This is a genomic window from Micromonospora sp. NPDC085948 (assembly GCF_040686315.1).
In the GTDB taxonomy this organism is placed as follows: domain Bacteria; phylum Actinomycetota; class Actinomycetes; order Mycobacteriales; family Micromonosporaceae; genus Micromonospora.
The window spans coordinates 57,672-115,342 of the sequence record NZ_JBFBJW010000017.1 but is presented as its reverse complement, the minus strand read 5'-3'; the positions used below and the strand labels follow the sequence as shown (position 1 = coordinate 115,342).

General features: G+C 67.5%; 51 protein-coding genes (2 of these 51 cut by a window edge). 14 read left to right on the top strand and 37 right to left on the bottom strand.

Annotated features, from left to right (window positions below; genetic code table 11):
- On the bottom strand, positions 1-77 hold the 5' portion of the coding sequence (locus AB0O48_RS30640) for a hypothetical protein (protein ID WP_365069436.1). Its footprint begins 991 nt before the window's first position; 77 of the gene's 1,068 nt are visible here — the first part of the coding sequence; the start codon lies at positions 75-77; its stop codon lies off the left edge, out of view.
- Entirely contained in the window at positions 77-4,339 is a 4,263-nt protein-coding gene (mobF, locus tag AB0O48_RS30635) for a MobF family relaxase (protein WP_365069435.1), read from the bottom strand. Before mobF ends, AB0O48_RS30640 begins: the two co-directional genes overlap by 1 nt.
- Before the next feature lie 236 nt (positions 4,340-4,575).
- Here mobF and AB0O48_RS30630 point away from each other — a divergent pair, with 236 nt between their 5' ends.
- The gene (locus AB0O48_RS30630; RefSeq protein WP_365069434.1) at positions 4,576-4,992 is read left to right on the top strand and encodes a hypothetical protein; all 417 of its coding nucleotides are present in this window, start codon (positions 4,576-4,578) and stop codon (positions 4,990-4,992) included.
- A 60-nt stretch (positions 4,993-5,052) separates the two neighbouring features.
- On the opposite strand, the gene AB0O48_RS30625 is transcribed toward AB0O48_RS30630, so the two are convergent.
- From AB0O48_RS30625 to AB0O48_RS30565, 13 genes are all read right to left on the bottom strand, one after another.
- The gene (locus AB0O48_RS30625; RefSeq protein WP_365069433.1) at positions 5,053-5,730 is read right to left on the bottom strand and encodes a hypothetical protein; all 678 of its coding nucleotides are present in this window, start codon (positions 5,728-5,730) and stop codon (positions 5,053-5,055) included.
- A gap of 155 nt (positions 5,731-5,885) precedes the next feature.
- Positions 5,886-6,329: a hypothetical protein gene (locus AB0O48_RS30620; protein ID WP_365069432.1), complete on the bottom strand. Its 444-nt coding sequence runs from the start codon at positions 6,327-6,329 to the stop codon at positions 5,886-5,888.
- 147 nt (positions 6,330-6,476) lie between these two features.
- A complete protein-coding gene (locus tag AB0O48_RS30615) occupies positions 6,477-7,121 on the bottom strand; it encodes a GGDEF domain-containing protein (protein WP_365069431.1) in 645 nt (214 codons plus the stop codon).
- Positions 7,122-7,615: 494 nt separating this feature from the next.
- Positions 7,616-8,128, bottom strand: coding sequence for a hypothetical protein (locus AB0O48_RS30610; protein ID WP_365069430.1), 513 nt, complete (start codon positions 8,126-8,128; stop codon positions 7,616-7,618).
- 83 nt (positions 8,129-8,211) lie between these two features.
- Complete coding sequence (locus AB0O48_RS30605) at positions 8,212-8,922, bottom strand: hypothetical protein (RefSeq protein WP_365069429.1); 711 nt, start codon at positions 8,920-8,922, stop codon at positions 8,212-8,214.
- Between the two features lie 156 nt (positions 8,923-9,078).
- Positions 9,079-10,596 (bottom strand): hypothetical protein, encoded by a 1,518-nt coding sequence (locus tag AB0O48_RS30600; protein ID WP_365069428.1) that lies wholly within the window; start codon positions 10,594-10,596, stop codon positions 9,079-9,081.
- A 499-nt stretch (positions 10,597-11,095) separates the two neighbouring features.
- Positions 11,096-11,773, bottom strand: a complete 678-nt coding sequence (locus AB0O48_RS30595) for a hypothetical protein (RefSeq protein ID WP_365069427.1) — start codon at positions 11,771-11,773, stop codon at positions 11,096-11,098.
- Between the two features lie 280 nt (positions 11,774-12,053).
- A complete protein-coding gene (locus AB0O48_RS30590; RefSeq protein WP_365069426.1) occupies positions 12,054-12,497 on the bottom strand; it encodes a hypothetical protein in 444 nt (147 codons plus the stop codon).
- Positions 12,498-12,909: 412 nt separating this feature from the next.
- On the bottom strand, positions 12,910-13,683 hold the full coding sequence (locus AB0O48_RS30585; protein ID WP_365069425.1) for a hypothetical protein: 774 nt from the start codon (positions 13,681-13,683) through the stop codon (positions 12,910-12,912).
- Positions 13,684-13,945: 262 nt separating this feature from the next.
- On the bottom strand, positions 13,946-15,646 hold the full coding sequence (locus AB0O48_RS30580) for a ParB N-terminal domain-containing protein (protein WP_365069424.1): 1,701 nt from the start codon (positions 15,644-15,646) through the stop codon (positions 13,946-13,948).
- A gap of 843 nt (positions 15,647-16,489) precedes the next feature.
- Positions 16,490-17,629, bottom strand: a complete 1,140-nt coding sequence (locus AB0O48_RS30575; RefSeq protein WP_365069423.1) for a DUF932 domain-containing protein — start codon at positions 17,627-17,629, stop codon at positions 16,490-16,492.
- A 94-nt stretch (positions 17,630-17,723) separates the two neighbouring features.
- Complete coding sequence (locus AB0O48_RS30570; RefSeq protein WP_365069422.1) at positions 17,724-18,269, bottom strand: hypothetical protein; 546 nt, start codon at positions 18,267-18,269, stop codon at positions 17,724-17,726.
- A gap of 397 nt (positions 18,270-18,666) precedes the next feature.
- Positions 18,667-19,227, bottom strand: coding sequence for a hypothetical protein (locus tag AB0O48_RS30565; RefSeq protein ID WP_365069421.1), 561 nt, complete (start codon positions 19,225-19,227; stop codon positions 18,667-18,669).
- Positions 19,228-19,902: 675 nt separating this feature from the next.
- Here AB0O48_RS30565 and AB0O48_RS30560 point away from each other — a divergent pair.
- Entirely contained in the window at positions 19,903-20,145 is a 243-nt protein-coding gene (locus AB0O48_RS30560; protein ID WP_365069420.1) for a hypothetical protein, read from the top strand.
- Between the two features lie 157 nt (positions 20,146-20,302).
- Here AB0O48_RS30560 and AB0O48_RS30555 read toward each other — a convergent pair whose 3' ends face one another.
- A complete protein-coding gene (locus tag AB0O48_RS30555; RefSeq protein WP_365069419.1) occupies positions 20,303-20,683 on the bottom strand; it encodes an Lsr2 family protein in 381 nt (126 codons plus the stop codon).
- 407 nt (positions 20,684-21,090) lie between these two features.
- On the opposite strand from AB0O48_RS30555, the gene AB0O48_RS30550 reads away from it, so the two are divergent.
- A complete protein-coding gene (locus tag AB0O48_RS30550) occupies positions 21,091-21,987 on the top strand; it encodes a pentapeptide repeat-containing protein (RefSeq protein WP_365069418.1) in 897 nt (298 codons plus the stop codon).
- A gap of 239 nt (positions 21,988-22,226) precedes the next feature.
- Here the strand turns inward: AB0O48_RS30550 and AB0O48_RS30545 are convergent, their stop codons facing one another.
- The gene (locus AB0O48_RS30545; protein WP_365069417.1) at positions 22,227-23,465 is read right to left on the bottom strand and encodes an IS110 family transposase; all 1,239 of its coding nucleotides are present in this window, start codon (positions 23,463-23,465) and stop codon (positions 22,227-22,229) included.
- A gap of 376 nt (positions 23,466-23,841) precedes the next feature.
- Here AB0O48_RS30545 and AB0O48_RS30540 point away from each other — a divergent pair, with 376 nt between their 5' ends.
- Complete coding sequence (locus tag AB0O48_RS30540; protein ID WP_365069416.1) at positions 23,842-24,384, top strand: hypothetical protein; 543 nt, start codon at positions 23,842-23,844, stop codon at positions 24,382-24,384.
- A gap of 244 nt (positions 24,385-24,628) precedes the next feature.
- Positions 24,629-25,570 (top strand): hypothetical protein, encoded by a 942-nt coding sequence (locus AB0O48_RS30535; RefSeq protein WP_365069415.1) that lies wholly within the window; start codon positions 24,629-24,631, stop codon positions 25,568-25,570.
- A gap of 468 nt (positions 25,571-26,038) precedes the next feature.
- Here AB0O48_RS30535 and AB0O48_RS30530 read toward each other — a convergent pair whose 3' ends face one another.
- Complete coding sequence (locus AB0O48_RS30530; protein WP_365069414.1) at positions 26,039-26,866, bottom strand: phosphotransferase; 828 nt, start codon at positions 26,864-26,866, stop codon at positions 26,039-26,041.
- A 527-nt stretch (positions 26,867-27,393) separates the two neighbouring features.
- On the opposite strand from AB0O48_RS30530, the gene AB0O48_RS30525 reads away from it, so the two are divergent.
- From AB0O48_RS30525 to AB0O48_RS30485, 9 genes are all read left to right on the top strand, one after another.
- A complete protein-coding gene (locus AB0O48_RS30525) occupies positions 27,394-28,038 on the top strand; it encodes a hypothetical protein (protein ID WP_365069413.1) in 645 nt (214 codons plus the stop codon).
- A gap of 493 nt (positions 28,039-28,531) precedes the next feature.
- Complete coding sequence (locus tag AB0O48_RS30520; RefSeq protein ID WP_365069412.1) at positions 28,532-28,705, top strand: hypothetical protein; 174 nt, start codon at positions 28,532-28,534, stop codon at positions 28,703-28,705.
- A gap of 338 nt (positions 28,706-29,043) precedes the next feature.
- A complete protein-coding gene (locus AB0O48_RS30515) occupies positions 29,044-29,757 on the top strand; it encodes a sulfotransferase domain-containing protein (protein WP_365069411.1) in 714 nt (237 codons plus the stop codon).
- 281 nt (positions 29,758-30,038) lie between these two features.
- The gene (locus AB0O48_RS30510) at positions 30,039-31,322 is read left to right on the top strand and encodes a hypothetical protein (protein WP_365069410.1); all 1,284 of its coding nucleotides are present in this window, start codon (positions 30,039-30,041) and stop codon (positions 31,320-31,322) included.
- 62 nt (positions 31,323-31,384) lie between these two features.
- Positions 31,385-32,623 (top strand): hypothetical protein, encoded by a 1,239-nt coding sequence (locus AB0O48_RS30505; RefSeq protein WP_365069409.1) that lies wholly within the window; start codon positions 31,385-31,387, stop codon positions 32,621-32,623.
- Positions 32,620-35,964 (top strand): hypothetical protein, encoded by a 3,345-nt coding sequence (locus AB0O48_RS30500; protein WP_365069408.1) that lies wholly within the window; start codon positions 32,620-32,622, stop codon positions 35,962-35,964. The genes AB0O48_RS30505 and AB0O48_RS30500 overlap by 4 nt, the downstream gene beginning before the upstream one ends.
- Positions 35,961-38,765 (top strand): RNaseH domain-containing protein, encoded by a 2,805-nt coding sequence (locus tag AB0O48_RS30495; protein WP_365069407.1) that lies wholly within the window; start codon positions 35,961-35,963, stop codon positions 38,763-38,765. The genes AB0O48_RS30500 and AB0O48_RS30495 overlap by 4 nt, the downstream gene beginning before the upstream one ends.
- Positions 38,766-39,022: 257 nt before the next feature.
- Entirely contained in the window at positions 39,023-39,844 is an 822-nt protein-coding gene (locus AB0O48_RS30490) for a sugar phosphate nucleotidyltransferase (RefSeq protein WP_365069406.1), read from the top strand.
- Between the two features lie 185 nt (positions 39,845-40,029).
- On the top strand, positions 40,030-40,800 hold the full coding sequence (locus AB0O48_RS30485; RefSeq protein ID WP_365069405.1) for a carbon-nitrogen hydrolase family protein: 771 nt from the start codon (positions 40,030-40,032) through the stop codon (positions 40,798-40,800).
- Between the two features lie 60 nt (positions 40,801-40,860).
- Here the strand turns inward: AB0O48_RS30485 and AB0O48_RS30480 are convergent, their stop codons facing one another.
- The 19 genes from AB0O48_RS30480 to AB0O48_RS30390 all read right to left on the bottom strand — a co-directional run.
- Positions 40,861-41,259, bottom strand: a complete 399-nt coding sequence (locus AB0O48_RS30480; RefSeq protein ID WP_365069404.1) for a hypothetical protein — start codon at positions 41,257-41,259, stop codon at positions 40,861-40,863.
- Positions 41,260-41,312: 53 nt separating this feature from the next.
- Positions 41,313-42,950, bottom strand: a complete 1,638-nt coding sequence (locus tag AB0O48_RS30475) for a GNAT family N-acetyltransferase (protein WP_365069403.1) — start codon at positions 42,948-42,950, stop codon at positions 41,313-41,315.
- Positions 42,951-43,045: 95 nt separating this feature from the next.
- Positions 43,046-43,915: a carbon-nitrogen hydrolase family protein gene (locus tag AB0O48_RS30470; protein ID WP_365069402.1), complete on the bottom strand. Its 870-nt coding sequence runs from the start codon at positions 43,913-43,915 to the stop codon at positions 43,046-43,048.
- A gap of 33 nt (positions 43,916-43,948) precedes the next feature.
- Positions 43,949-44,518, bottom strand: a complete 570-nt coding sequence (locus AB0O48_RS30465; RefSeq protein WP_365069401.1) for a nucleotidyltransferase family protein — start codon at positions 44,516-44,518, stop codon at positions 43,949-43,951.
- 41 nt (positions 44,519-44,559) lie between these two features.
- Complete coding sequence (locus AB0O48_RS30460) at positions 44,560-45,015, bottom strand: hypothetical protein (protein WP_365069400.1); 456 nt, start codon at positions 45,013-45,015, stop codon at positions 44,560-44,562.
- A gap of 63 nt (positions 45,016-45,078) precedes the next feature.
- Positions 45,079-46,407, bottom strand: a complete 1,329-nt coding sequence (locus tag AB0O48_RS30455; RefSeq protein WP_365069399.1) for an MFS transporter — start codon at positions 46,405-46,407, stop codon at positions 45,079-45,081.
- On the bottom strand, positions 46,404-47,315 hold the full coding sequence (locus AB0O48_RS30450) for a phosphotransferase (RefSeq protein WP_365069398.1): 912 nt from the start codon (positions 47,313-47,315) through the stop codon (positions 46,404-46,406). Before AB0O48_RS30450 ends, AB0O48_RS30455 begins: the two co-directional genes overlap by 4 nt.
- Positions 47,312-47,863, bottom strand: coding sequence for a kinase (locus tag AB0O48_RS30445; RefSeq protein ID WP_365069397.1), 552 nt, complete (start codon positions 47,861-47,863; stop codon positions 47,312-47,314). The genes AB0O48_RS30450 and AB0O48_RS30445 overlap by 4 nt, the downstream gene beginning before the upstream one ends.
- Positions 47,860-49,101: a methyltransferase, FxLD system gene (fxlM, locus tag AB0O48_RS30440; protein ID WP_365069396.1), complete on the bottom strand. Its 1,242-nt coding sequence runs from the start codon at positions 49,099-49,101 to the stop codon at positions 47,860-47,862. Before fxlM ends, AB0O48_RS30445 begins: the two co-directional genes overlap by 4 nt.
- 148 nt (positions 49,102-49,249) lie before the next feature.
- On the bottom strand, positions 49,250-50,287 hold the full coding sequence (locus tag AB0O48_RS30435) for a methyltransferase domain-containing protein (RefSeq protein ID WP_365069395.1): 1,038 nt from the start codon (positions 50,285-50,287) through the stop codon (positions 49,250-49,252).
- Between the two features lie 207 nt (positions 50,288-50,494).
- A complete protein-coding gene (locus AB0O48_RS30430; RefSeq protein WP_365069394.1) occupies positions 50,495-51,034 on the bottom strand; it encodes an AAA family ATPase in 540 nt (179 codons plus the stop codon).
- A gap of 72 nt (positions 51,035-51,106) precedes the next feature.
- On the bottom strand, positions 51,107-51,883 hold the full coding sequence (locus AB0O48_RS30425; RefSeq protein WP_365069393.1) for a 3-deoxy-manno-octulosonate cytidylyltransferase: 777 nt from the start codon (positions 51,881-51,883) through the stop codon (positions 51,107-51,109).
- A 114-nt stretch (positions 51,884-51,997) separates the two neighbouring features.
- Complete coding sequence (locus tag AB0O48_RS30420) at positions 51,998-53,695, bottom strand: hypothetical protein (RefSeq protein ID WP_365069392.1); 1,698 nt, start codon at positions 53,693-53,695, stop codon at positions 51,998-52,000.
- A 58-nt stretch (positions 53,696-53,753) separates the two neighbouring features.
- Complete coding sequence (locus tag AB0O48_RS30415; protein ID WP_365069391.1) at positions 53,754-54,458, bottom strand: HAD-IA family hydrolase; 705 nt, start codon at positions 54,456-54,458, stop codon at positions 53,754-53,756.
- Positions 54,459-54,631: 173 nt separating this feature from the next.
- On the bottom strand, positions 54,632-55,429 hold the full coding sequence (locus AB0O48_RS30410; protein ID WP_365069390.1) for an aminoglycoside phosphotransferase family protein: 798 nt from the start codon (positions 55,427-55,429) through the stop codon (positions 54,632-54,634).
- On the bottom strand, positions 55,426-56,079 hold the full coding sequence (locus tag AB0O48_RS30405) for a histidine phosphatase family protein (RefSeq protein WP_365069389.1): 654 nt from the start codon (positions 56,077-56,079) through the stop codon (positions 55,426-55,428). The genes AB0O48_RS30410 and AB0O48_RS30405 overlap by 4 nt, the downstream gene beginning before the upstream one ends.
- Before the next feature lie 11 nt (positions 56,080-56,090).
- Complete coding sequence (locus AB0O48_RS30400) at positions 56,091-56,849, bottom strand: phosphotransferase (RefSeq protein ID WP_365069388.1); 759 nt, start codon at positions 56,847-56,849, stop codon at positions 56,091-56,093.
- An 11-nt stretch (positions 56,850-56,860) separates the two neighbouring features.
- Entirely contained in the window at positions 56,861-57,364 is a 504-nt protein-coding gene (locus AB0O48_RS30395; RefSeq protein ID WP_365069387.1) for a topology modulation protein, read from the bottom strand.
- A 50-nt stretch (positions 57,365-57,414) separates the two neighbouring features.
- Positions 57,415-57,671 carry the 3' portion of a hypothetical protein gene (locus tag AB0O48_RS30390; protein ID WP_365069386.1) on the bottom strand. 778 nt of this gene lie beyond the right edge of the window, so the window shows 257 of its 1,035 coding nt (coding positions 779-1,035); the start codon falls outside the window, past its right edge; its stop codon occupies positions 57,415-57,417.

Below are 57,671 nucleotides of genomic sequence, written 5' to 3'. Positions count from 1 at the left end.
GCCATCAGGTAGGCGCCAGGGGAGTGCTTGTGCTGGAACCAGGACTCGTCGACGAACGCGCTCGGGTGAGTGGCCATTAGTCAATCTCCGCTCCCTCTGAGGTCCCCAGGTCAGGGGCGGTAGTGCGTTCCCGGGCGGCGGTGGCGTGCTGGGGCAGGCTCCCGGTGATCGGTGTGGTTTGAGGCTGCGGGCGGGTTTCGTCGATCGCTCGGACTCGTGCGGTGGTGGTGGCGATGGCGTCGGCCAGGGTGGTGCGGCGGGTTGTGGTGCGGCGGGCTTGTTCGGCTGCGGCGGCGAGTCCGGCGTAGCGGGTGGGCAGGGCGCTGGTGTACCAGCGGCTCCACGTACGGTGCCGGGACTCGAGGTCGGTGACCCGCGCCTGGCGCTGGTCGATGACCTCGCGCAAGCTGGCCAGCCTTGTGCGCAGACTGGCGGCCCGACCGGTGGCAGCGTCGATCCGCTGCTGGGTTTCGCGTTGGGCGGTGAGGATCCGGGTGCGCGACGGCCCGCGTTGCCACCAGCGGGGGCGCAGCTGTTGTGCGTGGGCGGTGGCGCGCTGGCCGGCGGCGTCGACGGCGGTGAGGAGGAGCGCGAGGTCGTGGTGGCGCTGCTCGACGTCGGTGAGGGTGAGGTGCGCGTCGCGTAGCTGGTCGGCGACGTATGGCGGCGCCGCGTCGTCGGCGGCGCGCTGCGCGGTGATCAGTCTGGCGAGTTCTTGGTTGTCGGTGGTGGTGAGGCGGCCGGCGAGGGTGGCGGCGCCGACGACGACGCGGGCGCGGTGCCAGGCGTTCCACCGGGCGATGTCACTGGTGGAGGGTTCGGGTCCGATGGGGTGCTCGCTGGTGAGTTGGTACCGGTCGCGGTGGGTGACAACGATCTCCGCGCGGGCCAGCCATTGGTCGCGGCCGGCGGCGTCATCAGGGACGTCGCCTAGGGCGCGGGCCCAGGCGGGTTGCTGTTCGGCGGCGAGGTCGGCCAGGGCGCGGACGCGGCGGTCGCAGATGCCGGCGACCTGGCGCAGGGCGTCTCCGATGTCGCCGGTGAGGTCGGCGGGCATGCGCTCGGTGTAGGTGCCGGCCAGCTCTGGTGTGGTGGCGATGGTGGGGTCGGCGGTGGCGCGGCCGATGATGCGGTCGATGCGCCAGGACAGCACCGCGGCGATGTCGTCGGCGGAGTCGATTTCGCGGGGCCGGATGGCGCGGCGTAGCACGTCGGTGGGGTCGTGGCCGGCTTCGCGCACGGTGGTCAGGCGGGCGATGAGCGCCGGTAGCGCGAGGTCCCTGGCGAGCCGGTCGGCCAGCTTCCGGCCGCTGATCTGCCGGACGATGGCGAGGTAGTCGGGGATGCGGGCGCGGGCGGACAGGTCGTCGTAGATCGGCGTCCAGGCGTGCAGCGCGTCGACGTCGGCCCAGAGTTGTTGTTCGGTTTCGGTGGCGGAGCGGTCGGGTGTGGCGCGGCGCATGATGTCGGCGAGGACGGCGACGCGGGCGGTGGGCGGCTGCGGTGGGGTTCCTTCGCGCCGGTGGTCGTCGGTGACGACGTACGCCTCGTTGAGGGTGCGCCCGCGGGTGAGCATGACGTACAGCCGAGCCAGGGAGGTGGTGTCGTCGACGAGCGCGCGGGCGGTGTGCACGGTCTGCCCTTGGACGGAGTCGACGGTGAGGGCGTAGGCGAGCTGGACGTGCTGCGCGGCGTACGCGGCGGGCAGTACGGCGATCGCGGTGGTGCGGAGGTTGGTGACCTTCACCTGGCCTGTGCGGGTGATGGCGTCGACGCGCCATTGATCGCGGTTCGCGACGTAGGTGCTGCCGGCGCTGATGCGGCGGTCGTTGCGGCGGGTGACGATGACGTCGCCGACGCTGGCGTGGGTGCCGTCCCGCAGCCGCACGGCGGGGCCGGCTCGGACGAGGCCAGCTTGGATGAGGATGTCGCGGGCGCGACGGGCGATGTCGGCGGCTTCGTCGCCGGTTTCGACGAGCATCATGCTGTGCAGACCGCTGGCCATGTCGCCTGCCCACCGGTCGAGCATGTGGCCGACGAGTTGCGCGCGGTGCCCGCCGATGAACCGGCCGCGGCGTTCGTATTCGGCCAGGACGGTGAGGTCTCCGCCGCGCAGCCGCAGCGACGCCGCTCCTTCCCAGGGCTGCGTGAAGCGGTGGATCTCCGAGAGGCGGGTGGTGGTGCCGAGGCTCTCAAGGTAGCGGAACAAACCGCCGGGCCCGATAGCGGAGATTTGTTCGGGGTCACCGACGAGGATGAGCTTCCCGTTGACCTTGTCGAGGTGGGTGACGAGGCGGGCGAGGTCGTGGCTGGAGACCTGTGATGCCTCGTCGATAATGACCCACTGCCCGGGGCGGAACTGCCAGTCCGCGGCGCTGGTGCCGGGCGGCGGCCGGTGTTGGGCGTGCAGCCACCGGGCGATGTTCTCGGTCCGCAGCATCTGCCCAGGCGCGGCGGTGGCGTCGGCGAGCAGCTGGGCTGCGGACTGTCCGACGGTGAGGCCGAGTACCGGCACACCGATGTCGCGTGCGGCGGAGACGACGGCCCGTTGCAGGTAGGTCTTGCCGGTGCCGGCGGGTCCGACGACGCCAGTGACCCGCCGGTCGTCGCCGACGAGCCACCGCAGCGCCGCCTCCTTCCCGGGCGACAGCCGCAGCGCCGCTGTGGCGGCGTTGATCGCTGCCGCTGGGGCGGGGATGGCGCCGCGGCGGCCGGCGTAGGTAAGGACCTCCTTCTCGGCGGCGAGGACAGCGTGGGTGGTCATCTGCAGGTCGCGGTGCCGGGTGTATTCGCTGTGCCGGTCGCTGCCGCGCAGCAGGCTCGGCCCCCACTGCACGAGCGCGGGAGGTGTGAGAACGCGCAGCCCGGCCAGGCCATCGACGATGGCCTGGCCGGCGAGGGTTTGCACCCGTTGCCAGTCCGCCTGCGGTGACCGGCCGGGGGTGATATCGAGGACACGGCCGATGGCCAGCTCAAGGTGCTCGCGGCCGAACACGGCCCGCTCGTGGCCGAGGTTGCGCACGGCGCGAGCGAGAGCGAGGCGCACGTCGGTACGCACGGCCGCGTCGATGATGCGGTCGTGTTCGCTGGCGGGGACACCGAGCTGCGCGGCGACCGTACGGAGCGCTGCTTCGTCGACGCCGTCCGGGTGTAGTCGGTGCGCGCGCTGAACGATCCGCCGCACGGTGACAGCGGTGTCGTCCCGGGCGGCGCCGTCGAGGATGAGGCGTACTTGCCCGGCGGTGTCGAGTCGTGCAGCGCGGTCCTCGGCTTGCCAGCGCTGCACGGCCTGCTGGGTGGACTCGGCGCCCTTGTGGGGTCGGCGGGTCCGCAACGTCGCGTCCTGCGCGCGGCGACGCCACTTTGCGGCCACTGATCGTGTCGCCGGTGCTTGCCTGTCGGTGCGACGGTTCATCTCCTCGGTGATCGCGCCCCGCCGCTTGCCGAAGTGGCGCAGCGACACCTCGCTGAAACCGACGATCTCGCGAATCCCCGAGCCATCCCGCGCGGCGAAGGTAACCCCGAGGCGGTGGCGAAGTTCGACTTCCACAGCCCGTTCGTAGGCGACCCGACCGGCGGTGGTCGCGCGGTAGAAGGCCTTGCCGTCGAGGGCCAGCCACTGCGGATCGCCGTCCGCGGTTACCGTTTTGACCTTGCTGGAGACGACGACGTGCGAGTGCAGCTGGGGGTCACACTCGCGGCTCATCCGGTGGTCGAAGACCAGCGCGGCCAGCCCCGCGGTGTCGAGTTGACGGACGCCGCCCGCGCCGGCGCGGGCGAACGCACCGTGGCGCTGGAGGTGATCGAGGAGCGACCGCACCCCGGCGTGGTGCGCGGCCACGACGTCCTGCTTGACCGCGTCGTCGCCGAACGCCCACAGCAGCGATACGGATTTGACGGGGGAGACGGTGACGTCGTATGCGGATACGGCCCGCCGCTCGGGCGCATGCATGATGTCGTGCCATACCTTGTCGCGCTGCTCCACCGTGGCATCGGCAGGCAGATGCGTCAACGCCCGCCGGACGGCCTTGTCGCGGTACTCGTCGGTCATCGGCGTGTAGATCCGCCATTTCTGCCCGAGCCGATAACCGGCGAGCGGGTGGCGTCCTTGGCCGATGAGATACCGCATTTGCCGCTCGTTCACCCAGCCGGCAACGCCAAGGACGGCGGCACCGTCACCGGCCCACCAGCCAGGGCTCTCCCCCCGCGCCGTGTGGTTGATGTAGTAGGGCGTTGGCCCTCCATCTCCCAGAGGCCGCAGGTCATGGCGGCCAGCGGCGACCTGCTCCATGACGTAGCGGTAGCCGTCGCCGGGCGAGATGCGCGTGACGGACAACATGACTCGACCGTAAAAGATCAACTACTGGAATCGCGGTGAAGAATGCAAGGGGGTGTATCCCCCGTAAGCGAGCAAGACAGGAAGCGGTAGCCGTTTAGGCAGGCCACAGAGTGCGTGGCCGAGGACGAACGGTTGGCCGGGGAAGATGACGAACTGCGGCCAGCATCGAACGAATAGCCGAATTGGTGGGGCGCGTGATCTGGTGAGCTGCCGGGAGTGGTGGCTACGGTCGGGGAATGGCGAGCAAAACGGGGAACGACGCGACTCGGGCGCTGCGGCGGCGGCAGGAATTGGAGCTGCGCGCGGTGCGGGCGGTCGAGCAGGCTGCCGGGACGGTGCAGGACGCGGAGCAGCGTCGGCGTGAGGCCGTCGCGCGGCTGGATCAGGAAGTCGGGACGGCTGCGGCGGCGCACGGGTTGGCCGTGGCGGTCCTGGCGACGGTTCTTCGCGATGACGTCCTGGCGGCGGACCTGACCGGGGTGGACGTGGCGCGGGTGCGAGCGTTTCGCCGTGGCGCGGATGGAGCGGCGGTGCGCGCCCGGATCGGCGAGTTGGGTGAGGTTGTGCCTCGCCGTCGACGTACGGCCGTCCCGGTGCCCGGAAACGCGGGACCGGCCTCCGCTGATGGCGTCTCGGGAGGCGCCGCGTCCTGAGTGGGTGACGCTGGCCGGTCCGGCTGAAGCCCGAACCGGCCAGCGTTGCGGGTGCTGGCGTTAGGTGCAGTCGAGTCCGCATCCGGTGCAGACGAGAACCGTTCGGCCGGCGATCCACTCGGTGGATTCGTTGGCGGTGGCGGTGCAGTGCTCGGGGATGGCGGCTGGCCAGCTGCCTTCGATGACGGCACGGCCGGGGTAGACCCATTCTTGGGTTTGGCTGCCGTGGTACGTGACGGGTGGCCCCGGGTGTGGGCTGGCCAGCGTCAGGGTGGCTCGCCGACGCAGGTTGGTATCGGTGAGGTCGACCCCGGAAAATGGCGGCGTCTTCTTCTGGACGGTGCGCCGGTACTGGGTGAAGTCCTTGTGCGTGGGTGCTGCCAGTTCCGCGCGATCGATGAGCGCGAGCGCTTCATAGGGCTCGCCGGCCTTGTAGTGGTGCAGTGCGGCGCGCAAGTAGGCGTCAGCGCGTGCTATACGCGCGGCCTCGCGGTTTATGCGTTCCGCGAAGGTGACGCGTGGTGCGGTGAGCGTGTCGGGGTTGGCGTCGAGGTGAGCGGCGACGGCATCCCAGATTTTCGGGCGACCGTATTTCGTGGTCAATCGGCCAAGGTGGTGGTCGGCGATGTAGCGGACGGCTGCGTCCCTGCCGCCGTGGATTGGGTTGTGGAAGTAGTTGGGTGCCCAGTCGTCGCAGACGTGGGCGATCGTGATGAGTTCGGGGCGGGTCAGTCTCATGCTGGTGCCTCTCGTGTGGTGCGAGGGTGTGCGCTGCGGGCTCGGGCAGTGGGCGACGGGAGCGGCAGCCGGCGGCGGCGCGCTCGATGCGCGTCGGTGACGTCTGCGGTGCGGTGGCCCGGCCGCTTTGTCAGCGGCAGGGCGATCCGCGCGGGTCAGACGTGCTGACCGAGCAGGCGGCCCGGGTCGCCGGTGGTGACCCATCCGGCGGTGTCTCGGAACAACCGTCCAGCGCTATGGGCGAGCGTGACGGGGTACACGTCGGGGCGCTGTACGTGGTGTTTGCCGTTCTGCCAGAGGTCGAGCAGCAGGGCGGCCAGTCGCAGCGTGGCCCGCATCCGGCCGGCGTTGCAGGCGTCGCAGTGGTGTCGGCGGGCGTACTTGATCAGGGCGACGGTGGCCGCGCGTAGTTCGATGGCGGCGGCGGTGCTATGGGTGGGTGTCGAGGGCCACGCTGGGGCGTGCTCGCACAGGTGCAGAAAGGTGATGACCTGTGCCATGCAGCGGCGGGCCGCGTCGAGCAGGTGCAGGACGTGTCGCGTGTGGGGGTCGGCGGGAAGGGCCGGAAGCGCGACGGTGGGAGCAGTCAGCGTGGGCATCGTGGGACTCCTCGCATGGGGTTTGGTGGGTGTCCGACAGGGGTTCGCCGTCCCTGTCGAACAACTATTACTCTACCCGGTTCGAGCGGCTGTGTCTATCCAGGGTGGCCCGAAACTGCGTGGGGTTTCGGGCCACCCTGGGCGGGGTTAGGCGCGGTAGCGGCGGCGCTGCATCGGGAGCGTTGCGGTGACGGACGCGCCGATGTTCGGGTGCCATTCCTTGACGCCTCCGCCGCGTCGCTTGGCTGCGTACATGGCGGCGTCTGCTCGGCGGATCAGGTCGACGGCGGTGATGTCGTTGTGGTCTGCGAGGGCGAGCCCGAGGCTGGCGTAACAGCCGAAGTCCGTCGCACCGAGGGTGACGGTTGCCGCGTCCAGCGCCTGCGCGGCGGCGTCGGCGTTGTTTCGGGCGGTGTACATGCCGTCATCAGTGATGATCATGAACTCGTCGCCTCCCATGCGGCCGACCATCGCGCGCGAGAGGCTGAGTCGCGTAAGCGTGTCCGCCACCCGGCAGAGCACGAGGTCTCCGGCGGTGTGGCCGTGCTCGTCGTTGATTTCCTTGAAGCGGTTGAGGTCGATAAGGGCCACGGCTACCGGACGGGTCCGGTCGGCGAGCAGGTAGTCAAGGTGCAGGAGCAGGGCGCGCCGGTTCGGCAGTCCAGTCAGGGCGTCGTGGTGAGCCTCGAAACGAGCGGTGACGAGATCGGTGCGAAGCTTCCTGTTGCGCGCGAGAAGCGCGATGCATGACGCGGAGGTAGCTGCGAGCAGGATCGTGGATGCGGTGCCCATGCGTCTCCTTGGTTGGGGGTTTGTGTGGTGTGCGGTGGGGGTTCGCCGTCCCCTCCGAACAACTATTACTGTACCCGGTTCTATGGTCTGTGGCTACCCTGTTTGGCCTGTTCGGACATCGGATTTTATGATCTTGAAAAGTGGATGCCGGCGGGTACGCCGACCAGCGCGCGGGGTGCGGTCGTGGCGCGTCCCCCACTTCTTCCGGCGGTGGGGGCGAGTTCACTCGACCCGTGGCGCGCGCAGTGGAGGTCAAGTTCGGGCGCGGGGTTTCGAGTAAAAGATCATGCGGTGTGTGCATGATGTTTTGCGAGCCGCGGCCGGACTTGACCGGAGCGAGCACGTCGCTAGCCTGTTCGGCCCCCACCGAAGGAGAAGGGGTTTGGGCAGTGCGGCCGCAGGCCGCTTCCGGTTTCCGGTCCGCTAGGACCGGGCCTGAAACCCGGCAGCACCCGGCGGCGGCCCCGGTCTGGGCCGCCGCCGAGCGGCATTAGTTACTGGTCTGAAGTGGGCGGGTTGACTCGCTGTACCCGACGCAGGAGTTCAATGGGGATCTCGGCGGCAGGGGTTCGGGTTCGCGGGTCCAAGATCCTGCGATAGCCAGTCGTCCAGAGCAGGAGCCAGGACTGTGCGGTGTGTCCGGGGCGAGCGCCGTGCGGGTCCCCGGTAGAGGGGGTGTCGGTTGCCTGGGCGCGGTAATGAGTCATGCTGCCGGCGAGCATGGGGCAGGCGGTCGTGCTGTAGCGCGCGCACTCGGCGTGCATGGCGGGTTCGTGGGTGATGAGCCGTTCAAAATCCACGTCGCGCATTGCGAAGACGAACAGTCGGTGCATCCGCTCGCCGCAGATTTGGCACAGGCGATTGATGAAGGCGCTTTGTAGCCGTTCGGCGTCGATCGCTCCGAAGCGGTACCGGCCGTCGGGCATCTGAACAGTGATCCACGGTACGACGAGGCCGCCGACGGTGGGGCGGTGTCGCAGCGAGGTGGGTATGGAGATCTCGGGCATGAGGAGTCTTCCTGTTTCAGTGGTGCCGGCCGGTTCGTCAGGCCGGCGCCGACGCTCGGGGTGCGGGGTGGATCTCGCCCGGCCTATCGAGTGATGTCCGCGCCGAAGCGGTGGACCATGTCGTCAAGCGGGACCGCCTCGCGGGTCGTGCTGCCGTCGTCGGCGATGTTGAAGACGTGGAAGACCTCGCCGGTCTGATGCGGCGTGTACTCGATGTGCTCGACCTCCTGCCCGTCGAAGGTGACGCGCAACAGGGCATGGATGGTGGAGGCGTGCTCCGTGATTGGCGCTCGCTGCGGGTTGGTCCGGCGGGCCAGTGCGCGGATGAGTCGCTGCGTCCGTGACGGAGTGCGGGAGGGTACGTCGGTAACGACCACCGCAACGGAAAAGATGCCGGTGCGGTACACCCGTAGGGCGCAGGTGGCCAGGGTTCCGCTGGCGGTTGTGTAGAACAGTTTTCCCGACGTTTCGAGGGGGGCTGGGCCGGGGACGACCGGGGCTGTGCGCGCGAATCCGGGCTGGTCGCGGGTGCCCTCCCAGGCTCGATCCGCCTCAAGGTCGGCGCGCAGGGTGTCGGGGATGACGGCGTACGGGCGCACTGCCTCGATGATCGTGTCCGGGTCGGTGATGCGCGTGTCCGCGCCGAGCCAAAGCGGCATGTAGTCGGGGTTGTCCTCGTTCAGCTCACCCTCGTTGATCACCTGGGCGAAGTAGCTGTCTAGCGGGCGATCCCATCCCACAACCACGGTGTAGCCGCCCCGGTTGGGCAGGGCGTCGAGTCGATGTCTGCTCACGAAATCTCCTTGGGGTTTGGCGGTTGTCCTGGTGGGGTTCGCCGTCCCACCCGAACAACTATTACTATACCCGGTTTTTCGTCGGGCGTCTACTGGGAAAGCCTGCAAGAGTGGGGCGAGCGGGGGAGCCGCGTGCGGCGACTCCCCCGGGCGCTGTCACTGCTCGTTCTGGTTCCTGGGGTTGCCGAGCACATGTACCTGTTGGTTCAGGATGAGCGGCGCGTCGTCCGGCCCCTTGATGTGCGGGCGTACGTAGGTGCGGCGGCGCAGCGCGCGGCCTGGGCCGTACGGCTGCTCTCGGTAGAACCCCTTGACCCACCATCGGCGGGTGTAGACGCGCGTTGGCGTGTCGTCAGTGGTGTCGCGTCGTGGCTGCTGCTTGCGCCGCAGTCGCACGAGTCGCACGAGTGGGGCGGGCCGGTTGGCGCGTTGGTACGCCTTGCGGGTCGCCTTGTCGGCTGGCTCGTCGGTGACCTCCGCGTCGGGCTGCGTAGTGAGGATCCACGTGGCGATCAGGGAGCACAGCATGAGGCGGGTCTGTTCGCCGGCGGGCGCGTAGGGCCGGCCGAAACGCAGCCCAACGCCGGTAGTCAAGGGGACTAGCCAGCCGAAATCTTCGCGAAACTTCTGCAATTCGGGCTCGGTGAGCCGCTGGCCTAGCAGAAGGCCGTCGGCAGGGGCGTAGAACGTGACCCAGACGCCACCCGGGACCGGCCCCCATTGCGCGGCGACGACCGGCACCACGAGGCCGGTGCTCGGCTCGGTGGACTGGTATACGGGCGTGTGCCAGATGAGCAGCCCGTCAGGGGCAGGCATCTCGATCTGCTCGATGCGAACGTCGGGGAGATCGCGTGCCGCGTGCGCGGCCAGGGCGGTGAAGTCGGGGTCGATCCAAAAGATGCGCGCGTTTTCGACGTGGTTGGCCATGAGGGCGCAATGCTGCCGCAGCGGTTCGGGGCTGTGGCGGTCGACGATGACGGCTGGCGCGTCCAGGGGAGCGCCAGACAACATGTGTCCGGGAACCGTGTACGTCACGCCTCGGGCGAGCGCGTCAAGTAGGTGCGCCGGGCCGGCGTTCCGCCAAAAGCGCACGAGCCTGTCTCGCACCTTCGGCAGCATCTGCGGGCGGAGTGATCGAACCTCGGGAGCGGGGATCGCGTCGGCGCTGCCGGCACTGCCGCGATGAGTGGTGCTGGCGGCCGCTGCCATCGGCTGCCGGGCGGGCGTGATGGGTGTCGCGGTGAACAACGCCCGGTGCATGGTGCGCAGGATTTGCACCGAAATGGTTCCGTCTCGCCGGCTAAAGCGCTTGTAGGCGCGTTGGGTGAGACCTTCGGGGTTCCGCTTCTCAACCAGGCGCGCACACGGCTCGCACGCGTCCCACTTGTTGCCGAAGTTGTGCAACTGTGCGTCGGCGCTGTCGGTTGATACCGCTAGGTCGACGTTTTCGAAGGCGAAGGTTGCCACGGGATGCGGTGCCGAGCAGAAGTCACACACGGGCTGCCAATTGGCAAGTTGCGCCAGCGGGACGGGGTCCGGATCGTGGTCCTCGAAGCTGCGGCCGGGGTGGAGGAAAAACACCTCGTCCCTGGTGGTAACGGCCGTCAGGGATCGGCCGCAGATTCTGCACCCGTACTTGTCGGCCATCGGCAGGGGGCGGTCATGGGTGCCCATGCGTCTCCTTGGTTGGGGGTTTGTGTGGTGTGCGGTGGGGGTTCGCCGTCCCCTCCGAACAACTATTACTGTACCCGGTTCTATGGTCTGTGGCTACCCTGTTTGGCCTGTTCGGACATCGGATTTTATGATCTTGAAAAGTGGATGCCGGCGGGTACGCCGACCAGCGCGCGGGGTGCGGTCGTGGCGCGTCCCCCACTTCTTCCGGCGGTGGGGGCGAGTTCACTCGACCCGTGGCGCGCGCAGTGGAGGTCAAGTTCGGGCGCGGGGTTTCGAGTAAAAGATCATGCGGTGTGTGCATGATGTTTTGCGAGCCGCGGCCGGACTTGACCGGAGCGAGCACGTCGCTAGCCTGTTCGGCCCCCACCGAAGGAGAAGGGGTTTGGGCAGTGCGGCCGCAGGCCGCTTCCGGTTTCCGGTCCGCTAGGACCGGGCCTGAAACCCGGCAGCACCCGATGATTGGTGTGGGTGTTGCGGGATCCGAGTTCCGTTGGGCGAGCTACCGGCGCTGCTCTGCTTGATCGAGGATCGCCCACAGCGTCGCGCGCTTCCACCTGCGGCGGTGGCGGCCTCTGGGGCCGACGTTGTCTTCGTCGGCTTGACGAAGCACGTCGTCGGGCAGGGCGTTCGGGCTGTTGTATCCGAGGACGCGTGCGGCTTCGGGGGCGCCGACGAGTTCATCGGGATCACCGGAGCGGTCGGGGTGGCCCTGGGGTGTGGCGCGAGGGCGGCCGGTGTGGGGTGCGCCTTGCCCGGTGCGGCTGTCGGCGATGTCCCACACGGTACGGCGCTTCCAACGCCGGCGCTTACGGCCGGTGGGGGTGAGGGATTCGTCGTCGACGCGCTCAAGCAGGAGCGGCCAGATTCGGTTTTGTCCTTGCAGTGAATCGGCGCTTTGGTAGCCCAGCATGCGCGCGACGGTGGTGCTGTTCACGAGCTCGTCGGGATTGCCGCTGCGGTCTACGGCGGCGCTCGCGGCGCGTCGGGCCCTGTCTCGGGGCAGCTGGTAGGAGGCGATGCTCTCGGTGAGCCATTTGGTGCCGTCGACGCGTTCGGGAAAGCCGTTGGTGGCCCGCTCGCCGTAGAGCTTGTCCAGGTGGCTGAGGGAGATGCCGAGCATCGTTGCGGCCTCGGCACGGCCTACGCGGCTGCTGTCGTCGGGATTGCGGGTGGGCATGCGCCGATGATGCCGCATCGGCCGGTTGGGCGGCCGTAGGGGCTGCGTGAGCCGCCCGACACGTGCGTTGATCACCTTCCTGCTCCGGCGGCCGGTGACGGGTGTCGTAGGATGGGCGGCACGTGCTCGGCGTATGGGCCTTTGGGGGCCCGTGTGGCGTCGACACCAGGCGGCCGGGGGGAGTTCGCCAAACTAACCCCCCGGCCGTTGCCCTGCCCGCCGACGTCCGCCTGTGCGAGTGGTGGTGTCGAGCGGCCTGGTGAGGGCCGGCCGGCAGGCGTCACTGGCTCGACGGCCCGCGAGCGGCGAGGCGAAGGTAGCGGCGGGCGGTCCGGGCGAGAAGCCCGTACTGAGTGTCCCAGCGCGCGATGATCCGCCCGCTCGGCAGGTGCCGCGCCGCGTACTCGCGCCGCAGCGCCTGCCAGCCCCCGACGCACACGGGGGTCGACTCGGCAATCAGTTCCCAGCGCTCGCCTTCGGCCGAGGTGACGTGGGCGTACCGCTCGCGGGTCAGCGACCACTGGTCGCCCTCGACCGTGAGGACCAGGCCGTCGGCGGTACCGTCGCGGAACAGGTGCTGTCGGCCGGCGCAGTCGCGGATCAGCACCACGTCCGCCCGTGCGTCGAGTGACTGGGGCCGCGTTGCGGCGCACTGCCAGTGACCGCACAGCGGTAGGTGACGTGCCGTCGCACGCTCGGAGTCGGTGAGGGGGGAGGGCGGCATGTCCGGCTCCTTGGGGCAGGTGTGTGGGTTCCGGTGAGGGTTCGCCCCCTCATCCGAACAACTATTATTATACCCGGTTAATGGGTTTGTGTCCAGGCGGGGCGGCGGTTGTAGGGCGGCTCTGCTCGATGGCCAGCGGCCTCGGGAGAGCGGACGGCGAAGCTGGCAGGCCGTTGCGGCTGTTTGCGAGCGTAGCGAGCGGCCGGGGCGGCCGGTGCCTGCGGGAGCAACGGTCGGGACCGGCGCGGACCGAGGTCGAAAGCTGGGTCCGGCAATCGGAAGGGGCACGGGCCGGACCGGCGGCAGCCAGCGTCGACCGGTTGAGGGCCGTGCTGCTGACACCTCCGACGGTGAGGCCGGCGCTGGCACTACCCGTCGTCGTTCGTGGTGCGGCGGTGCGACGGTCAGGCTCTCAACCGGCGGCGATGCGGCGGCGAAGCTCGGAGAGGGGGAGCCGGTGGCGTTGCCGTTGGTGCTGCTCGGTGAGGATGGCGACATCGCCGAGCTGCTCGCGTAGTTGGGCCTCGGCCGCTTCGGCGGCGGCGTAGTGGTCGGGGAGGACCTGCAGCAGCCGCGCCCAGTGGTTTTTACCGGCCCGGACGCAGGCTCCGCCGCAGTTGTTGTGCGGTAGGCCGAGGTCGTACAGCCGCGGTGGGCGTAGTCCGAGTTGACGGGCCCAGGCGAGCAGGTCGTCTTTGCCAAGGTGCGGCGGATCGAGCAGGGGGAAGTTGGTCGACCAGGGTTTCCAGCCGGCGGCGATGGCGGGGGAGCGGCGCCGGTCGCGGGGTGAGGCGTCGAGTCCGATGTGCAGGGTGGTGAAGTCGGGGTCTGCGTGGGTGTCGAGCCACTGCCGGCACGGTCGGATTTTCAGTGCGAGTGTGTAGGGGGCGACGCGGCTGTTGCCGAGGTAGCGCACGTCCTGGAAGAGCTGCCAGGGGGTGCGGCCGTCAGCGACGCGGGTGATGGGGACGCCGAGCTGGGCGCTGCTGTCGTTCAGCCAGCGATACAGGTCGGGGTCTTCGGTGAGGACGTCAGCGAAGAGCAAGACCAGCCGGTCGGTGCCGTGTTGGGCGGCGACGCGTTGCGCGGCGGCCCAGCTTGCGATGCCTCCGGAGTATTGGACAACGTGCAGATGGTCGGCAGAGCTGCCCGGTCGTGGGTGGGAGGGTGGGACTTGCGAGGGCATGGCGGTCCGTTCGGGGGGTGGCCTCGGGCTACGTGGGAATCGAGTGCCGGTTTGACGGCCGGTGAGCGCCGAGCCGGGGGAGGCGAGGGGGCGGCGCGTGAGCGCCCCTTGTCGGAGCCGGGGCGCTCGATGCGCCCCGGCTCTGGCACCGCGCGTGAGGTCTAGCGGTGCTGGCCGGAGAACGACCAGTGGTGGGGCAGGGCTGTCGCGGCCTTGGTGGCCGTGCCGGCCGGGGGCCTGATATGGCCCCCGACCGGCAGGCTTATGCGGCGAGCGTGCTTTCCAGCTCGGAGCCCGAGGGCTTGTCGCTGTCGTCCCGGAGGGCGCGGGTTGGCCCCTCGTCCGGTCCGTCCGCGCTGCTGCTGTCGACGGTGTCGGCGTCGCCTCCGATCAGCAGTTCGTCGGGCTCTGGGGCGGCGACGACGCTGAGGCCGGCGCGCTGCTTCGTGCGGCTGGCGGTGGCGTCGATGATGAGCTGTTCGACCTCGCCGACCTGGAAGCCGTTAGCGACGCACCACTGCAACCACTTGCCGACTGCCGGGTCGGGTGCCCGCCACGAGGATCGGGTGATGCAGCTTTCGTTGGCGGCGGCGATGGCCGCGAGGGAGATGACGGAGTAGCGGCCGTCGCTGACGCCCCGCGCGGGAACGCGCTTGGTGCCGGGCCGCTTGGCCTTGCCGGGCGACAGAAGGTCGTCGAGCATTTTCCGGCCGCCGTTGACCCAGGTCGAGAGGATGTAACCGGAGTCGGCCAGCATCTCCGCGATCAGCTTCGCCGTGCCCTTGGGTGGGGTCTTGGCGGTCAGGAACGTGGCCAACCATTCGCGGCGGACCGTGTTGGCGATCTCCATGGCTTTGTTGTTCCCGATGACCAGCCGCCGTTCCGCCTTCTCCTCCTCGGTCATGGGACCGCTGCGAGTGGAGGTCACAGCGTGGGCGGGAAGGGCATGGCCGTACTTGCGCCAGTCAGTGCAATAGCTCGTCTCCGACAGCCGGTCGTCGTAGGCGAGAAAAAGCCGCACAGCGTGTCCGGGGCAGTCGCTGTGCGCCTCGGCGTCGACGCGGTTGCCCTCCGCGTCGCGCAGGTCGGATACTTCCTTGATCTTGGGGTCGTTGTAGCGAGGGTGTTCGGACAGCAGCGTCACCCCGGCGGTGACGAGTTCGGCGCGGCGGGCCGCCTCTGCGGCGACGGCGGCGCGGGTGCCGCGATAGTGCTCCACCGCGCGGGCGAACGCGAATGGACCTTCTTCGGCTTCCTTTAGCAGGGCTTCGACGTGGTCGGGGTCGTCGGCGAATTCGGCGAGCGCGGCGACCTGGGTGAGGTCGAGCCCGAGGGTGTGCGTGCGCTCGGCGGTGCGCTTGTCCAGGGTGGCGAGTTGCCGGCCGGCCTTGATTTGCTCCGGTTGGTAGCCGGTGCGCTCGGCGATGTCCTCGTCGTTCATGCCGTCGAGGGCGAGTTGTTCGATGGCTCTCGCCTGTTGGGTGGCGGTGAGTTCCGTGCGGTGAACCTGCCGGAGCATGCTGATGATCTGCTCGCGGTTCGCGGCCAGGTCTTCGCGCACGATGACCGGGATCCATTCCTGGTTCGCCTCGACGGCGGACCAGTAGCGCTGCTCGCCGTCGATGATCAGATACGGGCCGTCCTCGTCCGGTCCGAGCGGGACGACGATGAGGGGTGAGAGGAGGCCGCGAACGCCGTCCTGGTGCAGGTTCTGCACGATGCCGGGCAGGGCCTGCGCATCATCGCGGGCGTTGCCGGGGTTCGGCTGGATGTTCTTGACCCGGACCATGCAGTGCCGGCCGGGCAGGGCGGGGGCTTCCTGGGCCTCGTCGGTTTCCTCGACGCCCAAATCGGTAGCGGTTGCTCCGTCTTCGGTCAGGGGTGCGGCGTCTCGGGGGTCGTTCGGGGCCTCGGTCTCAACCGGCGGGTCGAGCTGCTGTGCGGGTGCGGTTTCCGTAAGCACGGTTCGTGTTCCCTTCGGGCTGTGGGTGTGTTGGTTGTCCGGTCGCGTCTGGGGTTGCCGTCCAGAGCGCGCCGGGGCTTGCGGGACTGTTGTTGGTAGTGGCGGTGGCGGGCTGCGAGCCGAGCGCTGTGGAGTTGTCAAGGAACGGCGTTCGATCGGTCAGGCCGCTGTAGGCAGGGCGGTGAGGTGCGGGCGGCTGGGCGGGGACGGCATCGTGCAGCCAGCGCATGTGCCGCCATCCCAGCGGTGCGGGCTTGCGCCGTCGCCTGCCGGGCACGGCCGACACTGCAGATCGGTGATCTCCGCGCGGTTCAAGCAGATCGGGCATAGACCCCAATTGGCGGTCGGCGGACCGGAAATGGGGGTGTCGCAGTCAGCGCAACATCGGCCGGCTTGCCGAAGGGCCTGACCGATGATGTCCGCCGTGGCGATCGCACGGTGGGCAGCGGTGGGAAGGCTCCTCCACGCGGCAGTCGCCTGTACGCGCTGCCAGTCGTCGTCGCTCAGCGCCGGGCTGGGGAGGCTGGCCGGGTCGTCGGCCTGGGCCTGGAGGTATGCCTCAACCTCGATGCGGCCGAACAGGGGGCCGGTCCAACGGAAGGTGCGGGCGAGAACGGATACGAGGTGCCGAGCGTCGGGCTCGGGGAGGTTGCGGGGTAGCGATACGCCGTGAGGCAGCCCGATGAACAGGGGCATGGTTGCTCCATCAGGGTTGGAAGGACATCACGAGGCGGCACGCGCAGGACGCGCGCCCGGCTGCGGGCCCGAGATCACGGACGGGCCGTCGGTGAGCTGGTGCGGCCGGTGGGCCGGGTGCCGGCAGAGCGGCACCCGGCGGACCGGTCAGGCCGTGGCCGCGATTTCCATGGCACGTACGCCGACGCTTTCCATGTCGAACGCGGCGTCGGGGTCGCTGAGCGTCTGTGCTGCGCTGGTGACCGCGTGCAGCATTCCTCCGGCGGTGCGGTCCCCGCCGTCGATGAAGTGGTTCAGGATCAGGCGCTGCTCGTCCTCAGTGAAACGCAGCCGCTGCCCGACGACCCGGATGGTGTGGTCGGGGTCGGGGATTCGCCGGCCCGCCGTCTCCTCGATTTCCTCGATCTTCCGGCGGACATAGCGGACTTCGAGGAAGCGGCGCACGGCGTCGCGGGCCTGCTTGCCGATGAGGTTGAGGTTTGCCTCGTGGGTGTCGTTGCTCCACCGGATCGTGCCCTCGTCCATCTTCGCGCCGAGGTGCACGGCGCGAAGCACGTCCTTGGTGATGGTGACGCCGTTGTCGCAAACCTCCACGACCATGCGAGGGGTAACGCTCATTGCGCCAGAGCCGGTCTCGCTGTTGGCGAAGACGATTCCCGCGAAAACGGTTGGATTGTCTGCGCCGGTTGCCCCGGTGAATGGGCTGCGGTAGTTGCGCAGCAGGGTGGGGGCAAGCGACCTGATGGCCTCGGAGTGCACCCGGACGACCATGCGCCGCTCACTCAGGTCGCACGCGAACTCCACCCGCAACCCGGACTCGCGGATGCCGGACAACACCGACATCAGAACGTCAAGGTGATCGATGATTTTGTACCCATCGCTGAGGAAGGCGCGCAGGACTCCGCCGCCGTTGCCATCGGACAGGCAGCGGGCGAGGTATCGCTTCCCGTGCTGGAGATCAAGCCAGCCGTTGACGTTCGCGTCGTAGAGGTGCAGGGCCTGGGCGCGGGTCTTGCGCAGGTAGCCGGTGGGGATGCCGAGCTTTTCGCCGATTCCAGCGTCGCCGATTTCGGTGGGCAGGTACAGCCCATCGGAGGGGGTGACACCGGTGTCGGTGAGGATCGGCTCTGCGCCCGTGATGCGCAGTTGGCCGGCTTCGGCGCGCAGCATTCCGGTGCCGGCGACGATGTCGAGCTTGTGGCTGTGCTGCTCGTTGAGGATGGCGGTCAGATCTGCGAGGCTGGCGTGTCGGGCGGTCAGGGGAATGGTGCCGAGCGTTTCGCTCACGGTGATTTCCTTCGGTCGGGAATCGTTGGCATTCGGTCGGGGGTTGCCGCCCCTCCCTCATGTATTTAATGATACATGATTCAATGCTGTGCGTCTAGTCGGAACCGATCTCCCGAAGGGTCTTTTGGTTGGCAAGGGCATCGCTCTCCGTTGACCCGGCGGCGGGCGATGGGAGGGCTCGCGAGGGGTCTGGGATGAGGTGCATTTGCGCCTGCCGCAGCGTGGCGGTTGCCGCATGGATAGCCTCAAGAGCTTCGATAAGTGTGGTGTCGTTGGCATCTGCAGCTAGCTCCGCCAGCTCGCCGCTGCGCATCTGGCTGAGGTCGAGGTGGCGCAGTACGTTAGACAGGCTGCTGTGGAGGTGAAGACGCCTCAGTGTCATCAACTGCGCTTTCGTGTAGGGCTCGCTTCGTACGGCGCACATGCACCAGCAGGTGAAGTCAAGGGAGTCGATATGCTGGTGCCAGTTGGTAGGCTCTGTCTCCGGGTGAAGGGCAAGGATGAGGTCGCGGCGAGTGGCGACGTCGTAGGTGTTCTGAATGACGGTTGATCGCCGATAACGCTTAGTGCGGGGCTTTGTGCAGTCGGTGCGGTGCGCCTCGGGTTGGCGGCGTGGAAACTGAACGTGCACGAGCTGCATGGGTCACCTTTCTGGTGGGACAATTCGGCGCGGCGGTTGCCATAGTCAATGTATTTAATGATACATGATTAACGCGGTCTGTGTTATTCGGATGGGTTGCCTCGGGGTGCGTTTTGCGCATCCGTGCGCGATGTTGAAGATTCTTCCCGGCGGCCTGATCTTCGATCCACCATGTTCGGGGGTGAGGGGCAAGCCTGGGGTGTGGGCTTGCGGCTCACCCCCGAACATGGTGCCCCTTGGGGCAGGCCGCCGGGAAGAATCGGCGCTGCTCTGATTCATCCCGGAGCCTGCCTCGCCGGCGAGGCGCCGCGGTTCAGCGGCGGGACGCTGACCCGGCGGGAGGCCATCGGCCGGAGGCCGATTCCACCCCCAGTGACGACGAGGACTGCGTCGGGGGCTAGTGGCGGGAAGTGGGGGCGGACGTCGCCGATTGCTGCCCTGGGGACTGGCTTACTTCGCAGCCCTCGGGGCGCTGAACCTTCCCCGCCCTACTGTTGATCCACGCCTGCACTCGGCGGCGTTTCCAGTATCGGATCATCCCCTGTGCGGGTGCCGGCTCTTCGGCGTCAAACCGGGGAAGGTAGCCATCCTCACCGCGGTCCCACGCCGCCCTGCTGAGGCCGACGTAGTAGTCCCAGGTCCCTTGGCTGATGCCGAGGATCTTCCGAAACTCGGTCGCGGAGATCAGTTCTTCTGGATCGCCGACGAGGTCGACGCAGTGGACGCGTGCTTGCCCCGCCTCGACGATCTGCGGCAGGAGGATGTCTCGGACGTCTTCCAGCTCATCGACGGGAAACCATGATTTCTTGTCCTGCTTAACCGGAGCGGGCCAGCCGGAACCCTGCTCTCGCTGCTTCGGCGATGTCTTGAGTCGGACGGTCGCCTCGGACCGGCGGGTCAGCTCGGCTGCGCCGGCAATGTCGGTGTGTGGTCGGCCACCGATGTACCGGATCTCCATGTCTGTTCCTGCCCAGCGAGTGGCCAGCGGCTGGAACGGCCGGGGGAACAACGTCCGTGAACGAACGAAGTGGCAACCCCCCGGCCGCGTGAAGCAACCAACGTTCCCAACCTCACGCCGCGAACGCGGTATGAGGCCGAAGAGGTTCCGATGTTAGCAGTCGGTCGACGACCGTCATGGGAAGCGATCCGGACAAGAGGCGGCTCAGGGAGTGGATGACCAGCATCAGCCGAGACGCGGCCACTGCGTCCGAGTCCGGTTGGCGTGACGCACGCTAGAGGTTCGGCGACATGCTAGTTGGCCGCCATGGGGAGTCCGAGTGCTGGGGCTGTCGCGCGCCTTCGCATGGGACTGGTCGCTTCGTTGGAGGGCAGCGGTGATTCGGGGGGTGAAGTATCGTCGATGGGACGGCGCTGCTCGTTCCCCCGTGCGAGCAGCGCCGCTCTATCGGCGCCGACTGATGGCGGCCTGACCTGCCTAAGCAGGCGGGGAAACTGCAGATGTGGTCTTGTATGCCCAGACTGTGTTGTTCCTCCGTCGCCCCTCCACGTCGACCAGAGTCTTGGCGACCAGTTCGGCGATCTGCTCCGGGTGCGCGTAGGGCAATCGGCGAGGCCAACGCCACCCAACCGTCTCATCTGACGTCCGGCCATCGAACGCATGTACGATCCCGTGGTGGCGGACGAGGTCGTGAGGCGGTGGTGGAACGGCGTCTGGGGACGCCTGACTCGGCGCGATGTCTGGTTGATCCGTCAGACGCGATGGAAGGTCGTAGCTCGTACCGGAGACAGTGAAACCGGGCAGATGCTGCGCTGGACGTACGACTCGAAAGACGAGGCCGCGGCGATGGTCGATCGTCTCTTGCGCGCCCACTCGGCAGGGCGGTGGCGCGAACAGCAAGGTGGCACGCCGCCCTAGAAATCGATGCCGCCGCGAGTCAAGTGGCACCTTGTGCAGCACGGTGAGGCGGGCAGACGGCGAGGTCAGGCACCGCCGCGCCCACACCTGCAGATGTGCCGGTGCCTTCCACCCCGCCAGCCCAGGGCGGGAAGTCAATGCAGAGTTGAATAGGTGATCAGCGTCCGGCCGTCGCGTCATACTCGGCGACAATTTCCCGAGGGATCCGGCCTCGATCCGAAATGTCCTTGCCGACCCTCTTGGCCCAGTCCCTGATCGCCTTGTTCTGATCCCGGTTCGCGACTCCGCCCGTACGGCCACCTCGTGAGCTGCCCACACCCGCCGCGCTGTGGGTGGCTCGCGCGGATCGTGCGACGCCGCTTCGTCCCACCTTTAGGCCGTGGGCCGTGTACGGCGAGAAGGCGTCGCGCAGCTTCGCGGCATTCGCGGCCGATAGGTCGATCTCGTACTGAACGCCGTCGAGGGCGAACTTGATGGTTTCGTCGGCGCTTCCGCCGTCCAAGTCGTCGACCAGCTGATGAATGACCTGCTTAGCCACCGCCACATCCTTCCTAATTCTGTAGCATGTGTACTAAACAGTAACCTCTCGCGCCGCTGCTACGTGCGGCGAGTCGAGGGCCTGCACTGCGACGAGATCCTTAAGGCGTACCTCGGAGAGCAGGCCGTCCCGTTCCACAGGGTCACCCTCGCCTGGGACGACCAGTCCCACGCGTGGCACGACTCGAAGGCGCCCGAGCCGCCACACATGCCGAGGAGTGGCACCGGCTACGCGGCACCACGTAGTACCAGGCCGGCGGCCTTGCGCCCGTGAGCTGCAATGAGGCCGTGCCTCCTCGCCGCCGCGTCCAGGTCGTGACCACACGGCCGACTCCCGAATCCCGCTCGCAGCGAATCACAACCACGATCACCGCTGTCGCCGCGATCGGGGCACTTCTCATCAGCACGGTGTCGATCTACTACACCGGCCGCTCTGTCGACGCGACGAATGCGCAGGTGCGTTTGCAGGAGCAAGGGCAGGTAACCGATCGCTTCGCGCGTGCGGTGGAGCAGCTGGGCTCGGAGCAGATCAGCGTCCGCCTCGGAGCCGTATACAGCCTGGAGCGGCTGATGCGAGACTCCGCCGCCGACCAGCCGACAGTGGTGGAGGTGCTGTCCGGTTTCGTCAGAGACACGGCGAGGCGCAAAGACCCCGAGTTGACGACCTACCGGCCGTACGTGTGGCCGAACTTCGGGTTCAGTGAGACGAGCGGCCCGCCACGCGTCACACCGCGAACCGATGTGCAGGCTGCCATCACCGTGATCGGCCGTCGAGACAGCCGATTCGACGGTGCGGCGCTCATTGATCTCACAAACGTCGACCTCGGCGGAATCTCGATGAGGGACGGGAACTTCATGCAGGCATCCCTCCGCGGCAGCTCACTCTTCCGCGCTGACCTCGTCGGCTCGAATCTTGAGGCCGCTGACCTGACGCTTGCCGACTTGGCCTACAGCTATGCCGAGCGCGTCAACCTGCAACGGGCCTCTATGGAGGGCGCACGGATCCGACGGGCACAGCTGTCGGGTGCGGATTTCCGATGGGCTCAGGTTCCCTGGGTTGACGGCCGCGACGCCGTGCTCGTCACCGCTAATCTTTCCGACGCCACGCTTGACTACGGCGACCTGAGCGGTGCGCGCCTTGACGCGGCGCAGTTGGACCGCGCCGCGCTGTCTGAGGTGTCTTTCCAGGATGCCTTCCTGAATGGCGCCCGAGGCATGGAGACGGCCTTCGGCACCTGCGTCAACCTGAGGGGTGCTCAGGACGTGCCGCCGCCATGGCTTCCAGATATGAACAAGTGCGGCTGATCTTGAAATTTCCCAGACCCGTACAGAGCCGGAACCGCTGAACGTACCGGCGGGGCGGCCGGAGGGTGGGGGGCGGTGCAGCAGCAGCGGGCTGAGTTGCCGCTGTGGTCACCGAACGGGCTCGCTGCGGTCGCCTTCGCGGGCGAGTGAGCCTGTGTTGGAAAGGGAGCCGGGGCGCGCCGTACCCGCGCGAGGGCTCGTGGGCCCGGGGTGATCCTGGGCGTTGCCCCGGCTCCGGTCTACGTCCCGTGTTCCGTTTCGGGTTCGGCTGAGGCGGTGAAGGCGCGGTCCTCGTCGTAGTTGCTACCGGTGCGCAGGCAGTAATGCAAGCTTCCGAGGAGGCGAGCGTAGAGCCGTCGCAGGGCGGCGGGGTGGTGATCGCCGGCGGCGCGGCGGCGGTCGTAGAGTGCTCGGGCGCCGGGGGATCGGGTGAGGGTGGCAAAGGCCCATAGGTGGCCGGTTTCGGCGAGGATCGGGTTGGCTTTGCGGCGGTGGCTGACCTTGTGGGAGGTGCCGCTGGCCCAGGTGATCGGGGTTGCCGCGCAGAATGCGTGCAGGTTGCGTGGGGTGGGGAATCGGTGCGGGTCGTCGCCGAGTTCGGCGAGTAGCCGCGCGGCCAGTAGTGGCCCCATTCCCGGGAACGACCGGTATATCGGTGTCTGTGGGTGCTGTTCGGCCAGCGTGTCAATGTGTGTCCACAGGGTGTGGGCTGAGGCGATGGTGGCGTCGAGCTGCGTGAGCAGTGCGGCGGCGTGACGTCCCATCGCGTCTTCTACCTCGGGTGGTTGACGGAGTGCGCGGGCGTGGAACAGTTCGTGGAGGCGGGTCGCCTCGGCGGTGATGAGGCGGGTGCGTCCGGCGGAGGCCAGCAGAGTCTCCAGCCGACGTGTGGTGAGTCGAATGGCCCGTGTCGGGGTGGGGGCGGCGGTCAGGATGAGGCGGGCTTCCGGTCTGGTCAGCCCGCCGGGTAGGTGCGCCCAGGCGGTCGCCGCAGCTGGGTAGTAGTCGCGTAGCACTGACCGGAGTCGGCGGGCGAGCAGACCGGCGGTGTGGTTCCCCTGTCGGTGCGCGCGGGTCGCTTCTCGCAGGGCGCTGGCTTGCGGCGAGGACGTCGGTGCGGGGCGGTGGGCGTCGCCGTCGACGCGCAGAATGTGCGCGAGTAGGCGGGCGTCGCCCCGGTCGGATTTTTTGCGCTGTGGGGCAAGGCGGCTGCGGTAGTTGGCTACCTGGGTCGGGTTGAGCACGACGACGGGTTGACCGGCCTTGCGGAGGCCGGCGACCATCAGCCCGCGACTGGTCTCGATCCCGACTGGGATCGAACGTCGTCTGCGCTTCACCGCGGTAAGGGCGGCTAGGAGTTGAGTCAGACCGCTGGCGTCGTCCGTCACGCGTATGTGGCTGATGAGCTGGCCGTCGGCGTCGACCACGGCCAGGTCGTGGTGGCTCTCGCCCCAGTCCAGGCCCGCGTAGTAGTTCATGGTCGTCCCGTTCGAGGGAATGGGTTGTGGTGCTGGTCGGGCGCACGGTCTCGCTTGAGGGCTCGGCGGCCCAGGATCGCAATGGGCATCACCCGACCAGCCGGTGTCCGAAGATCACCGGAATGGACACTAGACCGGCTCGCGGCAAAGATCGAGTCACGCCAGCCGTCCCAGCCTCCGTCCGATCACGGGCGGCATGCCCGGTACGTGCGTCCCGGCAGCGTGCGGGGCCCGAGCTTTGAGCAGTTTCGGGGCCTGATCTGGAGGTCTTGCGGGGCGGGCGGGGAACCGCCGAAGGCTGGTGTGCGTCTCACCCTCTGTTGGTTCGTTTTATCCGTAGTGTCCGTCTGGCGGTGTGTGCCGCCGAAGGAGGTCGATGATGTCTCGCCGTGTTCCCGCGCTGCTCATCGTGCCGCTACTGGCCCTGCCTGCCGCCTGCGCCTCACCGGCGGCGTCCGCCGTGCCGAGCGTGCCGAACGCGGAGCAGTCGTACTGGCCTGCCCAGGATGCGCTTAGCGACGCCGCCGGCGCCGTGGATGGCCTCGGCGAGCGTTGGCCCGACGTGTACGCGGACGTGAGCCTCGATGTTCCCGCTGGCGTGCTGCTGGTGCACCGCATACCTACTGCCGGTTTCGACGAGGCGGTGCGTCAACTCGCTCTGCACGTCACGGTGCGTTTCATCGACGCCCAGCATTCCGCCCGGGCACTCGACCGGTGGGTCGAGCAGATCAGTGCCGACATGGATTACTGGCGGCAGCGCGGTGTGGCCGTGTACGAGGTGGGACCGACGATCGGGAAGTGCGTCAGCGTTGGCGTCGGTGACCCACAACGCGACGCCGCCGCGGTCACCGCGCACTATCCGGGCGTGCCGCTGTGCGTGGAGCAGGGCGCACCAGCGGTGCCGCTTACCGCCGACTAACCCATGCACGACGGACCAGGCTGACTGGGCGGCCGCGGATCGTGCACCTGAGTCCGACTGTCCGCCAACTCGTTGGTCTGCGGACAGCAGCGACCTGCGGCGCCGCGGCGTCCATTGACCGCGTGGATCGCCTAGACGTCGTGGCCGACCGGCAGGGCGACCGAGCCGTTCGGCTTGCCCGGAGATCGCCGCGCCGCTCGTCAGACAGCGGGCGCTGTCGCACTCGCACCCTAGGGTGACGGCTATGGATGCGTCCGGAGATGAGGGGCCACGCGCGCGGAGCGTGGCACTGGTCAGTGAGCATGGCGGAGCGCGGACGCGATCCGTTGACGAGCACATGTTCACCGTCGGGCAGTCGTCGATGCGGCTGCAGCTATTCACCGCGCCAAACCGACGCCCGGTGGCAATAGCGACGCAGACCGACCGAGAGGGCGCGTCGCTGATGAACCGGGCGGAGCGGTTCGTGGAGGCGGTGTGGCAGCGGCACTGCCCGGGCGAGCCGGAGCCGCCGATCTTCATCGCCCATCAGCTGCTGATGGGCAAGGATCTCGGGTTCTGCCACTTCGGGTTCACCGTGGCGGGACCGTTCGCGGTGGCCAGTCCGCCGAGGTGGGGACCGCGGTTGACCGAGGACGAGCTGGCGCACCTGGTCGGCGGCCCGGTCGATGTGGGACGCGGGGGTGGCTTTGTCGCCCCGGAAGCCCCAGTGGAACCCCGGATGAGATTCGAGGTCGCGACGGTGATCGGATTGCCGCGTCCGGACCTGCACGGCGAGCCGGCGTGTATGCCGGCCGGAACAACCTGGTCGCGGCGCCTGGTCCGGCAGGTGATGCCGCGCCGCAGCCTGAGGGACTGTTGCTGGTACCACAGCGTGGATTGGGCCGCCGCGTCAGATGCGGCCGTCGCTGCGCTGGCACGAGCAGACACCGAACCCCTCAAGAGCGCTCCCACCGATGATCCCGAGAACGCGCGGATGTTCTCCGCCGTGACCGCATTGCGCGCCCAGGGCCTCGACGGCCGGGTGTTAGAAGCGGCTGAGACGTTGTTCCTCGATCCGATCCAGCCTGAAGTGTCCGGCGCTGTCGTTCCGTATATCAACGGCCGACACCGGGCTGACGCGATGCTCGACGCCGGCGTACGCCACACCGTCATCGGCCGCTGGAGCGACCGAGGCGCCGACCGGTGACCAGCGGCGCGTACCGCGATGCGGCGATCCGGGATCTCATCACCCGGGGTTTGCCTGGCACACCCTGGGCTGCCACATCGACGGCTCATCCGCGTTCTGGGACAGCGTCGGCGTCGGCGTTGCCTGCGGCTACCGGCGCTTGAGTGTGCGAGCACGTGACAGCGGGGGCTGACAGGGACACCTCCCCTCGCCAGACAACAGACTGGCGCCTCGCTTTGCCGCTTCGGTTGTTCCCCCCCCCCCCCGCTGCGTCTGCCGTAGACGTCAGCTCCGCCGGCACAGTCAGATGCAGTGACTTCGCACCGATGCCGGCTGCGTAACCTGCCTGTCGCCCGCGACGGCCAGGGCATGTAGGACGGTCCGGTGGGCGGCGCGGGCGAGACGACGCCTGCTCCTTATCCGAGCCGCAGCCCGTTGTAACAAGGCATCGGTGATGCCGCCGGCATCGGCGTGGCATGCGCTGGAGCCCTAGCGGCTGGAGGTTCCCCTCCAGGCAAGGGTGCATGCGTCTGCGCCGGCACCGGGCTGCTGCGAGACCAGGGAGCGCGCCCGGATCCGCGACCGGCGGTAGGCCGCCCACTCACTGGTCCAGGTCGCAAGGTCGTGTACCCACACCTGGGTGCTCTTCTCGGCTTTGCCTGCCCACTTCGCTGCGTTACGGATCGCGAAATCGTCTACGGCGTCGCGATCAGTCGCAACCCACGCCGGAAATTGCGCCACCCAGCGTTCTGCCTGACCGGCGGTGTGACCGTAGCCGATTAGCCACTGGATCAGCAGTGCCAGTTCCACCCAGGGCGCTGCCTTGGTCGCGAAAGCCCAGTCGACGATGCGCAGGCCGCTGCCGGTCACGATCAGGTTGGTCGGGTTGAGGTCAGAGTGCACGAGTCCCTCTCCGGCCATCAGCGGATGCGCGAACCCGAGCCGGCCCTCCGGGTCGTACCAGGTGCCGTTCGGCGCGCGGGTGTTCTGTAGGTCCTTGAGCGTCGCGGCGAGGAGGTCGAGATCGGGGCTGGCGGGGGACAGGTCGGGGTGAGGGCCAGCAAGGTGCTCGGTCGCCACCACCAACCAGTCGTCGGACTCGAAGTGCCAGAGGACCGCCGGCGGGTACCGGTCCATGGCCGTGCTCGCCGCCAGCTCGTAGCGCAGTGATCGGACGCAGAGTTCGGCCGAGGCCGCCTTGATGAAGACCTTCGCGGTTGGTCCGGTGACTGTCGCGGCGATGTCCGCGTGGTCACCGTTGGAGGCCGGGGTGACGTCGAAGGATTCACCGACCCGTTCGGCGATTGCAGCGGTCACGTTGTCAGGCAGATCCGTCCAGGCACTACGCATTGATCATTTTTCTCCCGTCAGATGGTGGGGTGAGTTGAACTCTGGGGCAGCCGAACTTGGCCTCGCCGTTTCAGGACTGTTCGGCGATCAGGAAGCAAGTGTTCCGCGCCGCAGCGTAGGCAGGCCCGTTCTGTCCTCCATCTCCCTGGTAACCGGGGGAGGGGTCCGTTGGTCGCGGTCGAAGTGCGGCCCACTTCCGGTGCGCATCGCTTGAGCTCTGTGTCGGCGGGCCCTGGCGGTCGTCGTCGTGGGCTCTCTGCTGGGTTGGGCGACGGCAGGCGCAGCGGGCCGTGGTGAGTGACGAGGTAATGGGAGAGCCGAATGGAAGGCACAGAGGCTGTGAGTGCAGGCCTTCGCCATGTCACACCGCAGCCGCGTCGCCGTTGCCGGATCGGCTACAACGGTTGCTGGGCAGCCGGCGGAGCGCGAGCGTTACGTCTGGACAATGTGCCGTAGCCTGCACGATCGTAGCGACGCGGCGTGGAGGTCAGACGGTGAACATCGACATCGACGTGGGGGCCTGGGGGGCCACCCTGCTCGCGATTGGCGGGGCCGGCGTAGCGGTTTGGCAGGCGTTCAGCGCGAAAAGCCAGGCCCAGAGTGCCAAGGAGCAGGCCATTGCTGCCAGGGAATCCGCTGCCACGGCGGAACGGCAAGCCACGGCCGCCGAGGATCACCTCGCTCTCGCGCGTCTTCAGTTCCAGTCTGAGCTAGACGCACGAGACGAAGCTGATGGTCCTGAGTTCGAGGTCACCACCGGGATGGTGCACGTCCACGATGAGCAGTACGCGGAGGTGCCGATCAAGCTCCTATCGGGCAAGCCGCTCGCGTCGGTGGTGATCAGCGTGGCCGGCCAGCCGAACGTGCGCGGATTCGTCAACAGGGTGGCCGGCGGTTGGGACGGCATGCGGGCGGCAGTCACACGCACGGATCTTGCGCCCGGAGCGGCCTTCACAGTCGTCCTGATGCTCAAGTACGAGGCCTCGACGCCGCTGAACGTGCGTCTTGACTTCGAATGCCACGAGGGGGACGGCGGCCCACGGACGTGGCACCGCTCCTACTCGTCCCAGGTCAGCAGGCCGCCCGAGCCAGCGACTGAATCTCGTTCGCTTCGCCGACTTCCCTTCGACGGCCGGTAGCCGCAGACGCTTGGGGGGCGTACCAGAGAGCTGCAAGATCAGGCAGCCATCCACCGGCAGTCAGGTGCCCACAGGCAACGCGTTGGCGGCTTCCGGGCCCCGCGTGTTTGCTAAGACTGGGCCGGCCGTCGGCGGGGGTGTTGACCACGGCCACGTGCAGGTGGGGTCGACCCGGCCCGTGGGCAAGGCCGCACCCCCGCGCCGACCGGAGCATCGGCACGGGGCGACGGCCTGGCGCTCATGCCTCGCCCGCGACTGGCGTAGCCTGGTGGGCATTGATGGGACCGGCATTCCTCAGCCGGCTGTGTGACGGCGTGAACCTCCGGTTGATTCCGCCGAACGCCTCACTCGCGGTGACCAGCATGGGCAGCCCGCCGAAGCGGGCCCGGCACCGACGTAGCCCACGGGATCGTTCACCCGGCCGCACCATGCGGTCCGGGTGCGCGTCGCCCCAGGCGTAACCGAGGGCACGAGCCGACGGAGGAGAACCGTCATGGCCCGATCTCAGCCGATGGACCACGAGTCCGCCGACCGCATCAGCGCGGCCGCCGACCGCGATCCCGACTCGCCGACCGCGACCAGCGGGTTTGGCGACCGGGCGCAGGAGGCGGCCGACCGCAATGATGCGAAAGACCCGGACGACTACGACGACTGCGACATCGATTAGTCCCGTACTGGGTGGTGTCCCGCCGCTGGGTGCGGCGGGACACCTCGGCGCCACGCTGGTGGGGCGCTGGGAGCGTGTAGCCAGCCTCAAGCGGGGTCGGCTGTCGAACGGACCGTTCGGGGGAGAGCAGAGTCCAGTGGCGTCGGCGGGCGACGGAGGCGAAGAGTAGTCCCAATCGGCGGCGGTGGGGCCGGCGACGCGCGACAACTCGCCACGATCGAGACTGGCGCAGCCTAGATCGACGCCAGTCGAGATTCATGTCCCGACAGATCGGCGCAGAAGGCAGTGCCGAGGTCATGGTGAACCGTGTGAGCGAGATAATTCGCTACCCTGGTTGGGTGATCGTGTGGGTGTCCTCCTTTCCCCGGTCAGGTAACACCTTCCTTCGGATCGTCCTCAATCGGCTCTACGGCGTAAGGACATCCGTCGTCTATGACGTCGATGGCGTGGCCGAACGTCTGGGTTCCGATCTGGTCGGCTTCACCGAACGCCCTGCAGCGATTCAAGCCATGCGTGACTCGACAGAGGTTCACTTCGTCAAGACGCACCGACAGCGCGACGACCAGGTCGATGAAGCGGACAAAGCCTTCTGCCTCGTCCGGGACGGGCGCGATGCGCTCGTCTCGTGGGCGCGTCTGGCCAGCGAGGCAGACGCTGCACGATTCGAGAGCGTGCTGCACGCCATGATCACCCGGCGGGACGAGGTCGGAACCGGCAGCTGGGGACGCAACGTGCTGAGTTGGCTGCTGCCGCCGGCGCCTCACCGAGTGGTGCTGAGGTACGAAGAACTTGCCCAGAAGCCGAGAGCTGCTGTGGAACGAGTCGTCCAAACGTTGGCGCACGAGCTCCGACCCGTCGCCGACGTCCAGATCCCGTCGTTCACCGAGCTTCAGCAGGCCGATGACCGCTTCTTCCGTAGGGGGCTCACCAACACCCATCGCGACGAACTGCCCGACGGGCTACACCAGCTCTTCTGGGCCCAACCCGACAACGTGGCCGCGATGCAGCTACTCGGTTACGGGACGAGGGCGGACGGCTCGCAACGAACGTGAGCGTCCGCGGCCAGCGCGAGGGTGATTCGTGGGTTGTCGGCGAGCGGTACAAGCACTGAATCCGGTACTGACGGCTAGGCGTGTCTCCAGCACTGCACCGCTCGACTAGTCGACACATCCATGCAACGATCAAACATGTGTTCGATACTTGGAGACTGTGAGTCAAGGGCGGTCCCCTAGGTCGCCTGCAGTTTGGCCCGTAACGGGTTATCGTCGCTGGTGGGGACGGTTGCGATGGCTATGAAGGCTATGTCTGCGGATGTCGGACCGACGTGGGCGGCGTGACGACGGTTGTCGACGCCGGCATGATCGTGCCTGCGGCCCGTCGGCTGATTCCGGGGGCGCTGGCCGCACGACGGTTGACGTGTGGCTTGGCGCGGCGCGATGCGGCCGTACGCGCAAGGCTGTCCGCCCGGAAGGTGTTCCTCTATGAGGAAGGTTTGCTCGCGGCAACTCCGGCTGAGGTGGAACGCCTGGCCGAGGCAGTGAGTTGCCGCCCTGATGAGCTGATCGACATCGTGCCAGGCCAGGAGACACTTGCTGATCTGCGCTTCTTGATCGGACTGACGCTGGCCCGCACGTCGGAGTTGTTGAAGGCATCCCAGGCCGGTCAGGATCTGCGTGTGTCGGCGGAGGCGCTGTCTGCGCTCGAATGCGGTGAGTCGATGGCCGGCCGGGATTGGGCAGAGCCGGGGATGACCGGTCGCCTCTTGCCGCCGCTGGCCAAGATCTATCGGGTGCCGACCCGGATGGTTCTGGACGCGTGGATGCGCACCCGACCGAAGGATCCTGCGCCGGCGGTGGAAAGCGGAGGACGCAGGGGGCCGTCTCGGGCCGCTGCCGAGGCGTGGGCATCGCTCAATGAGCGGCAGCGCGTGTATCTGGGCGAGATCATGCGCGACGACCGGATGACCGAGACCGAGATGTGGATGCGTCGGCTGCAGCGGTTGCCGGTGCCGCCGGCCGCCGAGTGGCGTCAGTTGCCGCTGGCCCTGAAAGCGGCGTCGTCAGAGCCGGGTCATACGCGTCTCCAGGAGCGGCTGCGCCGACGTGGGGTTCATGACCCGGGCGCTGGCCGGACCCTGCACGCCCTCGCTCGCCGGGGCCTGGTGATCGTGACCGAGGACGTCATCGATCATCCGGATGCCGGTGAGGTCGTTCGGATTGCCGTCAAGATCACCCGACGCGGACGGGCTGCCGCCCGGGCAGGTCTGGATGAGGCTGCCGAAGTGGATCACGAGCCGCATCTGTTGTCGGAGTGGTTATGGGGTGTGTTGGCCCGGGTCGCGGCGGCCGAGCCCGAGGGCCTGCCGGAGGACCGGCTGGCGGGCAGATCTTTGTTCTTTCTTGGCGTCGGTTACCGCAACGCGGCCGGTGGCCCGCCGAGCAGAGGGCTGATCGAGGCAGTGCCCGTGCTGGCTCCCGGCGGAACGCACGTGGTGGAGTTCCGGTGGCAGTTGACTGATCTCGGCCGGCGTCACGTCGTCGAGTTCGCGGACACCTATCGTCAGCGGTATCCGCGCGTGGAGTGCCCGGCCTCAAAAGCCTCATCGTCTGATTTCTGACACCGGCCCCGACCTCTTTCGGGCCCCGCTCTTGTCACAGGGTGGGTCTAACATCCGCCCTCGTGACCAATGCTGTCGATGACGACGCGCGCACACTAAGTGATCTTCATGTTCGGTACCTCGTGACCAAGGCGGCCGTGCATGCCGCGAAGGCTCTCACTGCTGCCGGGTGGAAGCCGGAGCGGCGGCTGGAGACCTTAATGGAGTGCCACGGGATTGTGCTGGCTGCCCGCGGCCCGGGAAGCCCGTTGCCGTTCGGCAGGTTCCGGCAGGCTCTTTCGGGTGACCTTGCGCAGCTACTGCCCGCGGGGGTGGAGCCAGTCGATCTCAAGGGATTGCTCGTCATGGATCAGGACGGGCAGGTCACGGAGGACGCCTTCGATCTGGACTTCGAGCAGAGGATGCTGCTGCACACTCTGCGCAAACTCGATCGCCGCTCGGACATGCTCGCGGGTGTGCGCGAGCTGCGGGAGGAGGTGGAGGAGGAGACTGTGTATCTGGCGCTGAGCAAACCGGGCGTTCAATCGGTCTACGAAAACGGGCGTGCGGATCTGATCCGATATCCTTCCGGGCCGACAGATGAGCTGGCGGACTTGCGGCTGCCGCCGACCGTGGTCGAGTTCTACACCGACATCCCGTACGCCTCGATCCACCAGGGCTGGTGGTACGAGTGTCCTATCTGCCGGTGGCCGATGCGGCTGGCGTTGGCGAAGAGCGCCGGTGCGCTGGTGGGGTCGGCTCGATGCTGGCACACCCCGCACGCCGAGATGGGGGCCTCCTACCTGTTCCGTCCGAGCGATGACGGTTCTGCTGCCGAACTCCTTCCCGAGCCACGCCCGGACCGTCTCGCCGCTCGCGAAGCGGTGCTGTTTCCCGACATCGATGTTGTTCCCCAGCCGATGCCGGCGGAGAACCACAAGGCGCTGGCCCGGGGGATCTGGCGATACACCACGGTGCCGGGGATTCCGGAGCTGGCTCTGCGGGACCGGCTGGTCGAACGCGGGCTGAAGGTGGACCTCTGGCCGGCCCTGGACGCCTACGACCTGAAGGTGACAATCCCTGGCACCAAGACGTCCTTGAAGGTCGACGTCAAGGACTACACGTCGGCGACGACGCTCGCGAGCCTTATCCATGCGCAGGAGGGTGACCGCGGCGGCGCCGGATGGCTCGTGGTCCCGGACTACCGGGCCGGGCAAGTTCCGCTGTTGTCCGAGGTGTGCCAGAAGTACGACATGAAGGTGGCCACCGCCTCGGCCTTCGGTGAGCTGGTCTGCAAGCAAGCGGGGGTGAGGTGGGCATGAGCGACCCGACTGTGCAGACCAGTGTGGTGCACGCCGCCCTGGCACTGGCAGCCCACTATTTCCCGCGCCGTATCCCCGGTGACGCACGTGACGCCGCCGGGTTTGCCGACGCCGCGTTCCTGCTGTCCGGGAAATACACGGTGTGGGACCGCTGGAGCAGCCTCACCCACGACGAGAAGCAGCGGATCGCGCTGGTCGGATCGATCGCCCCGGCCGACCTGGCCGAGCATCGTGCCTTCTCGGTCGCCGCCCGCACCGCCCTCACCCCTTCCGATCCAGGTCCGGACGAGGAACAGGCACCCATTGCGGCCTTTGAGCTCGCCGGGAACAACCCGTTCAGGGCTGACGCCGCGTTTCCTCGCGTTGGCGGGAACCTGCTGGACTACGTCGATCGCCAGACCGCCCGGTTCCGGCGCCCAAGCGTCCGCCCGAAGCCGCCGGACTTCGCGGGCCCCGGAACGTGGAGTACCCCCACGATCTACGTCAAGGACGGCGGTCAGATCCACGGGCGGGTGCGGATCCCGCGCTATCCGCATTTCACCGAACCGTTCGCCCTCGACCAGCTGCCGCACGTGTCGACCGTCCCCTACACGCCCGAGCTGCAGATTCCCACGCACGAACTCCTGACGTTGGCCGCCCAGATCGACGAACGCTTCCCGCCGGACAAGCGGTTCCTGCACACCACGCTCACCGGCCTGGTCGACGTGCTGCAGACCACCGACGTCGTCTCGCCCCGTGAAGTCTTAACAATGTCGGCCGTCGGCCTGGAGATCTTCCACGCTCCCACCGGCACCGGCAAGAGCGTGCTGGTCCGGGTCATGGCCAGCTGGTTCGCCCTGCGCAACCTACGAGTCACGCTCGTGCAGCCGGACATCAAGTCCTGCCTCGCGATGACCTCGAACATCCAGGGCGACCTGGCCTATCTCCGAGAGCAACAGGACCTGGACCACACACCGACGTGCGCGCACCTGATGTCCTCGAGCAGCATGCGCGAGCGGGCCGTCAAGCACGCTTCGCTGATCGACGAAGACCCCGAATCGCCCGGCGACTGGGGTCTACGCGGAGAACGCGACATCGACCCGCTCGCCTACGGATGCGCGCAACGCGAGTTCACCGAGTCCACCGGCGACTACCCGCCCGGACGTGAACCCTGCCTCTCGCTCGGCCGTCAGGGCGTCGGAGTCTCGGCCTGCCCGTGGATCCCGACCTGTAGCAAGTTCACCCCGGTTTACGAGGCGTGCGACGCGAACGTGGTTGTCATGAACCACTTCTATTTCCTGCAGGGCACCCTGCGGATCGGCGTCAATCTCGATGGCCGCCCCGTGCGGACCTTGACGGCTGCCGAGTTCGCCCTGCGTACCTGCCATGCCGTGCTCATCGACGAGGTGGATCAGTTCCAGTCGAGGGCCATCGAACGCTGCGCCAGCGACGTGAAACTGCACTCGCGCCGTCATTGGACCTCGGCCCCTCAGGAGATCGATACCGACGCGAAGCGGCTGCCCATCGACGACGAGAACGTGCTGCTGCCGTCGGTCAGCCACGTGCGGCTCATGGCTGAGTTCCTGCTGCTCAGTATCTGCCGCAACGCGCTCAAACTGCACGCTGCCGAGGACCAGCGCGCCGAGGAACGCATTCCCGATCAGACCAGCAGCCGCTGGCACATGGCGCGTGGCCGCGACCGCACACTGGCCCGACTGCTGTGGCCCGATTCAGAGATCGGCGACGCGGGCATACCCACCGAGATCGTCGAGCGGATCAACGCGCTGATGCCTGAGCGCTACCAGCATGCCGACCGGCACGGACGCGCGAGCGGCGCCCTCGAACCGGTATGGGCGGACGTCCAACGGGGCCTGAGCGCACTGGTAGGACCACGAGGCGAGAGCCTGCTTGACGCGGTCAAGCTCGAACTACACGAGTTGTTGGGCGACGTCATCAAGGACGGGCACCGCCGAGCCCAGATCATCAACCTGCTGGCGACCCGCGCGGTGATGATCGAACTCGACGAGGCGCTCGCAGAGGTCCGCAAGAACGCGCAGCGCTTCCGGTCGTCCGGGTTGCGCTCCGCTCAGAAGATCATCGAGCAGCTCCAGCACTCGGCGATCACCACCGTGATGCCGATCGGCATGCTCGGCCGATCCCTGACCGGCTACCGGGTCACCGGCCTCGATGACAGGCAGAAGAGCGCCGAGCTGGTCGCCCAGACCATCGGCGGCGACCCGCACCTGTTCACCGCCGAACTTGGTGGGATCGTCTCGCTGAGCCTGGCCGGAACGCAACGGCCCGTCATGGGGCTGTCAGCGACGGCATTCTTCCCGCAGGCCGTCCGCGAACACGTCCACGCCCCGGTCCGCTGGTGGATGACCGACGCACAAGCCCGCTCCATCCGCGCCCGGAAAAGGCGTATCGACTACGGCAAAGGGCACCCGCTGCTCGGCGAACCGATCAAAGTCTCGGGACTGCACACCAGCCGAAAACGAGACGCCCTGATCGAGCTCGGCGACCAGCTGTACGACCGGCACATCCGCCGGGAGCTGGAACGGGCAGCTCGCGAGGACCCCGACCGCGCCCACGTGCTCGTCGTCGCGAACTCCTACGAGCAGTGCGCCTTGCTCGCCCGCGGCATCGCCCAGTCCGGGAACTACCGGTCCGGACTGTGCGTGGCCGTGCGCGCCGAGGACCGGCACAGCCTCAATCCGGACCTGCCCCGCGAGAACCTCGCCGTCCGGCTGACCCAGGAAGAGTTCGAGACCTTCCCGGACCGGGGCAACATCCTGGTCGTGCCGCTGTCGCTGATCGCGCGTGGCCTCAACATCGTCAAGGGCATCCGCTCCGCGGTGCGGTCGGTCTACCTGTGCGTGCGGCCCCTGGCGTTGCTAAACGAGCCGTCCGAGATGTACGGGAGCATCAACGCAGCCGGCATGCGCGCCCTCCCCGCCGGTGGAAGCAGTGATCCCGTCGCCGCGCTCGCCGCCGCCCGCGACGCCGCCTGGGAGAGGCTGAGGCTGTTGCTGCGCTCGGCGAGCCAGTTCGCCTCCATGCAGAAATCCCTGCAGGAGGAAGTGGTCGCCGGCATGATCGTCGACCTCATCCAGCTCGCCGGTCGGGCCCGCCGTGGCGGTACCGAAGCCGTCCTGCACATGGTCGACTTCGCCTTCCACGAGGACACCTGGAGCGCTGACCTCGACACCATCCTGCGCCGCATTCACGCAAAATGGCCGCCCGACGTGCGCAAACAGATGAACGACCTGTACGGCGAAGCGCTCAACGCGTTCCTTTCGTACGCCGGAATCGACCCCAACGAGCCCACCGTGCTGGACGCCTTCCGAGAAGAGGACGAGTGACCCGACACCACCGCGAGCCCGGACGCTATCTCGACACGCTCGCGTACCGCTGCACTCCCGACCTCGTCGGCAACGACCGCGTTTACCTGAGGAACCTGGACGCCGAGACACGCACCCTGTGGGAGAACTTGAACCGCGCCTGCCAGAAGCGGTACGGCAACGATTCCGCCCAGGCCCCGTACTCGATCGCCACCACCGTGCTCAGCGTCCTCACCGGCGGATACGTCTACTTCGAGCCTGGTGGGCCCCAGCCGTTCCTCGCATCACGGGAGCGGATCGACGACAAGCTCCTGTGCCGGGTGTTCACCCTCACCCACGGGCTGGCCCAGGGTATAGCGATCCACGAAATCGACCTGCGGCAGCCGCCGGAGCTGGCACAGAAGATCGCCGACACTCCGGAGAGCGAGGTCTACCTCGCCGAGCACGTCCGGCCGCAGACCGGCACTCAGCCGGTCGCCCCGAACTGGGTGTTCCGCACCATCGCCTGGGGCCTGGCGCAGAAGCTGGCCGGCCCTTGGACGGTTCGCGAAGGCCTTGCCATCCCACTGCGGCCAGACGTCACCGGCGGGTTGATCGCTCTCGACGACCCCTGGGAGAACGACCAGGGCGGCCGGTACGCCCTGTCACGTACCGCCCTCACGCTGCAAACGGTGCCGAACATCGCCACCCCCGTACTCATGGTGACCTCCCGGGTGACCCGGATCTCGGACTCACTGATCTACAGCAGGACCGTGCTGGCGGTCCAGCCCGGTGACAGCCGCCCGGTCCTCGAAGTGGGCCTGCACGGCGGCGGCGGCGCCCGCACCATCAGCCGCTACGCGCTCGAGGCGCTCGGACGCCTCGAGATGGACTACTCCGTCCTGCAGGCCATCGCGACCCGCTCGCAGGCCGAACAGCGCATGCGCGCCGAAGCCATCGCCGAGGCAGGCAAGGACCGCAGGCCCACCCTGAGCTTCTCCCGTGAACGCCCTGCCCAGATCTGGCCCGTACTGCCGAAGAGCCGGCCGTTCCCCATCGGCGTCGGCACCGGCATGCACCACCTGCGGATCCTCAACGAGCACGTCCTGGGCCGGTTTGAGGGCCGGGCAGAGCCACTCATCGCGCGCGCCACCACCATGGCTCTGCCGCACCGACCGACTGACCCCGAGAGGGTGCCCAAGGCGGAGATGGACCGCCGCAAGGCAGAACGCGAAGCCACCGGGTCCAAGAAAGCTCTGCGCGGCAAGGGCAGCGCGTTTCCCGAGCCCGCCTCCATCGCCGCCGCAGTCAAAGCGGCCGGCTTCACCAAGCTGCGCCTGGTCTGCCTCTGGTACCGCGACGAAACCCGGCTGCGGATGATCGCTGCCCTCGCCAAGACGTACGGCCTCGAGACCGAGGGCCTCGACCCGCACGACGGCGAAGAGATCGATCTCTTCGGCGGGACGATCACCGCCGTCTTCCGCCTCGCGGCGAACTTCCTGGCGCACGGTAGCCCGAACGGCCGGACCAAGGCACTGAACCCCGCCGCCGCGGCACTCGACACCAGCGGCGACGTCCTGATCGGTGCTTGGTGCGAAACCCACATCCCCACCACCGACGACATCCCAGGCCTCAAACCCGCCGAACTGGAGGACGCGGACGCGAAGCCACAGAGCAAGATGATTCTGGCGAGCAAGGACATCGCCAGCCAGTACCTGCTCGGCAGGAACGCCAACGGCATCATCGAGCCAAAGGACCCCGACCACCCGGCAGAGATGGCGCTGCTCGACCTCTACCGCTCGCTCGGCATCATCGACGACCGCATCGCCAACGCCCTGCGTCCTGAGAAGCGACACGCGGGGTACGGGGCCGACCGTATCGCCCACGTCGGCTTCCACATCCGCCAGCAGAACAAACGCAAGGGTGAGAAGAGCTCTCCCAGAACGGTCGTGACCGCGACCGCGTTGATCCCGCCGCCGACGCCAGGCGACGTGTGGCAATTGCTCGGCTGGAGCTCGACTGTCGCCTCATGGCAGCCCTACCGCCAAGCTCAGAACCAGTTCCACGAGACCGAATACCCGCAGGAGACCGGCGGCAAGAAGTCGTACCGTCAGCGCTGGGACGACGTCGGCGACGTCGTCGAACAGGCACTGCAGGACCTCGCCGAGGACCTCGATGGCCGGCCGTACGTCGTCACCGTCGACGAGGACAGCGCCCGCCGCATCTGGGATGGGTTGCAGAACAGCAAGCAGGGCAGCCAACCCGGAGAAGGGAAGAGTAAGCGGTGGCTGCCGGGCTACAGCCTGCAAGACGATGAACGCCCCGACGCGATCATCCGCGTCAACATCGCCGACGACAGAGTGCCCCCACCGATCGCCTACACCCACGTACTCAGCACAAAAGACGCCGTACGAGAAGGCGAGACGACCAACGCTCTCTACGAGATTGAGACGGACTTCGGCACGCCAGTCTGGGTCCTGTGCAACGTGCCGCGCAACTACGACGGTGGCAACTCGGGCCGGCTCGGCGCGAAGTACACCAGGTGGGACGCCAAACGGTCCGTCATCTCCGAGAACCGCGAAGAACGCCGCAAGAGCGAGATGCCCGAACCGTGGTACTCGATGACCGCTACCGAGATCTACCCCATCGCCCTCAATGACCGTGTCTCTCATGAGGCACTCGCGGTCGCCACCGCTCAGCTCTGTCACCAGACCATGTATTGGTCCGGCCGCGCCCGCTATCCAGTCGCACTGCACGCGGCCATTCAGATGGACGAGGGCCATCCTCAATATCGCCGCACAGCACAAGCGTCCGATGAGGAGGAAGACGGCCCGGGACGATAAGTAGCTCCTGCGTCAAGTCCGGGGTTTGCATTCGGTGCCTGAGTCTCGGTAGACGACACCGGACGGGCGTCGTTCTCGTACGCAGAGGGATCGAGGCCGCCGCCGGCGGCCTGCGCCCGTGCCGGCGGCCTGCGCCCGTGCGCGCCTTCACTAGGTGCCCGAATTGACCCAATGCGATGCGTAAGCTGCATTGGTCCGCCCGGCTCACTGTCGCTACACGTTGACGGCCGGTGTAACCCAACCGAAAGGGTAAGCGCGTGAGGGCCGTCATCGCTGTCGCCGGCATGGGCAGCCGCTTCTTCCCGATCGGCAAAACGATCAACAAGTGCATGCTGCCGATCCTCAACCAACCAGTCGTCGCCTACGCGGTCGCTGACTGCGTCGCCGCAGGCACCCGTGAGATCGCGATCGTCACCGCCCCCGGCGAGATCGGCCGCCAGGTGCGTCATTACTTCACCGAAGACCACGACCTGAAGGACTACTTCACCGCACGCGGCTGGCAGGACAAGTACGCGTCCGTCGCCGAACTGCACAGCCAAGCCGACTTCACGTTCATCGAACAACCCCGCGACGGCCGGTACGGCACCGCGCTGCCCGCGATCGTCGCCGCTGACTTCATCGCCGGCGACGACTTCCTCCTGGTGGCCGGCGACGACCTTTTGCTTCGCAACGACGGCGGGTCAGACCTGGCCGACCTCGCCGCTGCCCGGGCCGCCGCCGCAGTGCCGGCCGCGCTTGCCGCCGCTACGGTGCCGGGCGCCGATGCCCACCGCTACGGCATCCTGCACCCGCGAGCCTCCGAGGGTCACCAGCTACTCGATCAGCTGCTGGAGAAGCCGCACGATTACGGCGAGTCGACCGCATACATCAACATCAGCCGTACCCTGCTACCCGCTGACGCGATGGCCTACTTCCAGGAGCTGATTCCGGCTGCCAACGGGGAGTATCAGGCCACCGACGCCGTCATCGCCTTCGCCCGCGACAACGACGTACTGATCCACCCCGTCACCGGTGAGTACCATGACTGCGGCAGTCCCGCCGGCTGGCTCGCGGCCAACAACGCCGCAGCCATGCCCTAGGCCTGGCCGGTCCCGGTCGTACAAGCGCCTTCAGACCGGCTAGCCCGGCGGCGGAAACGCTGCCCGTCTGCGCGTGCCGTGACCCTCCACGCCGGCCAGTCTCACAGGAGGTCCCGCAGCGGCGGTGCCGTTCCCACTGTCAGCGCGCAAGCAGCAACGTCGTCGGACCTCGCTAGGGTTTCGGAGTGGCCGAGGTGATGCGGGTGGGGGCCTGTCAGACCCCGGAGATTCTGGGCGATGTCGGCGCGGCGGTGCAGTGCATCGAGGAGTTCGGCCGCGAGGCTGATCAGCGGGATGTGAAGTTGCTGCTGTTCCCGGAGTGCTTTCTGCAGGGCTATCTCGTGCAGGAGCAGCACCTAGACGCCCACGCTATGGATCTGCGCTCCGCGTCGTTCGCTGCGCTGCTGCGCCGCGTGGGCCGGATCGGGCAGACCCTTGTCCTCGGTGTCATCGAACGACGGGCGGGCCAGTATTTCAACTCAGCGGTCGTCGTGGCCGGCGGTGAGCTCCTCGGCGTCTACCGCAAAACCCACCTCATGCCGGGAGAATCGCTCTTCACTCCAGGTCAGGACTACCCAACCTTCGAGGTTAAAGGCGTGCGGTTCGGCATCAACATCTGCTCTGACACCCGGGTACCTGCTGCGGCCGCGGCGGTGGCGGCGCAGGGCGCGCAACTGCTCCTCGTCCCAGCGCAGAACATGATGCGCCGCGCCTCCGCCCTGCAATGGAAGGACCGGCACACCCCGATCCGCGCCGCCCGGGCCCGGGAGAGCGGCATGTGGCTGGTGTCAGCTGACGTCACCGGTGAGCGTGGCGCGGAGCGGATCGGCTACGGGCCGACGAACATCATCAGCCCGCAGGGCGAGGTCGTCGCGCAGGTCGCGGAGATGACGCCGGGCATGGCGACCGCCGACATCGGACGCTGCAAGCCGCCGGGTCAGGCCACGTGTGGGTGACGCTGCCGCTGACGCCGGTTGGAGCCTGAGGCGATCCCCGGGCGAACGCAGGTGCCCTAGTTAGGTGATCCGCCATCCGCTGCTCCAGCAGGGGAACTTCGTCGTGAAGACGTCGACGTCGAGGTTCAGGGTGTGGGCGGCGGGTGCGAACAGCGCCGCGTACTCCGCGTCGGAGGAGAAGAGGGTCCAACGGCGCCTTCGGGCGTCGAGCACGAAAAGCAGACCCCAATGGGCAGTGTCGCTGGCGGCTAGTTCCATCAGTTGTTTCCGCAGGCTGGCGGGGACGTGGGCGTGGTCGAATCGACCATAACCGACGATCATCAGCGGGAACTGAGGTCGGCCTCGGTACAAGCCGCGCAGGTTCTGCACCACTGTCACTTCCAGTGCGCTCGTGACTGCGCGGATCGTCCACGCGCCGCTGCGGATAGTCGATGCGACGATGCCCGATCCGCGTCCCATAGCCGTCAACCGAGCGGTGAAGGCATTCCGCAGTCGGGACTACCGTCATTCCCCTACGGCAATCGGGGGACCGGGACTTGGTCGAGCCGGACAGGCCCCCCGGGCAGGTAAATCAGCACATCGCTGGTGGTTTCGTCGACGCCGATCGGAGCGTCGCCGATGGCATCGAGCAGCGCCGTTAGGCGGGGGAAGGCGGGGGTCTGCCGGATGCGATCGGCGGCTCCTGCATCGCGGAACGCCTGTACGGCCATTGCGGCTAGGTTGACAGCGCCGCGCCGATACTGGACGTCGTTTCGGGCCAGCAGCGGCCCGCTCAGCAGTCGATCCCGATGCTCGGGCCGGACCGGCTGGTATTCGATGAGCAGGTCAGCGCGTTGGACGGCGAAGCTGGTATCGCCGTCACGCAGCGCCTGCCGGTTCGGCTCAGGAAGCCGCCCGATGACCGGACCTTGTCGCAGTGCCCGGACCTCTGGTATCTGCTCGATGGTCGGGTCCACCAGTCTGTCGTGTTCGGGCAGTAGCAGGATGGTGTGCCCGACCAGGGTGGTGTCGTCGTACCAGCTCGGCTCGTCGGTCGCGTACCGGGTACGACCGCCGTCCGGGTCGTGGATCACCACACCGACCGGCAGGATTTCGGCGGCGATCCCGAACTGTTGGTAGGCGTACCGCAGCTGCGTACACGCGTCGATGCACGCGTTGGCGCGCTGCCCCTCGGCCATCTTGATCCAGAGCAGGGGCAGGAACTGGATGGCGAGCACCTTGCCAGAGCCCTGCGTCAGCAGTGCCGGCAGGTGATCGTCATGCAGGGCCAGGGTGCCCGGGTCGAACGGCGTCCTGCTGCTGTGTCGTGGTGCTGGCACCCGACCGGGCCGCCGATTCGCGCCTGCCTTCTGATGCCGGACGAACGTGCGCTCACCCGGGTCGGGGCGGATCTCGGCGTGAACCCCGAGGACCACCCACGGGTCGAACCCGCTGTCACGCTCCAGCACGTCGAAGCCGTGGCTGCGGTAGAACCGCTCCAGCTCCGGGCTGTCGGCCATCTGCCCATACGTGATCATGTAGCCGCAGTGGGCGTAAATCTGCTGGCAGCGGTGTAGCAACGCATTGCCGATCCCGCGGCCGCGCATCGTTTCGTCGACCGCGATCGCCTTGATCCGCACCATCCACATCACTCCGGCCATGACCAGCTGGAACAGCTGCTGACTGCCCAACCCTGCCTGCCGTTGATGCTCGACCAGCTGCTGGAGCACACCACCCGGCGGATATGCGACCACCGCTCCGACCACGCCGCGCTGGTCGTGCTCGGCCACCAGCACCAGCGTCGCCGGCGGCAGCAGCCTCCTCGGATCCATGGCCTGCGGGCCGGTGAACTTCTCGGCCATGTATCGCATGAACGTGTCCGGACCGCCGTCCAAGCCGGCCCGCAACGCGGCCCCGCCGATACCGGCGTCCACGTCGTCGGCGACCTCGTCCTCGAGACGGACACCGGCCAGCGCGGTGAGCCGACGCACTGCGGCCATATCCGCGCCGCGGGCCAGCCGCACTCGCACCTGCTCGGTCACCGGCCAGCCGTCGACCAGGCGCTGCCCGGTCAGGTCGGTGACCCTGTCCGCCGAGGCGGACAGTCGTGTTGCTGGAATCGGCCGGCGAATCGGTTCCCTGCGCCGAGATCGGCTGCTGCGCTTGACCACGAGCAAGCTCCCTCCACCACAACAAACTGCCAGAAGTGACCGTACCGTCGCTGTACGACATTGTTCGATGGGTGGCGCCTGGTTCGGCACCACTGTCACCTCTCGGCGCGGTTGTGGCTGCGCGGATCGTCCACGCGCCGTTGCCGGTAGATGGCGCCGTCGCGGGCGGTGACGCGCCAGGGGCGGGCGTGGTGTACGGCGATGCGCAATTCTGGGGCGTCGCGGTCGAGCGTTGCGCAGACCAGGTCGGCGGTGCCATCGGGTGCGCAGCGGGCGAGCCAGCCGCCGTGCGGGCCGATAATTCCGGCGGGCATGGCGGTGCTGCATTGCGCGGGCACCGAGATGCTCATCCACTGGCTCATGGTGGCGGCGTGGCCCTGGGCGATCACGGAGAACATCGGGTCTTCGGAGAAGGTGGAGAACAGGACGCAGTCCACGCCCCTGTGCAGGTAGTCGAGGAACAACTCCGGGAAATTGATCTCGATGCAGAGTGCCAGGCCCAGCTTGTACCCCGCGAGGTCGAGGACGGTTGGTGTGAAGCCGGGGGTGTAGAAGCGGGTGATCTCCGTGTGGGAGAGATAGCGCTTGTCGTAGCGGTCGACGATGCGTCCCTGGTCGGAGATCACATAGAGGCTGTTGTGCGGACGGTGCTCGCCACTGAGTCGGTGGTTGCTGCCCAGGATCACCCACAGGCCGAGCTCACCCGCGAGCGCGGCCGTCTTGTTCAGCTCCCGCCGTAGCGTTGTCCAGTCGACGTTCCAGTCGACGAAGTGGTCCTTGGCCTGCCCGGCGTAGCCGGACAGGGCGCCTTCAGGGAACTGCACCAGGTGGGCACCCTGCTGATGCGCGCGGCGCATGAGCGCACGGATTGCGGTGCCGTTGAGCGTGGCGTCGCAGGTGACCGGCGGTTGGGCGGCAGCGATCGTGAGAGTGGACGAGTTGTCCGTTCGGCGGGCGTCGAGCATTCGGGGTGAGCCTCCTGGCGTCGATCGTGGTGGTCAGGTGAGGACTCGGACTTGGGGCCAGCGGTGGGTGGGGCGTTGCCGTGCTAGTCGTTGCGCGGACACGACCTGGCTGACTCGGGTCGGATTGCGTTGCCAGATACCGTCGAGAAGGTCATCGAGTCCGTGTGGTGCGCAGACAGCGATGTGCCCGCCGGCGTCGAGACGGATCGCGACGGCGGTGGCGTATTCGGGCCAGGTCGCGACCGCGTCGACGATGCTCCGCAGCGCGGGGACGGCGTCGCCTCCAAATCGGGCGGGGTACCAGGTGTGCACGGCGGCCTGGTTCTTCGCCTCCCACGGCGGTCCCGGCCACATCGTCGCCAGACGTCCGGTGGCGTGCTCGTCGTTGGCCCGGGTCACATCGGTGGGGTCGAAGAAAGCCACGTCGATGTCCCGGACTTGGGAGAATTCGAATCCGTGCCCGTAGCGTTGGTCCCACACCAGGTCCCTGAGGACGCCGGCGCCGATCCAGGCGTCCGGTAGGCCCGCGTCCCGCACGGCGCGCAGCGCCCGCATCAGCGGCTGGCTCCCGCCGACCAGGCCGCGTAACTCGTCATCGCGCATGCCCTATTCACCTCCGACAGGACCGGTTGATCGAGGTCGGGTCAGCTGCGGGGGTGCGGCACCCAGCTGGCCGTGGGCAGTCGTGGCTGCGGGCTGGCTTGGATGTCTCCAGGCAGCTGCGCGGCGTCTGGGTGCGGTGGCGCGGTGTTGGTGTGCTGCTGGTGAAGGCGGTGTGCGAGGTAGTCGCTCAGCGAGGTTGCGTGTGGCACGTCTAGGTCGGTGGTGGCGCCAGAGGGGGTGTAGTGGGTGTGCCGTAGTGGCGCCACGATCTCGGGTAGGGGCGCTCCGGCTTGCAGAGCGGTGGTGAGCGCCGTGGACAGCGCTTCGGTTAGGCCGGCCAGGGTGGAGCCGTGTTTGCCGACGCGCAGGTCGACGTGGGTGAGCTGACCGGATGACGTGGCCGTGGTGAGGCGTCCCATGGTGCCGTCCAGCACGAAATCGGTCGTGGTGCCGGTGTAGCGGCGGGGTGACCGCCGCTGCGGGTTGTCATCGCTCATTCTGCGTTCTCCCTGGGTGTGGTGGCGGTGGCCGTGACGGCGGTGGGCAGGCGGGTGCTCGCGCTACCGGAACGACGTGCCGATCGGCGACGTCCCTCTGGGCGGGTTGGCGGCGGGGGTGTGGGGCGTGCTGTTCGAGGTTGTCTTCCACGGCAGGAAGGCGGCGCTGGTGAGGGTGAGGGCGGCGATTGTTGTGAGGGCGGTGCGGGGGCCGGTGACGGCGGCGAGGATGCCGGCGACGGCGATGAAGACGGGCTGGGTGAGTTTGCTGGTGATGGACCAGGCGGTCAGGACGCGGGACAGGCAGTGCTCGCTGGTGTGGTTCATGCGGTAGGCGGCGAAGGTGGGATTGAACGTTCCCGCCACGAACAGCAGGAGTGTGTCGGCGAGGGTGATGACGATCAGGCCCGGTGTGCCGGGCGGGGCAAGTGGGATGAATCCCATCCAGAGGGTGCGGGCGACGCCGGTGGTGAGCAGGACCCTGCGGAGGCCGTATCGGGTGGTGAGGGGACCGGCGGTGAGGGAGCCGAGGATGCCGCCGAGGCAGGGCAGTCCGAGGGCCAGGCCGTACTGCCAGGGCGCCAGGTGTAGGTCGCGGAGCATGAACACCGCGATGATGGGCGTGCTGGCCGTGATGGCGCCGCCGAAGATGATGGCGTTGACGAACAGGGCTCGCAGACCAGGGTCGTGAAGGATGTGCCGCCATCCTTCGATGGCTTCCCGGCCCCGGCTCGGGGCGGGTTGCCGCGTTGGTGGCGGCGGTTCGGGGCTGCGCAGGCGGCGGATTCCGAGCGCGGACATCAGGAAGCTCGCGGCGTCGACGGTGATGGACGCGGTAGCGCCGAGCCAGGACACGAGGACACCGCCGATGGGTGAGCCGAGGCTGTTCGCCGTCCACTGGGAGGTCTCGAATCGGCTGTTGGCGGTGACGCGTTGATCGGTGGTGACCAGGTGTCTCAGGTGTGCGCCGCTGGCGGCGCTGAACACGATGGTGCCGGCGGTCTGTACGACGGCGACGACGCACAGTTGCTCGTACGTCAGGGCGCCGAGCGCGGCGGCGATGGGGACGCTGGTCAGGGCCGCGCAGCGCAGCAGGTCGGCGCCGATCATCACAGGCCGTTTGCGCCGGAACTCCACCCAAGGGCCCAGGGGTAGGACGATGACCGCTGAGGCGAGGCCGGAGATCACCGCGAGCAGGGAGATCTGCAGAGCCGTTGAGTCCAGCAGCAGGATCGCGACCAGCGGCAGCGCGCCCGCCCCGACGGCGGATCCCAGGTGGCTGATCGAGTATGCGCCCCATAGGCGGTGGAAGTCACGGCTCAGCGGGGGAGGTGCCGGTGAGCCGCCCGCGGGGCTGCGGTGGGCCCGCGCACTGGCGATCGTCCGGTTCATGCCCATCGCATCAGCGCCTGAACGCCGTGGCGTGCCTGGTTCTGTAGCTGTCGCAGGTGCGCGAGTCGGGACGTGGTCGCGCCGGCTGCTGGCAGCACGGTGTGCAGGCGGATCTCTCGGCAGGTCAGCAGGAGCAGGTTGACCGAGTAGGCGGTGGTGATGTCGGCGGTTTGCACGCGTTCGGTGATCGCGGCGGTGAGGGTCGGGCTGGCTGCGGCGGCGACGATGTGCAGCAGCGCGAGGTCATAGCCGGGTAAGTAGCTGCCGGTGTGCTCGAAGTCGATGAGGGCGCAGTGCTCGCGGTCGAGGAGCAGGTTCGCGGGTAGGGGGTCGCCGTGTGCGGTGACCCGATGCGGGCCGAGCTGGTCGACGAGGGTGTGCAGGGCGTGCTGGTCGGCGTCGTCGAGGAGTCCGGCGGCGTGTTCGGCGTCGATCCGGCCGTGGTAGTCGACAGGTTGCGGCAGTGGCAGTGCTGGTGTCCAGTCGGAGAGGGTGTCGAGGGTGTTCAGAACCAGCTGTGAGGTGGTCGGGCTGACGTCGCGAGTGAGGTGGCGTTGGTCGTCCAGGCGCTGCCCGGGTAGCTGCGTCAGGACGGTCAGGTGGGCGTCGGCGTACAGGACCCGCGGCACGCGCGCGGGTGGCGGTTGATCGGTGAACAGTTCGTACATGCGCAGTTCGTGCTGGCGCCGGCCTGTCCAGTACGGGTCGTCGGTGGTCAACAGCTTCACGATCACCGGTTGGCCGTCGTGGCGGCCGGTGGCGACGATGGCCTTGTCGGTGCGGTGCACTACCCGGCCGGTGCCCACCCGTGCGGCAGCGGCACGGCGGACCAGCGCCGCGTACACGTCATCCGCCCCGCCCGCCAAGGGACCGGCGTGGTCTGGGGTTGCTCTGGGTGGTGCGGTCATGGGACGGCTGGGAGCAGGTCGTCGTTGCGGCCGGTCAACGGCAGGCCGGCGGCGGTGGCGATGCGCTCGATTGCTTCCTCCAGGGTGGTGGTCTCGGGGAGGACGAGTTCGTTGGGCCAGCCGAGGACGTCGTGTGGGGTGTACCAGCTGCGCAGGTGGTCCGGCGACACCTCCGCCGCCATGGGACGCGTTTCGTGTCGCCGCAGGGTCTCTGGCAGCGATACGTCGAGGTAGACGAAGAGCGTTCGCCCGCGGTGCGCGTCGCGCAGCTCGGTGAGCATGCTCCGGTACCGGGCGGTGTGCATGATCCCTTCCAGGATTACGTGGTAGCCGTGATCAAGGCAGAAACGGACGTTCTGCGCCATGAGCGTGGGCGCGAGACCACCTGGCCTGTCACGTTCCCGCAGAAGGATCCGCCTAATATGGTCCTGGCCGACGAGGGCGCAGCCGCGGCCGTGCCGATACCGCAACTCACGGGCGACGGTGCTCTTGCCGGAGCCGGAGTTCCCCCGAAGGCATATCAAGATCGGCAACTCTGTGTTGGTCATCGGTTTTTCTCCGGCCAGGTGATCGCGGTCAGCGTGTGGCGGCGGGGCACGAGCAGCCGCAACCGTTCCGTGTCGGGCAGTCGGGTGCCGGCCGGGTGCACGGTGATGTCCGGGCCGGCGCCGGCCCGGAACTGCTGGTCCCAGGCAGCTGTCAGGTCCATCAGATCGCTGGTCAGTCTGGTGGCGTGCGGACCGAAGCCGTGCCCGCCGAACTGCCACGTCGTCGTGTCGTAGCCGCGCATGGTCAGGTAGGCGAGGCTGTCACTGGTCAGCAGGGTGGGGCAGAAGAAGCGGTCCTGTGGATCCAGCAGGCCGGCGGTGCGGTCCCGATCGACTCTGAGCACGCCGTACGGGCGAGGTTGACTGGCCAGCCACAGGTGCAGGCTCTCGAGGTAGGTGCCCATGCTCGTGTCCAGGGTCACCGGCGAGGACACCTCAACCCGTGGCCCATCGAGGGCAGCGCGGAGGGCCTCGGCGTTGGTGGTGGTGGTGTCGTCATCCAGGGTGAGAACGGCGTCGTCGCCGCGCAGCGCCACCCGGCGGGCCGGGAACCGGCCGTGGCCTTGCATCGCGACGAACCCGCACTGCACGGACGCTGTCGCGGCCAGGTGGTCACCTGCAAACTGCAGGGTGAGGCAGCGGGTGTTGCCGCGCATCCGCAACGGCACCACCAGCCTGCCGGCTGGTGAGAGCTTGTCGGTCCACGCGGGCGGCAGGTCGCTGGCCTCGACCGTGACGAGCACCGCGTCCCACAACTCGTCGGCAGGATGGCCGTGGACGCCATCGGCGTGGACCACCTCGACCTGCGGGTAGCCGGCCCGTGCCAGCGCCGCTTGCGCGTGGGTGACGACCTGCGCGTCGATGTCGACGCTGACGACCGTTCCGGCCGGGCCGACGACCTCGGCGATCAGCGCGGCGTTGTACCCTCCTGAGCCGATTTCCAGGACCCGGGCTCCGGGCCTCAGCCCGGCGGTCTCCAACATGTACGCCTGCAACCACGGCGCGGAGATCGAACTGGTCGCCTTTCCGTCCGAGCCGCGTCGGGTGACGACAACATCATTCGCATACGCGCTCTCGATGCTGGTACCCGCCGGCGCGAACAGGTGCCGCGGCACCGCGGTAAACGCCGCGGCCACCTCCGGTCGGGTAATCCAACCCTGACTACGCAGCTGGTCGACCAGCTGCCGGCGAGCGTCGTCCGCCGTCAACGTCTCGCTCGCTCTGCTTCCAGGTGCCACGAGGACATCTCCTCCCTCGATACGGAAACGAATATCAGGTGAGCAGCCGGCCGACCGCGACGAGCATCGGCCCGTTGCTGCGACGCGCCCCGCTCAAGATCAGGCGACGTGGGTGAATTCATGGCGGGCAATCGTGGTCATGCGGGCGTCATCCGCCGGTGCCGGCGGTGATTCGTAGGTCCCATCCAGGCAGGTCATCCCCGTCGTTCCGCACAAGGTTCGTGTCGAACCACGCGGCCTCCGGACGTCCCGCCTGCTCCCAATGGCGGAGCCAGGTCCGCAGCGCTGTGAGGGACGGGGAGTTCGGGGTGTCGGCGAGGATGGTGCCGTCGGTCAGGATGACGGCGGCGGTGGTCACGGTTGTGTGCCCGATGCCGCGCATTCCACTGCCCAGGGCGGCGATGGTCCGTCGTGGTCCGCCAGCAACGAGGGAGTAGGCCGTCCATGACAGCCAGTCCAGGGGTGCGCCCTCATAGGTCTCGGTATGGCCGGGGTTGAGTAGCAGGTTGAGGGCTGTGCGGGCGCCGGTGTGTTGCGGATCGTCGTGGTCGCGCCAGCCGACGGATATCCATGCCGGCTGGGGTTGGTCGATGTGGTGGTCTACCCAGCGTCCCGGGATGGTCAGGGCGTCGTGAACGGCGGTGGCGGTGCTCTGGGCGTAGCCGCCGAAGGTGACCGTCTCGACACGCGGTTGTCCCGCGGACAGGGTGATGGTTGCGATCAGGGTGGTGGAGGGCTGCGCGGCTATGGGCAAGCAGGCCACGATCCGTCCGTCCGGGGTGAGTTGGTCCACCCACGCCCGGGGTAGCCGTGGGGGCGTGCACCAAGCCACGAGCCGCTGGTAGGGCGCGTGCGCTGAGTAGCCGGACATCCCGTCGGCGACGTGGCAGGTGACCGTGGTGACGCCGCGATGGCGGTGTAGCCGATCTGCCCAGCCGGCCAAGTGGTCGCTGATGTCGATGCTGGTCACGCGGCCGGTGGTCCCGGCTCGCGCGGCGAGCAACGCGCCGGAGTATCCCGTGCCAGTGCCGACTTCCAGCACGCGGGCGCCTTCGTTGACGTCGAGGGCGATCACGTCACGTTGGATGGCCTCTGCGGCGGACCGGTGCAGTGTTTCGCCTCGGTGCTCATTGTGGGTGTAGTAGCGCTCCGGCACACGGTCGAACACCGGATCGACGGCGTTCACGAGACCCCTTTCGCGACGCGAGATAGTCATCCCCTACGCCCACGACAACGACGCGCTGGTCCACCCCGTCACCGGCGAGTATCACGACTGCGACAACCCTGCCGGCTGGCTCGCTGCCAACAACGCTGCGGCTCTGGCCCGGGGTGCCATATCACCCGTCGGTAAGGCTGAGGCTGTACCCAAAGGCTCGGTTCCCGCTACGGCAAATCATGTTACTGACCGTGCCAACACCTCTGAGGCCAGCTGCGCCACCGGAAGTTGACCATCCAGCACCACCGTGTCCGCCGGCAGTAAGCTGACAGCCGCACCGCAGCGGGCTATCTGCTTTAGCCGCCAAGCACATACCTGCGCATCACGAACCGGGTCATCTGGCCAGACTGACTGCTCCGCGATGCGGGTCCGGAGAACGCCGGTGGGCACGTCGATGAAGAAGTGGTCGACAAGCACGTTGTGGGCGCGCAGCCGGCTGAAAATCTCGTCAAGGTACGACGGCACCACCACTGTCATCGGTACGACAAGCGTGCGTCCGTACTCCTCAAGCAGTGCAATGGCTGTATCCGCCACGCTACGACGCCATACCCTCAAATCTTGAAAGTCGTCGCTCACCGGCGGCGGAACGATCTCGCGGAGCATGAAGCCTGGCAATTCCGCATCGAACATCAGGAGCTGGGGGTCCTCGGTCGTCAACTGCTGCGACAGAGTCGTCTTACCAGCACCAAACGCACCGTTGATCCAGATCACGCGCATGTACTACTCCTCATGCCTCTGGCGAGTGCACCAGTAAATGACCTAGTGGGGGGGAGATTCGTCCGCACGTCACTAGCCGACACGCTGCGCCGCCGAGTCCAGCAGTTGTTGGGCAGCGACTAGATCATTCGGTGTGTCGACCGCAGGCCCGGCGTGTCGCGTCAGGACAACCTTAATCGAGTAGCCGTGCTCCAGGAGTCGAAGCATCTCTACGGACTCGGCCCGTTCCAACGGGCCTTGTTGCAGCGACGAGAACGCCTGCAAAGCATGTGCGGTCATGCCGTAGAGCCCGAGCTGCCGAAGGTGGCTCGGATGATTGCCGCGCGAATGCGGGATTGGATAGCGCGAGAACATCAGGATCCGTCCGTCGATCGTCTGAACAGCTTTGACGACGTTCGTGTTCTCGACCTCGGCAGCATCTCGGATTCGGGCGCATGCGTTGACGACTGCGATATCTTCTGGGCATCGCGCAAGTGCGCGGGAAACCGCGTCGATGGCCTCGGGGTCGATGAAGGGCTCGTCACCTTGGACGTTGATGTAACCGTCAGCTGCGATATGTCGGGCGCATTCAGCGACGCGATCGGTTCCCGTCTCGTGCGAACCAGTAAGCACATGCGGAATGGCAAATTCCTGACACGCATCGGCGATCCGGTGGTCGTCGGTAGCCACGACTGCGCCCACAATCGATCGGGCCATGAGGCACCGTTGGTGGACGTGCCAAAACAACGGCTTTCCGCCGAGTAGGGCGAGGGGCTTGCCGGGAAATCGGGTCGACCCCCACCGGCAGGGGATGACGGCAAGATGGCTGGGATCCGCGGCTGGGCTGGTATCGCTAACAAGGCTGTCCATGACTCCTCCTATCGATGAACGACGCGCTCGACATCTCGCCGCGCCCTAGGTTGCGTCGCCGTGTGTTCTCGTCTCCGTGGTGCCCACGCCAAAATTGGCCGTGTAGCTGCATCATCAATCGCCCGACCAGCCGGAGCTAGCGCGCATGAGGACGAGGTCGGCGATGTCTTGAGCGGCGGATCCTCTCCACCGACAGATTGCGTCTCTCGCCTCGACGCTCGTCTGAATCGGCCGCCGACCGCTCAAGTTAAGCGCTGCGGTGACATCGTTAACGGTGCGGCAGGCGAGCGCGGCGCCGTGGTCAGCCAGACCAAGGGTGGTCTCATCGTCCGCGGTCAACTCAAGTACGGGTAGGCCCAGCAGCATCGCTTCCAACCCGCAGGTGGATGAAACGCTGGCTACTGCGTCGGCACCGGCCAGACAACCTCGCGCGCCGACCTGTTCCCCGGCAAAGGCAACCGGTAACTGAGACGGCTCGACCAGGGCTCGCAGAAAAGCCTGCTCTTGCGTGGGATGCGGAGCCAGCACAAGACCCCAATTTCCCTGCGCTTTGCTCAACCCGTCCAGTAGGAGGCTGGTCTGTCTTCTGAGGCGTGCGGGGGTAGCTGGCTGGCAGGCGAGGACAATGATCCGGCCTACCCGATCGTGCCCTGCGGACCGCAGCAGGTGCAGCAGGTAGCGGCGTTGCGGGCCGGGGTCGATGGTTGTTAGGGCGTCGAAGCGGGGTTGCCCGAGTACGTGGATCTCAGCCGCGGGATGCCGCACCCACGCACGCGCGAGGACGCCATCGCGTTCTCCCATGACGACCTGAAGCCGCGCTTGGAGGGCGGGACGCGACACAGAATCTGCTATCCATGCCCCGTGTTGCACGTTAGTTGTGGTGATGCCGAGGCGATCTGCGGTGTGGACCGCGAGCGCTCCTAAGGGACCGATGTCATCCGCTACCAACAGCACGCGGGCGTTGGCGGCCTTCAGCAGGCTGGTAAGCCAACCCTCGATGGCGACTGTTGCTTTCCAGGACGGCTGTGTGCAACCGGTGCTCTCCTGAAGGAGGGCGCCTGCCAAGCGCTCAAGTCGGTCGAGCCATACGCGGTGGCCGTTGACGACAACGTGATCGACTGCGTCTGGATGCTTGCGTGACGTCAGGCAGGCAAGGCCTCCGTTGAGCTGCAGCAGCCGGGGGGGAACACGGCGTACAGGCACGCCAAAGGGAGTTGCCTGTTGCGTCGGATCGGTAGCCATGTCGAGTAGCAGAGTGCTGCGTCCGCGGCGGCGGAGTTCTCCCAGTACAGGTAGCAACGTGTCCGCGTGTCTGGAGGACCATGACAAAGCGACCGCTTCTGCCCTGTCCTGAACAGGCTCAGCTGGTTGGCTACCGTCCTGTGGGGCGGATACCGCCTGCGCCACTAGGCGTAGATCTTGAGGGGGATCCCAGCGCGGCGGTGCTCCGAGGACGTATGCCATGCCGGACCGGGTGACGGTGTAATAGACGTATTCACGGGCGCTGCCGTCGCGCGTGGTGATCAGCCCTTCGCCGCCGGCGGGACGAGCAAGTCCTGGTGCGGAGGCGATAGGAGTGTCGGAGCTGGGTTCTAGCAGTTTCCGGACTATCTGTCCGAGCAGCCGACGCACCGGGATGTGGTGGATGTGCAGCCATGGGGCGCCACCTGGGGTTTCCGGGCCGGATCTCGCATACTCTTCGAGGGCGGTCATCAGCCGCTCAGTGAGCTGACGGACCGTCCGACGGTCGACGGGGTAGCGATCTCCGATCGCCGCCGGTACGACGTCGTGCGTCTGCGCGTCCTGTGCCATCGATCGGTCTCCTGAAAGCCAGCTCGGGGTAGGCGTCGGTCGTCGTCGTGCACGAGGTTCACTGGATGATGCGGCTGGCTGCTGGCGAGGTGTCGTGCGCCAACAGCAGACGGGGTAGATCCGCGGGGTTGCGCGCGAGGGCTGGGGGCGGCGGGCCCGGCTGCCCGTAGCCCCATCCGGCGTGTACGTAACCGAGGCCAGCGCGGCGGGCGGATTCCTGGTCGACGTTCATGTCGCCGACGTAGATGGCCTGACGCGGGTCGATGCCCATGTCGAGGACCGCGAGCAGCAATGGGTCGGGAGCGGGCTTGCCTCTCTCGGCGCCTGGTGTGCGGAGCGTGGCAAACGGAAGGCTGATCCGTTTGAGCAGGGGTAGAGCTCTGTTTCTCGGTTTCGAGGTGACGACGCCGAGCAGCCATCCCCGGGCAACGAAGGTTTGCAGCACTTCCTCGACGCCCGCGCATATCTCGACCTGGTCGGAGTTGGCTCGCGCGGCGTCGTCGTACGTTTCCTGTAGATGCTCTGCATTGGGCAGATTCAACAGGTGCATGATGTCCGCGAACGGACGGCCCAGGTGTTGTTGGTATGCCGCGAAGGGTACGTCTATGCGGTGTTTGCTCCTGACCGCTGTCCACGCCTCCCGCATGACGGGCAGGCTGTCGACCAAAACGCCGTCCAGGTCGAGTAACAGCGCTTGAACGGGAATTGTGGGATCGCTTACCGCCGCACCTTGTCGGTCGAACAGCTGGTCCTGTCCTGGCATCGGCACTCCAGTTCCGCGCGTGGTTGGGCATCGAGAGACGTCGAGAGCGGCCCGATCGGCAATTAGTTTCCGCAGTGCAAAGACCAACGATGGGCTTCCGACCGGTGGTGACCCAGGTTCGAGAAGGTTTCGTCGGCATGGACGGTGCGGTGGCCGATAGCGGGCGTTACCGTTCAGCCTTGTTCCCGTTGGTGGGTACGGACGGCCAGGGTGAGTCGATCGAGGTGAGTGCAGTGTTCGATGACCTGCCGATCGAGGTCCGTTAGTTGTCCGTAGCCGTCGAGGAATGCCTTTTCGAGGTCGGGCCGGGTGGGCCAAATCCGGTCGGCAAGGCGTACGAGGTCGCGGGCGGCGAGGTCGTAGCGGCTGTGTTCGAAGTCGATGACGGCGAGTCGCCGATCGGGCTGCAGGATCATGTTGCGGGGCATGAAGTCGAGGTGGCAGGGCACGGCAGGGATCGGCGGGAGTCGGGCGAGGGCACGAAGGTGGGCGCGGATCTCTGCTTGCCGAGATGTTGGCATGAACGCTTTGGCTTGGTGTAGCCAATGCTCGCCCCGCTCGGCGATCGTCAGGGTCATGGTGAGTTCGGCCTGGTGTGGGGTGGCGTGATGCAGGCGGTGCAGTAGTTCCCCAGCCTGCCTGTGGGCGCTCGCCTCGTGAGGCGGCGACAGCGTCGTCTCGGCCAGCATGCGTCCCGGGAAGGCAGTGACGATGATCGCAAGTGGGTCATCGCAGACGGCGATCAAGCGCGGTGCGCAGTCCCCGAGTGCAGTAGTCCAGTGCTGGTAGGCGTGAACCTCACGGTGGTGGCGGTCGGGACTTCGGTGTGCCTTGACGATGACGGTTCCTGCGACGGTTCGTGCGCGTAGAGCGATGGTGCTGTCGTGCCCGGCGTGCACAGCGATGAAGCGAGCACGTGGGTCGAGTGTCCTTTTGCAGATGGCCATGAGCATCTCGGCGGAAGGGCTCATCGGGGATGCTCGGCGAGGTGACTTGTGTCGTTGTGTGCGACGAGTTGCCAGGTCCGCCGGTTGAAGCGGTTGAGTTGCTGCTGCCATCGGCTGATGCAGGTGTGGTCGGTGACGAACGCGATGCCTGGGCGAATCCTGGCGGGTGGTTGGAGGAATAGGACGTGGGCGGCCTCGATGGTTTCCCCGTGAGCGACGATGAGGATGCGACCCTCGGGGTGCCGGCTAAGGATGTCCCTTAGGGCGTTGGTAGCGCGATCGAGGTACTGGTTCCAGGTTTCGGAGCCGGCCGCGTAGGGCTGGTCGGGATGGTGCTGTGGGGGTCCTCCGAACGCGGTCTTGATCTGTGTCCACGGTTGGCCGTCGGCGGCGCCGTGGTCGGGTCCTCGTAGGTCCTCCTGAATGATCGGTGGCATCTGCAGGGCCTTACCGATGATCTCGATGCTTTCGCGCACTCGGCGGCGGGGTGTGCCGCAGAGGACGTCGAAGGGCCGAGATCGGTGTTCGGCCGCGAGGCGCGCGGCGACCTGCTCGACCTGTTGGCGTCCGCGAGGGCTGAGGCCAGTGCAGCCATGCTCCCCGCCGACGGTGCCGGTGACGTTGTTGTTGGCCTCGCCGTGGCGGACCAGGATGAGCTCGGAGGTGACGGGCACGTCGGCTTCCTTCAGTGTCGGGCTGGGAGCGGGGCTGGTCCGGGCCGAACTGTTGGCCAGGTGTGCTGGTAGCCGTTGCGGTGCAGATAGGCGGCGGTGAGCAGGTGGTGGACTTCGCAGTAGCGGAGGAGGTCGGCCGTGGTGCATCCGTCGTTGGGTCCGCCGTTCGCGGCCACACTTCGGTTATAGGCACCCAGCGCTGTTTCGATTGAGGCATTACCGAGGCGGCCGTGGGTCATGGCGGTGGAGACCACGAGTTTGGCGAGGTCGTAGCCGAAGGGAGCGAGAGTGAGGTCGTCGAAGTCCACGACGCCAACGTCGTCTGGGGTGATTAGGAAGTTGCGCAGGTTGGCGTCCTTGTAGAGCGCGGCGGGGGCCGTTGAGTGCTGTATGTCGAGTCGGGTGAGGACGTGACGGCGGCTGCTGTGGAAATCTGCGATGGTGATCCCGTCGCTGCCGGCGAAGGGCTGGTCGAGGCGGGCCGAGTGTAGGTGTGTGTGATATGCGCGTGCGTGTAGCCGGCCAAGAGCGGCGGCAACCTCGGTGAGATCGCCGGGTCCGGGGTGCCGGCCGGGGAGACGTTCCATGACCAAGTGGGTGGCGGTTCCCGGATATAGGTGCGGGAGTCTGACGCCGGACGCGATGCTCTGCAACCAGAGCAGGTGTTGCCGGGCGGCGACACCGCGGCCCGTATCGGTGTAGTGCTTGACGAAAACGGCCGAAGTCTTGGCCGGCTGAGCGGTGCGGTGGCTGCGGGCCGCGGTCGCCATGGCCCCTCCGGTTAATTGGTGCCGATGCTGCGCAGGAATCGTCTGACGCGTCGTCGACTAGTGAGGGTTACGTACTGGGCGTGCTGCCCGTGCTCGCGGATGACGGCGGCGATACGCGGCCTCATCTTCTTGCGGTAACCGATGATGTATCGGATGAACGAGAGGGTGATGCGGTCGTAGACGCCGTCAGGGTGCTGGCCGCCGCGGTAGCGCCAGCGGCGCTGGACAATGCCCCATAGACATGTCCAGGCGGGCAGGTCGAGGAAGATGACGGTGTCTGCTCGATTCACTCGGATAGGCAGGGTGGAGGCGTGGTTGCCGTCGATGATCCATCGCTGCGCTGCGACCACGTCCCGCTGGATGGCGGCGAATTCGTCCTTGGTTTTCTCGTTCCAGTTTTCGTCGTAGTAGATGGCGTCGAGGTTGATGACCGGGAGGTCGAGCAGCGCCGCGAGATGGTTAGCCAGAACAGTTTTTCCGGCGCCACCGCAGCCGATGATGGCGATGCGGTTCATAACCGGCGACGGTAGCGGCGGTGGTAGGACTGTAGGTGGAGGCCGGCCGTTCATGCGGGGCATTGGTAACTCGTGCGCGCGAGGACGCCGTTGACGACCTGCAGCTGTCGGGACAGGCGGAATAGGTCGAGTCGGTCGAGGCAGTCGCGTAGCAGGTCGGCGTGTCTGTCAGAGCCCGCGATGCCTCTGAGTTCGGTGATCACGCGGGCAGTGTGGTCGCCGTCGGTGACGTGCAGGGCAGGTGGGGTGAACCGATCAGCGTCGCGGATGGTGGTTGGTGTCAGTGGCAGGCAGCCGGCGAGGACGG

Excerpts from the sequence above, each read along its gene's own strand:
- AB0O48_RS30465 (WP_365069401.1), bottom strand. The coding sequence starts at position 44,518 with ATGCGCGATGACGAGTTACGCGGCCTGGTCGGCGGGAGCCAGCCGCTG.
- AB0O48_RS30395 (WP_365069387.1), bottom strand. The coding sequence starts at position 57,364 with ATGAACCGCATCGCCATCATCGGCTGCGGTGGCGCCGGAAAAACTGTT.
- AB0O48_RS30625 (WP_365069433.1), bottom strand. The coding sequence starts at position 5,730 with ATGAGACTGACCCGCCCCGAACTCATCACGATCGCCCACGTCTGCGAC.
- AB0O48_RS30520 (WP_365069412.1), top strand. The coding sequence starts at position 28,532 with ATGGCCCGATCTCAGCCGATGGACCACGAGTCCGCCGACCGCATCAGC.
- AB0O48_RS30410 (WP_365069390.1), bottom strand. The coding sequence starts at position 55,429 with ATGAGCCCTTCCGCCGAGATGCTCATGGCCATCTGCAAAAGGACACTC.
- AB0O48_RS30630 (WP_365069434.1), top strand. The coding sequence starts at position 4,576 with ATGGCGAGCAAAACGGGGAACGACGCGACTCGGGCGCTGCGGCGGCGG.
- AB0O48_RS30540 (WP_365069416.1), top strand. The coding sequence starts at position 23,842 with ATGATGTCTCGCCGTGTTCCCGCGCTGCTCATCGTGCCGCTACTGGCC.
- AB0O48_RS30460 (WP_365069400.1), bottom strand. The coding sequence starts at position 45,015 with ATGAGCGATGACAACCCGCAGCGGCGGTCACCCCGCCGCTACACCGGC.
- mobF (WP_365069435.1), bottom strand. The coding sequence starts at position 4,339 with ATGTTGTCCGTCACGCGCATCTCGCCCGGCGACGGCTACCGCTACGTC.
- AB0O48_RS30545 (WP_365069417.1), bottom strand. The coding sequence starts at position 23,465 with ATGAACTACTACGCGGGCCTGGACTGGGGCGAGAGCCACCACGACCTG.
- AB0O48_RS30620 (WP_365069432.1), bottom strand. The coding sequence starts at position 6,329 with ATGCCCACGCTGACTGCTCCCACCGTCGCGCTTCCGGCCCTTCCCGCC.
- AB0O48_RS30565 (WP_365069421.1), bottom strand. The coding sequence starts at position 19,227 with ATGGAGATCCGGTACATCGGTGGCCGACCACACACCGACATTGCCGGC.
- AB0O48_RS30480 (WP_365069404.1), bottom strand. The coding sequence starts at position 41,259 with ATGGGACGCGGATCGGGCATCGTCGCATCGACTATCCGCAGCGGCGCG.
- AB0O48_RS30430 (WP_365069394.1), bottom strand. The coding sequence starts at position 51,034 with ATGCGCGTGATCTGGATCAACGGTGCGTTTGGTGCTGGTAAGACGACT.
- AB0O48_RS30450 (WP_365069398.1), bottom strand. The coding sequence starts at position 47,315 with ATGACCGCACCACCCAGAGCAACCCCAGACCACGCCGGTCCCTTGGCG.
- AB0O48_RS30590 (WP_365069426.1), bottom strand. The coding sequence starts at position 12,497 with ATGCCGCCCTCCCCCCTCACCGACTCCGAGCGTGCGACGGCACGTCAC.
- AB0O48_RS30615 (WP_365069431.1), bottom strand. The coding sequence starts at position 7,121 with ATGGGCACCGCATCCACGATCCTGCTCGCAGCTACCTCCGCGTCATGC.
- AB0O48_RS30445 (WP_365069397.1), bottom strand. The coding sequence starts at position 47,863 with ATGACCAACACAGAGTTGCCGATCTTGATATGCCTTCGGGGGAACTCC.
- AB0O48_RS30585 (WP_365069425.1), bottom strand. The coding sequence starts at position 13,683 with ATGCCCTCGCAAGTCCCACCCTCCCACCCACGACCGGGCAGCTCTGCC.
- AB0O48_RS30600 (WP_365069428.1), bottom strand. The coding sequence starts at position 10,596 with ATGGGCACCCATGACCGCCCCCTGCCGATGGCCGACAAGTACGGGTGC.
- AB0O48_RS30455 (WP_365069399.1), bottom strand. The coding sequence starts at position 46,407 with ATGAACCGGACGATCGCCAGTGCGCGGGCCCACCGCAGCCCCGCGGGC.
- AB0O48_RS30425 (WP_365069393.1), bottom strand. The coding sequence starts at position 51,883 with ATGGACAGCCTTGTTAGCGATACCAGCCCAGCCGCGGATCCCAGCCAT.
- AB0O48_RS30535 (WP_365069415.1), top strand. The coding sequence starts at position 24,629 with ATGGATGCGTCCGGAGATGAGGGGCCACGCGCGCGGAGCGTGGCACTG.
- AB0O48_RS30400 (WP_365069388.1), bottom strand. The coding sequence starts at position 56,849 with ATGGCGACCGCGGCCCGCAGCCACCGCACCGCTCAGCCGGCCAAGACT.
- AB0O48_RS30595 (WP_365069427.1), bottom strand. The coding sequence starts at position 11,773 with ATGCCCACCCGCAATCCCGACGACAGCAGCCGCGTAGGCCGTGCCGAG.
- AB0O48_RS30420 (WP_365069392.1), bottom strand. The coding sequence starts at position 53,695 with ATGGCACAGGACGCGCAGACGCACGACGTCGTACCGGCGGCGATCGGA.
- AB0O48_RS30415 (WP_365069391.1), bottom strand. The coding sequence starts at position 54,458 with ATGCCAGGACAGGACCAGCTGTTCGACCGACAAGGTGCGGCGGTAAGC.
- AB0O48_RS30500 (WP_365069408.1), top strand. The coding sequence starts at position 32,620 with ATGAGCGACCCGACTGTGCAGACCAGTGTGGTGCACGCCGCCCTGGCA.
- AB0O48_RS30610 (WP_365069430.1), bottom strand. The coding sequence starts at position 8,128 with ATGCCCGAGATCTCCATACCCACCTCGCTGCGACACCGCCCCACCGTC.
- AB0O48_RS30570 (WP_365069422.1), bottom strand. The coding sequence starts at position 18,269 with ATGCAGCTCGTGCACGTTCAGTTTCCACGCCGCCAACCCGAGGCGCAC.
- AB0O48_RS30470 (WP_365069402.1), bottom strand. The coding sequence starts at position 43,915 with ATGCTCGACGCCCGCCGAACGGACAACTCGTCCACTCTCACGATCGCT.